Annotated in this window: 54 protein-coding genes and 3 pseudogenes (1 of these 57 running past the window's edge); 20 read left to right on the forward strand and 37 right to left on the reverse strand. The window is 44.2% G+C overall.

From position 1 onward, the window contains the following. From CKY02_RS11775 to tssB, 15 genes are all read right to left on the reverse strand, one after another. On the reverse strand, positions 1-1,240 hold a 1,240-nt coding region (locus tag CKY02_RS11775; protein ID WP_275658215.1), incomplete at its 3' end, for a type VI secretion protein IcmF/TssM N-terminal domain-containing protein. Continuing rightward, positions 1,237-1,533, reverse strand: coding sequence for a type VI secretion system domain-containing protein (locus CKY02_RS11780; protein ID WP_420899234.1), 297 nt, complete (start codon positions 1,531-1,533; stop codon positions 1,237-1,239). The genes CKY02_RS11780 and CKY02_RS11775, both read right to left, overlap by 4 nt. A gap of 117 nt (positions 1,534-1,650) precedes the next feature. Next, positions 1,651-3,084, reverse strand: coding sequence for a type VI secretion system protein TssA (gene tssA / locus CKY02_RS11785; protein WP_112895433.1), 1,434 nt, complete (start codon positions 3,082-3,084; stop codon positions 1,651-1,653). A 5-nt stretch (positions 3,085-3,089) separates the two neighbouring features. Further along, entirely contained in the window at positions 3,090-3,737 is a 648-nt protein-coding gene (vasI, locus tag CKY02_RS11790) for a type VI secretion system-associated protein VasI (protein WP_110086461.1), read from the reverse strand. Continuing rightward, positions 3,734-4,534 carry a helix-turn-helix domain-containing protein gene (locus CKY02_RS11795; RefSeq protein WP_040149045.1) on the reverse strand — a complete coding sequence of 267 codons (801 nt, stop codon included), beginning with the start codon at positions 4,532-4,534 and terminating at the stop codon, positions 3,734-3,736. Before CKY02_RS11795 ends, vasI begins: the two co-directional genes overlap by 4 nt. Next, entirely contained in the window at positions 4,531-7,161 is a 2,631-nt protein-coding gene (gene tssH, locus CKY02_RS11800; RefSeq protein ID WP_112895434.1) for a type VI secretion system ATPase TssH, read from the reverse strand. The genes CKY02_RS11795 and tssH overlap by 4 nt, the downstream gene beginning before the upstream one ends. An 11-nt stretch (positions 7,162-7,172) precedes the next feature. Beyond that, positions 7,173-7,943, reverse strand: coding sequence for a type IVB secretion system protein IcmH/DotU (gene icmH, locus CKY02_RS11805; protein WP_036813425.1), 771 nt, complete (start codon positions 7,941-7,943; stop codon positions 7,173-7,175). Beyond that, the gene (gene tssK, locus CKY02_RS11810) at positions 7,943-9,295 is read right to left on the reverse strand and encodes a type VI secretion system baseplate subunit TssK (protein ID WP_112895435.1); all 1,353 of its coding nucleotides are present in this window, start codon (positions 9,293-9,295) and stop codon (positions 7,943-7,945) included. Before tssK ends, icmH begins: the two co-directional genes overlap by 1 nt. Before the next feature lie 2 nt (positions 9,296-9,297). Further along, complete coding sequence (tssJ, locus tag CKY02_RS11815; RefSeq protein WP_052105895.1) at positions 9,298-9,864, reverse strand: type VI secretion system lipoprotein TssJ; 567 nt, start codon at positions 9,862-9,864, stop codon at positions 9,298-9,300. Continuing rightward, positions 9,864-11,150, reverse strand: coding sequence for a type VI secretion system-associated FHA domain protein TagH (gene tagH / locus CKY02_RS11820; protein ID WP_112895436.1), 1,287 nt, complete (start codon positions 11,148-11,150; stop codon positions 9,864-9,866). Before tagH ends, tssJ begins: the two co-directional genes overlap by 1 nt. Before the next feature lie 5 nt (positions 11,151-11,155). Further along, on the reverse strand, positions 11,156-12,205 hold the full coding sequence (gene tssG / locus CKY02_RS11825; protein WP_112895437.1) for a type VI secretion system baseplate subunit TssG: 1,050 nt from the start codon (positions 12,203-12,205) through the stop codon (positions 11,156-11,158). Beyond that, positions 12,169-14,022 (reverse strand): type VI secretion system baseplate subunit TssF, encoded by a 1,854-nt coding sequence (gene tssF / locus CKY02_RS11830; protein WP_112895438.1) that lies wholly within the window; start codon positions 14,020-14,022, stop codon positions 12,169-12,171. Before tssF ends, tssG begins: the two co-directional genes overlap by 37 nt. A 1-nt stretch (position 14,023) precedes the next feature. Then, positions 14,024-14,464 carry a type VI secretion system baseplate subunit TssE gene (gene tssE, locus CKY02_RS11835; RefSeq protein WP_112895439.1) on the reverse strand — a complete coding sequence of 147 codons (441 nt, stop codon included), beginning with the start codon at positions 14,462-14,464 and terminating at the stop codon, positions 14,024-14,026. A 6-nt stretch (positions 14,465-14,470) separates the two neighbouring features. After that, positions 14,471-15,949 (reverse strand): type VI secretion system contractile sheath large subunit, encoded by a 1,479-nt coding sequence (gene tssC / locus CKY02_RS11840; RefSeq protein WP_112895440.1) that lies wholly within the window; start codon positions 15,947-15,949, stop codon positions 14,471-14,473. Positions 15,950-15,972: 23 nt separating this feature from the next. Next, entirely contained in the window at positions 15,973-16,470 is a 498-nt protein-coding gene (gene tssB, locus CKY02_RS11845) for a type VI secretion system contractile sheath small subunit (protein WP_112878151.1), read from the reverse strand. A 934-nt stretch (positions 16,471-17,404) separates the two neighbouring features. Between tssB and CKY02_RS11850 the strand changes: the two genes are divergently transcribed. The 4 genes from CKY02_RS11850 to CKY02_RS11865 all read left to right on the forward strand — a co-directional run bounded on the left by CKY02_RS11850 (position 17,405) and on the right by CKY02_RS11865 (position 22,562). Then, entirely contained in the window at positions 17,405-17,923 is a 519-nt protein-coding gene (locus CKY02_RS11850) for an Hcp family type VI secretion system effector (RefSeq protein ID WP_112878150.1), read from the forward strand. 640 nt (positions 17,924-18,563) lie between these two features. Then, positions 18,564-19,406 (forward strand): 23S rRNA (adenine(2030)-N(6))-methyltransferase RlmJ, encoded by an 843-nt coding sequence (locus tag CKY02_RS11855; protein WP_112878149.1) that lies wholly within the window; start codon positions 18,564-18,566, stop codon positions 19,404-19,406. A gap of 110 nt (positions 19,407-19,516) precedes the next feature. Continuing rightward, a complete protein-coding gene (gene gorA, locus CKY02_RS11860; RefSeq protein ID WP_112895441.1) occupies positions 19,517-20,869 on the forward strand; it encodes a glutathione-disulfide reductase in 1,353 nt (450 codons plus the stop codon). Positions 20,870-21,170: 301 nt separating this feature from the next. Continuing rightward, a complete protein-coding gene (locus CKY02_RS11865; RefSeq protein ID WP_112895442.1) occupies positions 21,171-22,562 on the forward strand; it encodes an amidohydrolase family protein in 1,392 nt (463 codons plus the stop codon). A gap of 106 nt (positions 22,563-22,668) precedes the next feature. Here the strand turns inward: CKY02_RS11865 and mobB are convergent, their stop codons facing one another. Further along, positions 22,669-23,187: a molybdopterin-guanine dinucleotide biosynthesis protein MobB gene (mobB, locus tag CKY02_RS11870; protein WP_112895443.1), complete on the reverse strand. Its 519-nt coding sequence runs from the start codon at positions 23,185-23,187 to the stop codon at positions 22,669-22,671. Further along, a complete protein-coding gene (gene mobA, locus CKY02_RS11875; protein ID WP_193493124.1) occupies positions 23,184-23,774 on the reverse strand; it encodes a molybdenum cofactor guanylyltransferase MobA in 591 nt (196 codons plus the stop codon). Before mobA ends, mobB begins: the two co-directional genes overlap by 4 nt. Positions 23,775-23,993: 219 nt before the next feature. On the opposite strand from mobA, the gene CKY02_RS11880 reads away from it, so the two are divergent. Next, positions 23,994-24,986 (forward strand): serine/threonine protein kinase, encoded by a 993-nt coding sequence (locus tag CKY02_RS11880; protein WP_112895444.1) that lies wholly within the window; start codon positions 23,994-23,996, stop codon positions 24,984-24,986. Between the two features lie 20 nt (positions 24,987-25,006). Further along, entirely contained in the window at positions 25,007-25,630 is a 624-nt protein-coding gene (gene dsbA / locus CKY02_RS11885) for a thiol:disulfide interchange protein DsbA (protein WP_112895445.1), read from the forward strand. A gap of 98 nt (positions 25,631-25,728) precedes the next feature. Here dsbA and CKY02_RS11890 read toward each other — a convergent pair whose 3' ends face one another. The 3 genes from CKY02_RS11890 to CKY02_RS11900 are packed head-to-tail and all read right to left on the reverse strand — an operon-like array spanning position 25,729 to position 29,764. Continuing rightward, on the reverse strand, positions 25,729-26,892 hold the full coding sequence (locus tag CKY02_RS11890) for an RNA-binding domain-containing protein (RefSeq protein ID WP_036813449.1): 1,164 nt from the start codon (positions 26,890-26,892) through the stop codon (positions 25,729-25,731). After that, positions 26,871-29,498: a TrlF family AAA-like ATPase gene (locus CKY02_RS11895; protein WP_112895446.1), complete on the reverse strand. Its 2,628-nt coding sequence runs from the start codon at positions 29,496-29,498 to the stop codon at positions 26,871-26,873. The genes CKY02_RS11890 and CKY02_RS11895 overlap by 22 nt, the downstream gene beginning before the upstream one ends. A gap of 26 nt (positions 29,499-29,524) precedes the next feature. Then, positions 29,525-29,764, reverse strand: coding sequence for an HTH-like domain-containing protein (locus tag CKY02_RS11900; protein ID WP_112895447.1), 240 nt, complete (start codon positions 29,762-29,764; stop codon positions 29,525-29,527). A gap of 464 nt (positions 29,765-30,228) precedes the next feature. Here CKY02_RS11900 and polA point away from each other — a divergent pair, with 464 nt between their 5' ends. Next, the gene (polA, locus tag CKY02_RS11905; RefSeq protein WP_112895448.1) at positions 30,229-33,018 is read left to right on the forward strand and encodes a DNA polymerase I; all 2,790 of its coding nucleotides are present in this window, start codon (positions 30,229-30,231) and stop codon (positions 33,016-33,018) included. A 157-nt stretch (positions 33,019-33,175) separates the two neighbouring features. Here the strand turns inward: polA and CKY02_RS11910 are convergent, their stop codons facing one another. Then, positions 33,176-34,468, reverse strand: a complete 1,293-nt coding sequence (locus tag CKY02_RS11910; RefSeq protein WP_112895449.1) for an RCC1 domain-containing protein — start codon at positions 34,466-34,468, stop codon at positions 33,176-33,178. 340 nt (positions 34,469-34,808) lie between these two features. On the opposite strand from CKY02_RS11910, the gene spfP reads away from it, so the two are divergent. After that, entirely contained in the window at positions 34,809-34,856 is a 48-nt protein-coding gene (spfP, locus tag CKY02_RS26875; RefSeq protein WP_438361642.1) for a small protein SpfP, read from the forward strand. A gap of 78 nt (positions 34,857-34,934) precedes the next feature. On the opposite strand, the gene yihA is transcribed toward spfP, so the two are convergent. Beyond that, positions 34,935-35,567 (reverse strand): ribosome biogenesis GTP-binding protein YihA/YsxC, encoded by a 633-nt coding sequence (gene yihA / locus CKY02_RS11915; protein ID WP_112878135.1) that lies wholly within the window; start codon positions 35,565-35,567, stop codon positions 34,935-34,937. 306 nt (positions 35,568-35,873) lie between these two features. On the opposite strand from yihA, the gene ppiA reads away from it, so the two are divergent. Next, positions 35,874-36,443, forward strand: a complete 570-nt coding sequence (gene ppiA / locus CKY02_RS11920) for a peptidylprolyl isomerase A (RefSeq protein WP_112895450.1) — start codon at positions 35,874-35,876, stop codon at positions 36,441-36,443. Between the two features lie 99 nt (positions 36,444-36,542). On the opposite strand, the gene CKY02_RS11925 is transcribed toward ppiA, so the two are convergent. Next, entirely contained in the window at positions 36,543-36,893 is a 351-nt protein-coding gene (locus CKY02_RS11925; protein ID WP_112895451.1) for a YcgJ family protein, read from the reverse strand. Between the two features lie 243 nt (positions 36,894-37,136). On the opposite strand from CKY02_RS11925, the gene CKY02_RS11930 reads away from it, so the two are divergent. Both CKY02_RS11930 and argD read left to right on the forward strand, forming a co-directional pair. Further along, positions 37,137-37,712 (forward strand): aminodeoxychorismate synthase component II, encoded by a 576-nt coding sequence (locus tag CKY02_RS11930; RefSeq protein WP_040149023.1) that lies wholly within the window; start codon positions 37,137-37,139, stop codon positions 37,710-37,712. 123 nt (positions 37,713-37,835) lie between these two features. Then, on the forward strand, positions 37,836-39,047 hold the full coding sequence (argD, locus tag CKY02_RS11935; RefSeq protein ID WP_112895452.1) for a bifunctional acetylornithine/succinyldiaminopimelate transaminase: 1,212 nt from the start codon (positions 37,836-37,838) through the stop codon (positions 39,045-39,047). Between the two features lie 49 nt (positions 39,048-39,096). On the opposite strand, the gene crp is transcribed toward argD, so the two are convergent. Then, a complete protein-coding gene (crp, locus tag CKY02_RS11940; protein ID WP_010848517.1) occupies positions 39,097-39,729 on the reverse strand; it encodes a cAMP-activated global transcriptional regulator CRP in 633 nt (210 codons plus the stop codon). 319 nt (positions 39,730-40,048) lie between these two features. On the opposite strand from crp, the gene CKY02_RS11945 reads away from it, so the two are divergent. Further along, positions 40,049-40,456, forward strand: a complete 408-nt coding sequence (locus CKY02_RS11945) for an OsmC family protein (RefSeq protein WP_112878130.1) — start codon at positions 40,049-40,051, stop codon at positions 40,454-40,456. Positions 40,457-40,581: 125 nt separating this feature from the next. On the opposite strand, the gene CKY02_RS11950 is transcribed toward CKY02_RS11945, so the two are convergent. Genes CKY02_RS11950 through CKY02_RS11960 form a run of 3 tightly spaced genes read right to left on the reverse strand, consistent with a single transcriptional unit; the run spans position 40,582 to position 42,665 of the window. After that, positions 40,582-41,451, reverse strand: coding sequence for a phosphoribulokinase (locus CKY02_RS11950; RefSeq protein WP_058588694.1), 870 nt, complete (start codon positions 41,449-41,451; stop codon positions 40,582-40,584). Between the two features lie 18 nt (positions 41,452-41,469). Continuing rightward, a complete protein-coding gene (locus CKY02_RS11955; protein ID WP_112878128.1) occupies positions 41,470-41,688 on the reverse strand; it encodes a YheU family protein in 219 nt (72 codons plus the stop codon). Next, positions 41,685-42,665, reverse strand: coding sequence for a hydrolase (locus CKY02_RS11960; RefSeq protein WP_112895453.1), 981 nt, complete (start codon positions 42,663-42,665; stop codon positions 41,685-41,687). The genes CKY02_RS11955 and CKY02_RS11960 overlap by 4 nt, the downstream gene beginning before the upstream one ends. Before the next feature lie 104 nt (positions 42,666-42,769). Between CKY02_RS11960 and CKY02_RS11965 the strand changes: the two genes are divergently transcribed. After that, the gene (locus CKY02_RS11965; RefSeq protein ID WP_112895454.1) at positions 42,770-43,378 is read left to right on the forward strand and encodes a LysE family translocator; all 609 of its coding nucleotides are present in this window, start codon (positions 42,770-42,772) and stop codon (positions 43,376-43,378) included. Positions 43,379-43,418: 40 nt separating this feature from the next. Here the strand turns inward: CKY02_RS11965 and murP are convergent, their stop codons facing one another. Beyond that, the gene (gene murP / locus CKY02_RS11970) at positions 43,419-44,897 is read right to left on the reverse strand and encodes a PTS N-acetylmuramic acid transporter subunit IIBC (RefSeq protein ID WP_112895455.1); all 1,479 of its coding nucleotides are present in this window, start codon (positions 44,895-44,897) and stop codon (positions 43,419-43,421) included. A 29-nt stretch (positions 44,898-44,926) separates the two neighbouring features. After that, the gene (gene murQ / locus CKY02_RS11975) at positions 44,927-45,832 is read right to left on the reverse strand and encodes an N-acetylmuramic acid 6-phosphate etherase (RefSeq protein ID WP_112895456.1); all 906 of its coding nucleotides are present in this window, start codon (positions 45,830-45,832) and stop codon (positions 44,927-44,929) included. A 201-nt stretch (positions 45,833-46,033) separates the two neighbouring features. On the opposite strand from murQ, the gene CKY02_RS11980 reads away from it, so the two are divergent. Further along, the gene (locus tag CKY02_RS11980; protein ID WP_040149012.1) at positions 46,034-46,249 is read left to right on the forward strand and encodes a hypothetical protein; all 216 of its coding nucleotides are present in this window, start codon (positions 46,034-46,036) and stop codon (positions 46,247-46,249) included. 36 nt (positions 46,250-46,285) lie between these two features. On the opposite strand, the gene CKY02_RS11985 is transcribed toward CKY02_RS11980, so the two are convergent. Then, positions 46,286-46,765, reverse strand: coding sequence for an Hcp family type VI secretion system effector (locus CKY02_RS11985; protein WP_112895457.1), 480 nt, complete (start codon positions 46,763-46,765; stop codon positions 46,286-46,288). 446 nt (positions 46,766-47,211) lie between these two features. Between CKY02_RS11985 and CKY02_RS11990 the strand changes: the two genes are divergently transcribed. From CKY02_RS11990 to CKY02_RS12015, 6 genes and pseudogenes are all read left to right on the forward strand, one after another. Next, positions 47,212-47,424 carry a hypothetical protein gene (locus CKY02_RS11990; protein ID WP_036780271.1) on the forward strand — a complete coding sequence of 71 codons (213 nt, stop codon included), beginning with the start codon at positions 47,212-47,214 and terminating at the stop codon, positions 47,422-47,424. 119 nt (positions 47,425-47,543) lie between these two features. After that, positions 47,544-47,984, forward strand: a pseudogene (locus tag CKY02_RS11995) (hypothetical protein); the annotation flags it as partial. A 125-nt stretch (positions 47,985-48,109) separates the two neighbouring features. Next, a pseudogene (locus CKY02_RS12000) lies at positions 48,110-48,499 on the forward strand (hypothetical protein); the annotation flags it as partial. After that, positions 48,489-48,890 (forward strand): DUF1240 domain-containing protein, encoded by a 402-nt coding sequence (locus tag CKY02_RS12005; protein WP_112895458.1) that lies wholly within the window; start codon positions 48,489-48,491, stop codon positions 48,888-48,890. The pseudogene CKY02_RS12000 and the gene CKY02_RS12005, both read left to right, overlap by 11 nt. Positions 48,891-48,937: 47 nt before the next feature. Continuing rightward, positions 48,938-49,340 (forward strand): annotated as a pseudogene (locus CKY02_RS12010) (DUF1240 domain-containing protein). 418 nt (positions 49,341-49,758) lie between these two features. After that, positions 49,759-50,649 carry a LysR family transcriptional regulator gene (locus CKY02_RS12015; protein ID WP_112895459.1) on the forward strand — a complete coding sequence of 297 codons (891 nt, stop codon included), beginning with the start codon at positions 49,759-49,761 and terminating at the stop codon, positions 50,647-50,649. Positions 50,650-50,851: 202 nt separating this feature from the next. Here CKY02_RS12015 and CKY02_RS12020 read toward each other — a convergent pair whose 3' ends face one another. From CKY02_RS12020 to CKY02_RS12045, 7 genes are all read right to left on the reverse strand, one after another. Then, positions 50,852-52,114, reverse strand: coding sequence for an FKBP-type peptidyl-prolyl cis-trans isomerase N-terminal domain-containing protein (locus CKY02_RS12020; RefSeq protein ID WP_112895460.1), 1,263 nt, complete (start codon positions 52,112-52,114; stop codon positions 50,852-50,854). Then, on the reverse strand, positions 52,111-52,650 hold the full coding sequence (locus tag CKY02_RS12025; protein WP_146747430.1) for a hypothetical protein: 540 nt from the start codon (positions 52,648-52,650) through the stop codon (positions 52,111-52,113). The genes CKY02_RS12020 and CKY02_RS12025 overlap by 4 nt, the downstream gene beginning before the upstream one ends. A gap of 32 nt (positions 52,651-52,682) precedes the next feature. Further along, positions 52,683-53,516, reverse strand: a complete 834-nt coding sequence (locus CKY02_RS12030; RefSeq protein ID WP_112895462.1) for an MrpH family fimbial adhesin — start codon at positions 53,514-53,516, stop codon at positions 52,683-52,685. Positions 53,517-53,528: 12 nt separating this feature from the next. Beyond that, positions 53,529-54,122, reverse strand: coding sequence for a fimbrial protein (locus CKY02_RS12035; RefSeq protein ID WP_112895463.1), 594 nt, complete (start codon positions 54,120-54,122; stop codon positions 53,529-53,531). A 42-nt stretch (positions 54,123-54,164) separates the two neighbouring features. Beyond that, the gene (locus tag CKY02_RS12040; protein ID WP_167405303.1) at positions 54,165-54,917 is read right to left on the reverse strand and encodes a fimbria/pilus periplasmic chaperone; all 753 of its coding nucleotides are present in this window, start codon (positions 54,915-54,917) and stop codon (positions 54,165-54,167) included. 59 nt (positions 54,918-54,976) lie between these two features. Next, complete coding sequence (locus tag CKY02_RS26295; RefSeq protein ID WP_275658216.1) at positions 54,977-55,108, reverse strand: hypothetical protein; 132 nt, start codon at positions 55,106-55,108, stop codon at positions 54,977-54,979. Positions 55,109-55,266: 158 nt separating this feature from the next. Next, positions 55,267-57,671 carry the 3' portion of an outer membrane usher protein gene (locus CKY02_RS12045; RefSeq protein WP_238399230.1) on the reverse strand. Its footprint extends 196 nt past the window's final position, so only the last 2,405 of its 2,601 coding nucleotides appear in the window; its start codon lies off the right edge, out of view — the gene reads right to left on this strand; the stop codon is at positions 55,267-55,269.

Raw genomic sequence — 57,671 nt, forward strand, 5'->3', positions numbered from 1 at the left:
CCTGCGGCCCGAGGTGATACTGCGCCGCGGCGGACTGGGTAAACAGGTCATCCATCTGGCCGATTTGTTTAGACGAGGTGAGATAAACCCCCCGCAGGCCGGGCTGTGCCGGACCGCCGTTGTAAAGGAGCCCCTCCAGCAGCGGTACCAGCGCGCTGTGCAGCCCCTGTATCTGGCGGGTGAAGCTGAACAGGGGGCTGCGCTGACTGATATCCACTTTATTGAGCATCATGTCCGGCATGGCCGCGTTGAGTTGCTGCATCCACTGGCGCCAGAACTGGGCCAGCTCAGCGCGCCAGCTGTGCTCATCCTGCGCGTTCAGGCTGAACGTGACGCCCAGGATCTGGGCGCGCTGCGATCTGTCCAGCGACTGGAAGGCGGCGCTGAAACCGTGCAGCCGGTCGAGTTTGGTCAGCACCAGATAGAAAGGCAGATGGTTATGCAGGGTTAACCGCAGATCCTGCAGGCGCAGGTGAAGCGCGGCAATAACCCGTTCCCGCTGTTCTTTGTTGTCGGTCAGTAAGCGGTGAATATCCACCGTCAGGATGATGCCGTTGAGCGGCTGGCGCTGACGGTTTTCGGTCAGCCAGGCGAGCAGGGCCTGCCATAAGCGGCCAGGCAGTTGAGGCTTGGGGGTGTCCGGCGGCGATAGCTGGTCGATAAGGAACCCGTCCGGATCAATGATGACGGCCTTTTCCCCCAGCCAGCAGCGCAGATGCAGGGGCAGCGCCTCTTCCCCGGTCAGGGTGTCCGGCGCGGCAATGTCAGTCAGCCGGCAACCTTCCTGAATCAGTGAGGTTTTGCCGCTGCCGGTGTTGCCCATCACCAGGTACCAGGGGCGCTGGTAGAGATAATCCCGGGTCCCCAGATGGCGTTGCAGCCGGGCTTTCCAGTGATGGAGATAACTGTCCTGACGGGTGATGTCAGCCTGCGCCGGATCGACGGCTTTCAGTTCCACCTCCAGCCTGAGCTTTTCAAGCTGGCGCAGGCGGCGCCAGATTTTTATCCCGACAACGCTCAGGGCCAGCAGGAGGATGATGACCGTCGCCAGCCAGCGGGCAGACAGGGTTTCCAGCGGGCGGGTCTGTTTAAACTGCCAGCCGGGTCCCCACCACCACAGCCAGATAAGGGCAATACAGGGCAGGAGGGCCAGTATCAGCGAGGCGGCGGCTTTCAGTGGCGGCAGACGCGGCATCGCCGGTTTTTTGATATTTTTCAGCAGTAGAGAAAGCCAGTTCATGGGTTAACGCTCCTGTTTGCAGTCGTCCCCTTTGCGGGGGCGGTGTTGGCGGCTTTTTCTGCCAGTGCCGCCAGCAGGCCGGGTTCCCAGTCGGCGAGTGACAGGTGTTGTCCTGCCTGTAGCAGCTGTCGGTAATGTTGTTGTGCCAGCGCGCTCATGCCTGCCTGTTCCAGTAACTGTGCCGTCAGCAGCTGACCGTAGAACTGATCCCGGGGTTCGGTCAGCTGTTGCTGATAGTGCTCTGCGGCGTTGAGGGCGGCTTCCAGGCCGTGTTGCTGAAAACAGTGCCAGATGGCGTCCTGTTCCTGNACAGGGCAGGAGGGCCAGTATCAGCGAGGCGGTGGCTTTCAGTGGCGGCAGACGCGACATCGCCGGTTTTTTGATATTTTTCAGCAGTAGAGAAAGCCAGTTCATGGGTTAACGCTCCTGTTTGCAGTCGTCCCCTTTGCGGGGGCGGTGTTGGCGGCTTTTTCTGCCAGTGCCGCCAGCAGGCCGGGTTCCCAGTCGGCGAGTGACAGGTGTTGTCCTGCCTGTAGCAGCTGTCGGTAATGTTGTTGTGCCAGCGCGCTCATGCCTGCCTGTTCCAGTAACTGTGCCGTCAGCAGCTGACCGTAAAACTGATCCCGGGGTTCGGTCAGGTGTTGCTGATAGTGCTCTGCGGCGTTGAGGGCGGCTTCCAGGCCGTGTTGCTGAAAACAGTGCCAGATGGCGTCCTGTTCCTGCGTGGTGCCGTGGCTGACGGTGGCGGTTGCCGGAGGATGCAGCCAGTTCAGCGTGGCGTCTGAGATAAAGGGGCTCATATCAGAGAAAGCCAGGTTTTGCAGGACCGGCAGGCGGTCAAGAAAGGCCCGGAGTTCATCGCGGATAGCGTCAGCGACAGGGCGGTAACCCAGTTTTTCGGCCACCTGCGCCGCGATAGCGTGCCCGTCAAGCCAGTAAGGGGCCAGTGTCAGACTCTGTTCTATCTGTTGCAGCAGGGATTTGTCCGCCGCCGGGAGTTTCGTCAGATAATCTGCGGTGCGGTCTGCCGACGTCGGTGCCAGCGGTGTTTTGCCTGTGCCATTCGCCATCGGTGCCGTGGTCAGGGTGTGCCAGATCGCATAACGACGCAGACGGTAACCCACAGGGGAATCTGGCTGGCGTTCGCATAGCAGGTCGGCCACGGTCAGGAGCGTCTGTTTCCAGGCTTTTTCACCGGAACTGTCTACGGTGACATCCGGTATGGGTATGGATGCCAGTGTTGAAGTGTTTGCAGATTGTGCCGTCGTTTCTGTCGATTCAACAGGCGCGGCTACCGGTTTTGGCTCAGGTTTACGGGCATAACGGGGACGCAACTGGTCAATCTCTTTAGCCAGTGCCGGTTCATCGGTATGCCAGCATTGTGCCAGATGAGCCAGTGCGCCCTGTGCCTCTTCGCGCTGAGTTTCATCAGCCTGTTCGCAGAAGCCGGGTTGCGCGGAGACAAAACGTTTAATCACCTGTTGTGCCAGGCGGCGCTTGAGCAGCGGTTTTTGTGGCCAGGCTGTCTGCCAGTAATGCTGGATGTAATCGGCTAACAGCTCCATTGCCAGGATGAGTTCAGGGGGATTACTGCCGTGTTGCAGTGTCCGCAGTAAATGAACCATCAGCCTGAAATCTTTGCTTTTTTCGCTAAACAGTTGCAGCGCCTGACGCTGGATCTCTTCAATATTGATGCTGGAATGGGCCAGTGATCCCAGCTTAACCATCTCTCCATCGATATATTCCCAGGCGGGTTCGTTTTCATCCAGCTCCCGGCTGATAAGTTCATCCGACAGGGGTGTCAGCAGGAGGCCCTGCCAGTCAAATTGTTTCCTGATATCCATTGGGATCACCAGCGACAGGCGGAGCGTAAAGGTTTCACCGCCTGTTCCAGTTGAGAAATGTTGAATGTCATTCGGTTTCCGTTGCCGGTTTTGATGGTCAGGGTTTTTCCTGTCATCAGTCGTTTTAGTTCTTCAATGCCCGGTAATCCACGGCTGGATTCCAGCAGGTAGCCGTTTTCACGCAAGAACCAGTCAGCACTGAATTGGGTGATTTCTGTCGAAATCATTACAGTGCCACTATCTTGTGGTTTAGCCAGGGCAATTTGTATTCGGGTAATGCTATCGATACAACTCAGCATCAGTACTGGCCGTGGTGGTGGAACACCAATTGCGGGTGTGGTCAGTATGACGCGAGTCGGTATGCTTTCAGATTGGGTGGTGATAAAGCCGGTTGAATGGTCAGTTCGTTTCATCTCCTGTTCCATTGCCTGTCGCCAAACAGGGCCAGTTTTTTCTAACGGGATAACGGCAATATTATCGACTTTATCCAATAGACGGTCGTAGCAATCGAGTCTAACCAACGGCGACGGTTCTGCCCGGCATTGCAGTAAAGCGGGTAGTGAAGGCGCTGTTGGGGTTTCCTGATCTGGCTGAATATCGGGTTTGCCTGTCAGAGAGGCGATTAGTGAACTGACCAGTAACAGAAAACTCATAATTTACACCTGTATTTCGCCAGTTTGTAAGTCAGTGTACGTGGTGCGATACCTAAGCTTTCGGCAATCTGTTTGGTGTTATTGCCGTAAATATGTTGGCGTTGTATCAGTACTGCGCATTCGAACTCTTCGAGTGCCTGAGATAAGTCGTCGATTTTGCTGTAATCGTGGGAGACGCTGGCTGATGTTTTGTTTTCTGCTGTGGTACTTAACGAAGCCAGCAATTCATCAAGCTGTTTTTCTTTCTGGCGTTGTGTCTGAAAAACCTGGCGGATCTGGCGTAATTGTTCACGCAGTTGTTCCAGTTCCTGTAATTTTTTCAATCGGTGTTGCATGACGAGGCAGTAGATGTAAAACATGTTGCTATCGTCAGCAAAACGACGAACATCTTTGGCGAAAACAGCAATCACGCCACACGCTTGCCCGTTGCAATTAAACAACGGGATAGCATGTAGGCCGCAGCGATTAGGGAGTTCTTCGACGAAAATGCGAAAGTTTCGATTGTCTATTCGTACTCCCTGATTGAGTGATTCCCAGGTCGTAGGGGTACCTTTGTACAGGATTTGTATCAGTGGATGGTTAATATCACCGATATTGACATCCAGTTGTAGCGCGCTTATTTGGTTTGGCGCCGGCAGCCGGTAGCATTCCAGACGGTTTTCATTCACGTTAAGCAGAGAGACCAGCAAGGCGTCAAAACGCTGGCGTTGGTGATTCACTTGAAGAAAGTGGTGAACCAGTTGCTCGATAGAGTCATTTTCCAATAACGCTAATGCGCTTTTCAGCCGTTGTTTCATGGTATCTCCTCAACCACCGCATTGAATTGATGGTCGTTAACAGTTAGCTGGATATTGCTGATCTGCTTTCCGGCAGCCATTTTTTGCAACAACAGCAGAGATAATGGTGGCAACAAAGCGCCATCAATGATCGATTCCAGCATGCGTGCGCCATTTTCAGCACGGGTTGCCCGTTGCAGTATCTCTTCAACTACGTCATCACTCAGGGTGACTTCGGCGTTGAAGCGTTGACGCAACAGGTTATCGAGGCGTGCCAGTTTGCCCTGAATAATGGTTTTCAGGGTGTCTTGTCCCAATGGTAGATAAGGAACTACTTCCATTCGCGCCAGTAATGCGGGTTTGAAGAAGGCCGCCAGTTCAGGATAAAGCAGGTCATTCATCTCTTCCGGTTTATCGGCGTTATCGACGATAGTTTGATAGCCCAAGTTGGAAGTTAAAAAGAAGACCACGTTTTTACAGTCAATCACTCGGCCTTCCCCATCGGCCAACTCACCTTTGTCGAAAGCCTGGTAGAACAGGTTCAGTACATCAGGATGGGCTTTTTCCACTTCATCAAGCAGAACGACGGAATAAGGTTTCTGGCGAATAGCTTCGGTGAGTACACCTCCTTCCCCATATCCAACATAGCCCGGAGGTGAACCAATCAGGCGGGAAACGGTATGTTTTTCCTGAAATTCCGACATATTGATAGTGGTCAGATATTGACGTCCGCCAAACATCAATTCTGCAATCTGTAAAACGGTTTCGGTTTTACCGACGCCACTTGGTCCTACCAGCAAGAAAGCGCCCAATGGACGACCGGGACGGCGCAGGTCCGCCCTGGCAGTCAACAAATGTTGATGCAGGCATTTAATAGCGAGATCTTGTCCTTTGATGCTGTGTCCCAAATGAGTTGGAAGTTCAGTCACGACGGAGAGTTCACTTTGTGACAGGCGATTAAGTGGTACGCCAGTCCATTCAGCGATAACCGTCGCAATCTGGTTCTTATCCACATGAGGAGAAACGAGCGTTTGTTGTTGCTGTAATTGTTCCAACTGTTCATTGAGTTCAGCCAATTGTGCAATCAACTCGTTAGTTGTTATCTCGGCCGATGTTTCGTTGGTTATTTCTGTTTCGTCGGTTAATAGCTGACGGCGTAGTTCAATAATTTGTTGAACCAATTGCTGCTGTTGTTGCCAACTGGCTTCCAGTTCAACCAATTTCTCCGTGGTTTCCTGCTGTTGTTGCTGTAATTCATCCAGCCTATCAATATGCTGGTTTAGCCCCATGCGCTGTTCCCTCGTCAGCACGTCTGATTCCATTTGCTGCTGATGCAGTTGGTTTTTCAGGGCGGAAATTTGGCGCGGAGGTGCGGTCAGGTTGATGGCAACGCGAGCGCAGGCGGTATCCAGTACATCAATGGCTTTGTCCGGTAACTGGCGCCCGGAGAGGTAGCGGTCGCTTAATACCGCAGAGGCTTTTAGCGCTTCATCATCGATTAATACACCATGAGATTGTTCATAGATTGCCCGCAGGCCACGTATAATAATGATGGCTTCTTCCGCGGTCGGTTCGGCCACTTTAACTAGTTGAAAACGACGGGAGAGGGCAGCGTCTTTTTCGAAGTATTTTTTGTATTCGCCCCAAGTGGTCGCAGCAATGGTTTTCAATTCGCCACGTGCCAAAGCGGGTTTTAGCAGGTTGGAGATATCCAGTCCGCCTTGTTGATTACCTGCGCCAATCAGGGTATGAGCTTCATCGATGAACAGAATAATCGGTACGGATGACTGATTTATTTCGTTCATGATGCCTTTGAAACGTTTTTCAAATTCACCTTTTACCGCCGCACCCGCTTGTAATGCGCCCAGATCCAGCGTCATCAATTCACTGTTACGCAGTTTTTCCGGTACTCGGTTGTCGATAATGCGCAGGGCCAACCCTTCAATGAGCGCACTTTTACCGACGCCCGCTTCACCCACCACAATCGGGTTATTTTTACGGCGACGGCAGAGAATATCGATCATTAGGTCGATTTCTCTGTCACGGCATAGAACAGGATCGAGTTTTCCCTGACGAGCTTGTTCCGTCATATTTTGAGTAAAACGGGCGAGCAGGCTGTCACTACTGGCGGCAGCTTTGCCTTGTCCGTTTTGATCGTTTTCCACAATTGGTTGTTCGGCAGAGCCCGCTGTCCATTGGGCAAAATTCTGGCGTAACAATTCGCGGTTTATTCCCGATAAAAGACGTGCGGATTGTGGCGTCAGGTAACGTAATGGGCTGAACAGCAAGGTCATCAGCATGACGCCGCTGCGTAATTCCTGATGCTGCATCTCAGTCGATGCTAACAGCCAGCTATCTTGTAACCACTCCACCAGCATTGGAGAGAAGCTAGGATAAGCCTGAACCATTGCTTGATGGTGAGGGATCATCTGATCAAGTTGTTCTTTCAGCAGGTCGCTATCCACTTCTGCTTGATTGAAGATCGCTCTGACGTCACTGAGAGGGGTGTTGATCATTTGCAGCAATAGCTGAGAAACCGTGATCTCAGGTTGCTGTTGGCTGACACATTGCGTTGCCGCCGCTTCCAGAGCGTGCCGAGTCATCGGATTTAAGCGATTAACTAATGTAGGTAGATCAATCTGAATCATCGGTTTCTTTCCTAGCTCAGTAAGTTATTTAGTTGTTGTAAGATGTTCTGGGTTTGGTTGTGCAGACGGATAGCGTAGAAGCTATAAACGATAGCGAGCAGAGTAATACCGCTCCAGAACAGATGTTTAATAGTCAGACGCTTACCCAAGCGATAGCGATCATTACGCTCATTGGCGTTATTGTGGAGAATGATGGGGGGTGCTTCGCCCCGCAGCGCGTGCAGTTGTTGGTGTAATCGACGGAATAAACGTTCAAAGTCATCACTTTTCTGCGAAGCAACTTTATAGCGACCACGATAACCGAGGCAAAAACAGAGATAAATAAACTCCAGCAGATGTTGATAGCGCTGTGGTTCACCCATCAAACGATCTAACAATTGAAAGACTTTTTCACCACCCCAAGTTTCGTTGTGGAATCGAACCAGTAGTGATTGTTGTAACCACTCATTCTTGCTATTCCAACCATGACCCAATGCGGTTTCATCAATGAAGGTACAGAGCGTATAGCGAAAAGAGATAATTGCGCCTGGCTCATAGCCTTTGGTTTGTAGAAGTTGTTCGATTGCCTGAATATCAGTAACGACCTGTTGATAAAGCTGGTCCGGCAGCGGTTGTTCGCCCATGTCTTTTAGACGCATGACCATGCCGAGCAGCGGTGTAGCGGCATCGATCATCGGGTTTAGGCTTTCTCCGCGTAGCGGTAACTGATACTGAAAATGCACAGTATTATCAGTGACTTCCTGCGTCGGAATAGGATTGTCATTTATGGTTTCAGTTTTCATTAATCAATCCCGTTACTGACTGCCCAGAGTTGCATATCTAATCCAGGGAATTCTCCTGAAACGTGGAAAGCGATGGAGTTGCCCTTCAAAATCTCTTGCCATGCCGGACCTTGTTGATCAAAACAGAAATAGGTGTAGCCGACGTGATAAGGCAATTGACGTGGAGCGGCGGAAAGCGCCTCTATAGCGACCCCGGGTAACTGGACGCTGACCATTTCGCGGATTTTTTCCTGCGATGCAACTTTGATCTGCTGAACGAACTGTCGGCGTAACTGCTCCTGTGGAATCTGCGCACGAACGGCCAAGATGAGAGCTGCTTTGTGTAATAGATCGGGATCATGGATAGTTGCTACCCGGAAACCATTCCCCTGAATCTGTAGCGGTAGGGCGACTGCTCGTGGCATCAGAACGACATTCATTTCCCGGCGCATGTGACGCATGAGGTTCAGGAATGTGTCAGTCAGATTGCTATGATCATAATTTGGTATATTGCCGACCAAACGGGATTTATCCGTAAATGTTTTCAATTCAGCCCAAGTTTGGAGAACTTGGGTGAAGAAGTCCTGAGGGTGAAGAAGAGCTTGCTTAGAATAATGGGTAAACCAGGGATGAACTCGGTTAAGTAACTGGAGCATCATAAATTCAGACACATCAGCAACGCCTTGCTGACCAGGTGAACCAATCTGCTTCGCAAGAGTTTGAGCTCGTTCCGTTAGTGTATTTTCTATTTCACCCATATAGCGTTGCAGTTTTTCGGACACTTTGACAGCAGTACAAGTTGGGATGAAATCCTCATCAAGAGCGAGGGCTGCACCTTTAACCCCCTCTTTTATCCGGCATAGTGGCAGCAGGGAAAAAGCACTGAGGTCTTCTGATCCCTGTTTCAAAATCGGTGTCAGTTGTGCCAGAGTGACGGGGCTGACATCACCATCATCCGTATGCAAGTCACGGATATTATTTATATGTGCACGGTAACGTACAGCCCCAGCATGCCTGGATTCAGGATGGGAGATTTCATTAAAGGTATCGTTAGTTATGGGGAGTGCCAGGTAGATATTTTTGCTGCCAGGCCCGTTAATATCGATCACATTAAGCGGTTGGGGAGTGGCATCCTGATGGGGAATCGAGAATATAGTGCCATCCGGCATAATACCGCTGGCTTCGGTAATACTGATACGCCCAAGAGCAAGAAGATCTTTGTCGATAGTCAGGGAACTGAAACCGTAATAGTGTTCGATAAAGGTTGTCAGGCGGCTATGAGCCAGATAGTCATTATGTTTTTGTTGTTGCTGAAAGTGTTGTGGCTTGATGAATAATCCTTCGCGCCAAATCACCCGATTTTTACCTGACATAATTATTGCTCCTCTTTTCTAAGTTCAACTTCGTTCGCTCTGATATGCACCAGAATGTGGTATTGCTGTCCTGTGTCTTTCACTCGGATGACCTTTTTCCATTCGGATTGATTAATATCGGCATAGCGAACGATAACGCCGATGTAACGGCTATTTTTTTCCAGCGGGATGACTGGCAGTGGTTTGTACTGCCCCGGCAATAAGGTGTAATCCTGATGGTCGATATAATTTTTCCCCAGCGCTTTATCCAGTTTGTCACTCGCCAGTTGGTCATAATCAGCGGCAAGTAGACGGGAATCTTCACTGAGATAGAGCAGATGCATTTCAACCGGAGTGGCTTCTCCATTTTTATTGGGGTTAATATCAGGTTCTGCCAGCAAAGTGATCGCGACGGTGGAAGGTAAATTCGCAGGTTGACCAACAGGAGTTGATGGATCCCAGACTACCTGTCCGACTTTCTTCGTTGCCTGCCATGCACTGCTACAGCCGCTTAATATCAGTGCTGCCAGCAATACAAACCATACGGTATAACTACCGGACCATGAGGTATTACCGCCGGAGCGCTTCATTACTGGCTATCCTCTAAACCTTGACGCAGAGCACGGTCATAAGCTTGCTCATAGACTTCACCGAACAGTTTTTCGAACCCTTGTTGGCGGCTGGAAGCCAGTTCACGGTAGTAACTGGTGTACATTTCCCATGCCCAGGTTGCATTTTTTTCCTGTATCTCATTGCTGCGGCGGTACTGGGCAAAACGACTCAGTAGGTGTTCCGGTGAGAAAGCATCTAGCATGGTGTTCAAGGCGGCAGTGATCGCAATCCGGTTAGCCTGATAGTGCAATTGCAGGTTATGTAAGCTTTCAGCGACAGCGGAAGGAGCAGAGAGATGTACTGGGCTTTTTTGATCCGCAAACATCACCTGCATAGTGGTGTTGTAGTCCATGTTCAGCCGTAGCGGATTATCTTCGATAGGGCGCAATTGTTTATCGCGCAGCCCATGCTGTGTACGTTGCAGTACCAGTAGACCTTCAATTGCCGCTTTCATGGTCTTACCCATTTCTTCCAGAAAGTCATTAGCCTGTTGGCTATTATGCAAAGGCAATTGTGTGTTCAACCCTCTCATCAGTGGGGTGATAGCAACATGTTGCTGTTCCATGTCCTGGTACTCTTCACTTAAAGGTGAAGAGATATTCGGTAAATCAACAAAATCCCGATCCATAGCATTGCCTCTGTTATCCGAGAGGGGAGAGAAGAATAATGGAGCTTGGTAATGGCCTTGTTGCAGACTTCGGTCTATCTCGTTACTCACTGGTGTTTGGTCCAGTGTGGTCAGATTTTCGCTATCGAGAACCTTGAGTGGATCGTGGCTAAAATTGTGTTTAATCGTGGGCGCTAAAGAACCATGATCGGTGAACGCGGTATCCTGAACGGGATCTTTTTCCATCATTGCGTCCAGTGGATTGCTATAGCTGGAAACCAGTGATTCCGGTGATACTGTCATTGGATCAGTACGATCTGCATCGGAAAAACTGATATAGCTTTTGATCACCAGTTTACCAATGGTAATTTCATCCGCTTGTTGCAGGCGGATGAAACCGGCGCCAGAAGTCAGGGGTGACTGATTCACAAACAGGGGACCCGCGATCATTTGCAGGCAGAATGCGCCATCACGCCACTGGATAGTAAATTGTGAAGGATTGATATTGCCTTGCAGATCCTGAATGGACCAAATATGGCTCTCACTGCTGCCGACAGTGCCACCTTGAGTGGAGAATAGGCAACTGGCAGATTTACCGCTCTCCAGTTGATCACTATTGAGTACTCGTAATGAAAGGGTTGGCTGTTGTTTTTCCATCGTCTTTATCCACTCACTGAAATCGTGATAAAAGGTTTCTTTTCCGGCTCGCCGAGAAAGCTGGTCCACCCCAGGTTATTGTTTAATTTTGTGCCAAGCACCATGCCGCCTGCTTGGTTTTCAGCCAAGCCAAGACGCAGATCCCAAGCTAATTGATCACGCAGGACAAAACAGATAAACATCACCAATGGTAGGAAATTTTTGCCGTCGGGAAGAAATGACAGGAAATGTTCACGGGATAGATCGTTGATGCATAACATAAACTTACTATTGTAGTTTTTTACCCATGATCCGATGGTGAAGTTTTCACCTAATACGGACATTTCCGTATTTTTCTGACCATCTATTGTCAGCGTTTCACCCAAACGGTTTTGTTGTGATGAGGGAATGGCGACTTTCCGTAATTGCCAGCCATGAACAGTAACATCTGGCAAATCAAAGCAATGTGAAACCAGGCTGCATATCACTTCTGGTGATCGGCCCGGGTTAGCTAACAGACCTGCATAGGCTAGCATTTTGCTATGGTTGATTTTTAAATGAGTACGGTTCACACGACTGCCAAGTCCTACTAGAGAGAACATACGCTGAGAAAAATCATCCTGCCCATTCTTGTCGAAACAGATGTAATAGCGATATTTCCGCCAGATCTGATGGAGCATAACGATTGAACGGTGATTGAAAACATTCAAAAAGTCTGTCAGTCGGTTTTCATCCTGGGCGTCTTCCCATGCCAGCGAATCAAGGTAGTAACCAGGCATGGGAGACTGGCTACCATGTAGCCCAAGGAAAGAGACTTCTACATGAAAACGACCTTGTTTGGTACGTTTTACAGAAACAATATCTCTAGTTGGAAAAGCCAGGCTGGCACTGGATGTAAAACAGATTGCTTCACGGTCAGGACGATTAGTTTGCCCAGTTTTTTCCCACGCTACCGCCAATTGGTTGAGTAATTCGACCAATTGATAAAAATCGTATTTTGATACATCCAACGAGCGTTTTGCTGACGAGTTGTTATCTGTTACATCAACGGATGTTGACCTATTTGTACCGGCCATTGATAGCATTCCTGATTATCTAGATTGATCACCTTCAACATGTGGAAGGAGTTAATGCTGGCATATAACGCAAGAAAGCGTGACAGTATGGTGCCGAACATATAGAGCTCTCCTTCAGAACAGAAAGCCTGTTGCCGGATATACAATGTTGATTCCGAACCACGTACCGGGAGACCTTTAAATAGTCGGTCTATTTGCCTCGTTTCGATCCGTTCAATGGCATCTAGCCGTTTTTGGGATGATCGTGAGGATTGTCGGTTATATCGGCTGGGGAGATCGTAAGTACTCAGTACCTCCTTTAATGCGTCTTTGTTCAATAGTGTCATATAGTTCAGTGACATATTGGAAATAAGCTCCCAGTGATACTTGCCGCTCATCAGTGGGTAAAGTGGAACGGATGGGCGGGTTATGTTATGAAATGGCGCAAATGAAGGGCTTCCCGCTGAGGTGTAATTAATATCACCTACCCGGAGTTGCAGGGGTAATTCGCGGTTAGTACAAGTTAGTCGGATAGAGATACTTTCACTACGCTCCAATTCCAGCAGCAATGACGCATCGCCACGTACGAAAGAGATATAGTGTTCAAGCCCGTTACGAAAGGGCGATTCTTTAACCTTAATACGGAAATAGCGCGTATTGAGTTCGCTTTCATGTTCGATCTGATGATGAAAGCTTTCAAATGGCACATAGATCCGTTCCACCCCTCGGCTGCGGTCAAATGTACCGTCATTATTGGTCAGATAGCTTTCCACTTTATCCACGGAGAAAATATCATAGCGATTAGGATGGCTATAGCTGGTTCTTAATGGATATTCGTCCTGACTACCATCCAATTGAATAACTTCACTATCCATTGGAAAGAGATTGATTGCCGGAACGCAATGCAACCGAAAAGTATCTTGGCGAATTTTGATTTCTGGTGGCAGTGCTTCTGAGAAATAGAGATCCAGCGTGAAATCTTGGGCTTTAAGATCCGCCGGTAATTTAGGGATGCCAGTAACATCGAAAAATAGAAAACCTTCGGAAAAACAGAAGTACTCTTGTAAGACGCGATAACCCATGTAAGCATTTTTCGGGTACGGCAATAGGGCGTCTTCCCGATTAAAACCCACTGGAACGAAGTCGAAATTCGGTAATGAAATGGTGGTATCGCCGACGACAAGTTTTGCGTCTTTAAGGTAGTAACTGAGCCAGAAATAGAGTTGTGTGCTGCTGTAATCATCGCCGCTTAGATAAAAACGCAGCTTATCAAGTTGCAGTTCTGGTAAGGTAAGCTCTGTTTTTGAGGTGAAATTTAGACTGATGACACCCTGCTCATTACTATTATTGACTGAAATGCCCCGGATAGACATCGGAAGCAGCCAAACATCACGGCATAAAGTGAAAGTACAGCGATGATTGTCTTGGCCTGTTTTTTGAGTCTTGGTATTGCTTAAGTAATTATCTTCATCCTCATCATTTTCGCTATCATCCGCCAGCGGACGGCTTTTGATTTGAGTTCCACGCGGGATCTGCGTCGCTTGTTTGATGGCATTATCATCAGGTGTATATTGGATAATGGTCATGCTAGGCGTTGGCCGCAGGTAATTGGGCCATAGCATATGCAACAATCCATGAGTGAGTTCAGGGAATTCATCATCAATTTTTGCCCGTAAGTTACCCGCGAGAAAGGCAAATCCTTCTAGTAAACGCTCAACATCCGGGTCAGAGCCTTGTTCAGACAAAAATGAGGCGAGGTGAGGATGTTCAATTGCAGCTTGTCGCCCCAATTGCCTAATGTAATCCAATTCCTCTCTAAAATATTTTTCAAGTGACATTTTATTGAGTCCTCTCTAGGCAATAACGCCGGTTGTTATCCAGTTGAATGTTAAATTCAACAGCGTCATGAATATCATCCAGGGATACCTGCGCGCTGATGTGAAAACGTAACAACAGCGGATCACTCTCATCATGAATTGCACTGACAGTGACTGATGATATTCTTGGTTCATAATTTGTGATGCAATGCACTATTGCTTGCTCAATACTCTGTTTAAAGTCAGTTGCCGTGGTTGTGGCGTCATTGAGATCAATGACGCCAAGATCAGCCGCACTCTGACAAGCACCTGGATGAGTATTGAGAACATGATTCAGGTGCCGTTTTATGGAGTTGAGCAGTTCACGCATTCTTGATTGGCGGGAAGAACCGGAGTTCTTCCCCTGAATACGCTCGAACAAGCTGGCAGAACCTTCTCTATTCCAACTGTATAGCGTAGCCATGACTGATTACTCCTTATCCAAGCGACCTACTAATGACAACTCAAAGCTAGCTCCCATATATTTAAAATGAGGGCGAACTTGCATTGCCACTTGATACCAGCCTGGATCTCCTTCCACATCCAAAACTTGGATTTGGGCAGAACGAAGAGGGCGACGGCTACGGACATCCGTAGGTGGATTTTCCTGATCAGCAATGTACTGTTTCAGCCAGGTGTTCAGTTCACGCTCCAAATCCTGACGCTCTTTCCAGGAACCAATCTGCTCGCGCTGCAACACTTTGATGTAGTGTGCAAGACGGTTGATGATGAACATATAGGGCAATTGAGTACCCAGTTTGTAGTTGGTTTCAGCCATTTTCCCTTCGCGAGTATTTGGGAAAACTTTTGGCTTCTGAACTGAGTTAGCAGAGAAGAATGCCGCGTTGTCACTGCCTTTACGCATTGTCAGGGTGATAAAGCCCTCTTCCGCCAATTCGAATTCACGGCGATCGGTAACCAAAACTTCTGTTGGGATCTTGGCCTGGATCTGTCCCATTGCTTCGAATAGGTGAACCGGCAGATCACTGACAGTCCCCCCGCTTTGTGGTCCGATAATGTTCGGACACCAGCGATATTTGGCGAAGCTGTCAGTCAAACAGGTTGCCAGTAGATAAGCGGTATTACCCCACAGGAAATGTTCGTGATCTTTGCTGACATCTTCCTGATAGTTAAAGTTTTTGATTGGGTTTTCAATGGTTGAATAAGGTAGACGCAACAAGAAGCGCGGTGCAGTCAGACCAAGGTAACGTGCATCCTCCGATTCGCGCAGCGAACGCCATTTAGTGTGTGCCGGACCTTCGAAGACAGATTTCAGATCTTTAATCGCTGGCAACTCGGTGAAGCTGCTGATACCAAAGAAATCAGGTGAAACGGAAGAGAGGAATGGCGCGTGAGCCATTGCGCCAACCGCACTGACGTATTGCATTAGTTTGATATCGGGTGAGCTATTGCTGAATGCATAGTTACCGATGACCGCAGCGACCGGTTCACCACCAAACTGGCCATAACCTGTTGAATAAACATGTTTGTATAAGCCTGACTGAATGATTTCTGGTGAAAATTCGAAATCTTCCAGTAACTCTTCTTTGGTCGCATGGATGATGTTGATTTTGATGTTTTCACGGAAATCTGTGCGATCAACCAGCAATTTCAGCGAACGCCAGGATGATTCCAGTTCTTGGAACTCTTTAGCGTGCATAATTTCATCGACTTGAGTGCTGAGTGTTTTATCAAGCTCAACAATCATTCTATCAACGACAAGCTTGTTGACAGGTTCTTCGCTAGTACCGGTATCCAAAATGCTGCTGATAAAAGCGGCTACACCCTGTTTCGCGATGTGGTAGCCATCATTTTCCGGCGTCATTCTTGCTTGAGACATGATCTCGTCAAGCAAAGAAGTCGTGGACCCTGGGGTTAATGTTGTACTGCTCTCTTCATGCAAGGACATGTTAAAAACTCCTTTTCAGTCAATTACTTTTGATTGACGATTTCAAGCTCTTTTAGAAGTTGTTCGCGGACTTTTTCATCACCCAATAATTCCTGTAGGCGGGTGCGAAATGCCGGAATATTTCCTAGTGGCCCTTTTAGTGCGACGAGCGCCTCACGCAGTTCTAAAAGTTTATTTAATTCAGGCACTTTCTTCGCCACGTTATCGGGTGAAAAATCATTGAGTGATTTTATTTCTAGGTTAACTGGCAGGTCATCTCCGTTATTATCATTAAGACGATTGGGGACACTAAAAGTGAGATTGATATTGGCCTCATTCATCACGGCATTAAAGTTATTCTTGTTCACGGAAACAGCTTGCCGTTCTTCAATTGGCGTATCTTCTTTTGTTCCTTTGAGGTCACCAACGATAAGTAGGTTAAGGGGTAATTCAATTTCGGCGACTTGATCACCGGTATTCGGAACGTATTTGATATTAATTCTTTCTTTCGGCGCTACGCTACCTGAACCATTTTTACTCATATTTGAATCCTTTGGGTAATACAATTAGTCAATTAGGAATTATCTGATAACAATATTGATGAGAGAGCTGACCTTGATACCTACCTATATGTGACGGAGAACATAAAATTCCCCCTGACTAAAAAACGGGAGATTCACTGCATTGAGTTGGATAGTAAGCTGACTTTTATGAGCATATAGATAAATACGGAATTCAGAATATTCTTACTCATCGAGCAATAGCATCAATATAGATGTGCTCTGCAAAGCAGAGTTTCGCATTTTGTTTTTTTATTGTAAAGCTAAAATATATGTAGATATACCTATCTATTTGGCATTTTGATGATTTTGTTTTATTTAGCAATAAGTTACATCTTGGTTCTTTCTTAATCACCCCCTTGTTTGAAGTACTCTATAATAGGTATAGAGCAACATGCGTTTTTTTATATTTATGACATTTTATGATTTTTTGTTTCATTATGTAACAAAGTATTTCTAAGTGTGTTTTTGTTTATATTTTGTAAGTTAAGTTAATAATGGAAATATTATTTCCATTATTAACTAAGTGGAAAAGTTTAATTTTTTGATCCAGTTATCAATTTTTAATTGAACAAAATATTATTTAGACCTAAATCACAAAAATACTTTAATTTCATATAGATACGAAATTATAGCTAACAATAAAACTGTCATTTGTAGTTTGTTATCCCGAAAATAAAGCCAGTAATGGATTTATTATCTTAAAATGGTATTAATTATAATATTTTTATTTGTTAGTGATGATTCAATGATTTTGCAATTTATATTTTATTTTGAAACGAGCGAGTTGGTATTTATTATCCGTTTCAGCGTTCAATACATTTGTCAGTAATTTTTCCCAACATGAAATAATCACTGTTGAAATTAATATGATCGCTACCTTAATGTTGACACAATCTCTATAAAGGATATTTCTATGCCAACTCCATGTTATATTTCCATCACCGGAAAAACACAGGGCAATATTACTGCGGGTTCATTCACTGCTGAATCAGTAGGCAATATTTACGTTCAGGGCCACGAAGATGAAATGCTGGTTCAAGCATTTGATCATGTCGTCACCGTACCAACTGATCCTCAATCAGGTCAGCCTTCAGGTCAGCGTGCTCATAAACCATTCCGTTTTACAGTTGCATTAAATAAATCTGTTCCATTGCTTTATAACGCGTTGGCTTCGGGTGAAATGCTGACGAGTGTAGTATTGAAATGGTATCGCACTTCTGTTGAAGGGAAACAAGAGCATTTCTTCACGACGCAGTTGGAAGATGCCACTATTATCGACATTGATTGCCAAATGCCTCATTGTCAGGACCCAACAAAATCTGAATTTACTCAGCTGGTTCGTGTTTCTCTGTCTTATCGTAAGATTAATTGGGAGCATACAACCGCAGGTACTTCCGGCGCAGATGATTGGCGTGCACCTATTGTTGCTTGATAGGTAATATAATCATTCAGCCAATGAAATATCTCTTCATTGGCTGAAAAGCTTAATTTTTCTTTATTTTAAGTTGAAGATTTTTAATAACTGTCTTCAACTTCTTTCAGCTTTTTTGATTTTTTTTCTTTCTCTCCCTTTCATTTTTTACACGTACTATTTAACGATATTACTTAATGATCTCGATAACATTCAGTCATTTTTTCTGGCTTTTCTTTTGATTATTTTTCCATATAGTGAGTGTTAACATTTTTCAATCTCTGTTCCTGATTGGTGATTTCGTGAACATCAACATAAGATCTTGTATATTTAATTGTTCGTTTAATGTCTTGTTTTTTTAATTGCACAATTTTTGTTGTTTGTAATTACGTAAATACTACTTATGATTTTCAGTGAAAATGTAGATAACATTACTCATTAAATATCACATTAGGTCCGGTCAGAATTTTTCACTTATCCTAAATTTTAATTAATATGACTAAAGAGATCGCCAAGAGTAAAGGTAAGGAGTCTGACATTTTTGTCGCTAATAGGGCTATAATAGGGCCTTACCATCTGTCCCATCTACTGGGATGGGTTTTTAGTTGTCAGGTACTCTATCTGGCAATCAACCTATTCTCTGCTCTGGGGTCTGAAATTAATGCTAAGTTATCGTCACAGTTTTCATGCCGGTAATCATGCTGATGTACTGAAACACACTGTACAAAGCTTGATCATTGAATCTCTTAAAGAAAAAGAGAAACCTTTTCTCTATCTGGATACGCATGCCGGCGCGGGCCGCTATCAACTCAGTAGTGAACATGCTGAACGTACCAGTGAATATCTGGAAGGGATTGCCCGCGTCTGGCAGCGTGAAGATTTACCGCAGGAGTTGAACGCTTATATGAGTGCAGTAGCTGCACTGAATCAGAGTGGCAACTTACGTTACTACCCAGGATCGCCTTTAATCGCCCGCCATTTGTTACGACAGAATGATAAGTTCAATCTGACAGAACTGCATCCGAGTGACTTTCCTCTAATACGTAATGAATTCTCCCGTGATAACCGCGCCAGAGTTGTGCGTGAAGATGGTTATCAGCAATTAAAATCACAATTGCCACCACTGAGTCGCCGCGGATTCATTCTTATTGATCCACCTTATGAACTGAAATCGGATTACCAAGCGGTCGTACAGGCTGTTCAGGAAGGCTATAAACGTTTTGCAACCGGTGTTTATGCATTGTGGTATCCAGTGGTGTTACGCCAGCAAATCAAACGGCTGGTTAAAGAGCTGGAAGCAACTGGCATTCGCCGTATTCTACAAATTGAGTTGGCTGTCCGGCCTGATAGCGATCAGCGAGGCATGACCGCCTCTGGCATGATAGTGATTAACCCACCTTGGAAACTGGAACAGCAGATGAAATCGGTGTTGCCGTGGTTACATCAGGTTCTGGTGCCGGAAGGAATGGGTCACACCTTGGTTAAATGGGTGGTGCCAGAATAGCTTTTAACAATGGCAGCGAGAGCCAAAACCATCACGACTGCTTGATATTTTTTGCCATAATAGGCTTTGGGTATTAACTCCCTTGAATTGATTAGATGGAAACAATCCGGATGAGCAAACATTACGACTATATAGCGATTGGTGGTGGCAGTGGTGGCATAGCATCAATTAACCGTGCGGCTACGTACGGGCAGAAATGTGCCCTAATTGAAGCTAAGGCATTGGGTGGAACGTGTGTCAATGTGGGCTGTGTTCCGAAGAAAGTGATGTGGCATGCGGCGCAAATTGCTGAATCTATCCACCAATATGGGCCAGATTATGGTTTTGATACGACAATCAACCGCTTTAACTGGAAGACACTCATTGCCAGTCGCACTGCTTATATCGATCGTATCCACCAGTCTTATAGGCGTGGCTTGGGTAACAATAAAGTTGATGTGATCCAGGGGTTTGCCCGTTTTGTTGATGCACATACGGTTGAAGTGAATGGTGAAAAAATCACCGCAGATCATATTCTGATTGCGACAGGTGGCCGCCCTGTGCGGCTTGATATACCAGGATCAGAATATGGTATTGATTCTGATGGTTTTTTTGCATTGGAAGAGATGCCAAAGCGGGTTGCGGTTGTTGGCGCAGGTTATATTGCCGTAGAAATTGCTGGTGTATTGCATGCTCTTGGTAGTGAAACCCATCTATTTGTGCGTCAACATGCACCGTTGCGTTCTTTTGATCCGATGATTGTTGAAACACTCTTGGAAGTTATCAATACCGAAGGACCTACTTTGCATACAGAATCGGTGCCAAAATCAGTAAGTAAAAATGCGGATGGTAGCCTGACCTTGCAACTGCAAAATGGCAAAGAACAAACCGTTGATACCCTAATCTGGGCTATTGGCCGTGAGCCCGCAACGGATAATCTGAATTTGTCTGTAGCCGGTGTTGAGTTGAATGAAAAAGGCTACATTAGAGTTGATGAATACCAGAACACGAATGTGAAAGGTATTTATGCAGTAGGTGATAACACCGGTGCAGTGGAATTAACCCCCGTAGCGGTTGCAGCAGGTCGTCGTTTGTCTGAGCGCTTGTTTAACAATAAACCAGAAGAACATCTGGATTACACCAATATTCCAACTGTCGTATTCAGCCATCCGCCTATTGGTACTGTGGGGCTGACGGAACCTCAGGCGAAAGCGCAATTTGGTGAAGAGCAGGTGAAAACTTATCAATCTTCTTTTACTGCGATGTATACCGCTGTCACTCAACATCGCCAGCCGTGCCGGATGAAATTGGTATGTGTCGGGCCGGAAGAGAAGATTGTTGGCATTCATGGTATCGGCTTCGGAATGGATGAAATGCTGCAAGGTTTCGCTGTTGCATTGAAGATGGGGGCAACGAAGAAAGACTTTGATAACACGGTTGCAATTCATCCCACTGCGGCGGAAGAGTTTGTAACGATGCGGTGATATTGTTGAACCCTATCTATAACATTTTTCTAAAGGCCGATTCCATTCGGCCTTTCTCTTATCAGAGATAGGTGTAAGGATTTGTGCACAAACGAATGAAACACACGAGAGCGCATATCGTTTGTTTGGATTTAACATTATACCTGTTCATTACAGGCTGATTGACGTGGTTGGCTAAATGCTACAATCATCTTGTCATTCAATGTCTAATTCTTTAGCAAAAACTGTCGTAATCCCTTGATAGGGTGGGAAGCAGTCACATTCAGTGAGCTTTTTTGAGGATTCAAATAAGGACTTAAATGTGGAAAAAACTCAACAGCAAAGCCGAAGAGCTTTTCTCAGCCAAACGGGTAAATTCACTACCGCTTGTGCGGCGGTCTCCTTGACCGGGGGGATCGTGCAGGCTATACCATCAACCACTGCCGCTAATACATCATTGATGCAGACTACCCTTATTGATAGCCATTACTATCTGAGAGATGTGCTATTGGAGGATGGGTTTGAATATAATGGCGATATTGTGATTGGCACACGTACCGCATTATATACATTGGAAATCAAAGATGGTCGGATCGCTGCAATCCATGCTGCGAGTGTGCTACTAAATACGCATTTGCCATGCTATCAAGCGCAGGGACAGCTGTTGTTGCCTACTTTCCGTGATATGCACATCCATTTAGATAAGACTTTCTACGGTGGTCCGTGGCAGGCACCGTTACCCCGCCAGGGTAAAACCATTATGGATATGATCGCTCAGGAACAAACTCTGATCCCCAAACTACTGCCTACTTCACAGCAACGAGCGGAGGGTTTGATCGCTCTGTTGCAATCCAAGGGCAGTACGGTAGCCCGTAGCCATTGTAATATTGATCCGGTTAGTGGTTTGAAGAGTTTGGAGCATTTGCAGTATGCGTTAGATAATTACCGTGATGATTTCAGTTGTGAAATCGTTGCTTTTCCTCAGCACGGTTTGCTGCACTCCAAAGTGGAGGGACTGATGCGTGAGGCGATGCAAATGGGGGTACAGTATGTTGGTGGGTTGGACCCTACTAGCGTGGATGCTGCGATGGAAAAATCACTGGATACTATGTTCCAGATTGCACTCGATAATAACGCTGGTGTGGATATTCATCTGCATGAGGTAAGCCCAGCGGGTGTTGCTGCTATCAACTATATGATTGATACGGTGGAGAAGATATCCGCTTTGCGTGGTAAGGTCACTATCAGCCACGCCTTCGCCCTGACCACATTGGATGAGGGGAAACTAACAGAAACCGCTTCCCGTTTGGCGGAGCAAAAAATCACGATAGCTTCCACCGTGCCTATTGGTAGCTTGATGATGCCGTTGCCGCAACTCATGGCTAAAGGGGTATTTATTATGACGGGTACTGATAGTGTGGTTGATCATTGGTCGCCGTTTGGCACGGGTGATATGTTGGAAAAGGCGAATTTGTATGCGCAGTTGTACCGTGACTCAGATGAATTTCATCTTTCCCGCGCTATGGCTATTGCTACTGGCGGTGTATTGCCGCTTAATGACCAGGGGCAGCGTATTTGGCCGCGGGTAGGTGATAAGGCGGAATTTGTCTTGGTGGCAGCGAGTTGTTCTGCTGAGGCCGTGGCACGTTTGCCCGCCCGTCAGGCGACGTTCCATCAGGGGCGTTTGGTGGCCGGTGCTGTAATCAGGTCTTGATCCAAAAGAAGTACAATCGGTTAATTATTCCCTTATCCGTAGTTGTTTTTGGTCTTCTGCCTGTGTTTCGGGAGTTTTCACATGACTGGACGCAGGCGGAAGTGACTTAACGCTCCATATTTAGCCATTCGACAATAAAATCAGCCACCTGTTCAGGTTGATTGATATTCAATTGTGGCAAAATAGTCTCCAATTTTTCATCACTGGCAACAGCAATCACATGTTGATCAAGCAGATCGCTTAATCGGTGGTTAAGAGTGTTGCGGTATAGAACGATCTTGTTGATTGGTTCATCTTTAAAACCTTCCACTAGAATCAGATCCAGTGAATTTGGATCAAAACGGCTGGCAAGATAGTTCAAATCTATTTTCATCAAATCTGGCGTTTCTGTCATTAACGCCCAGCGTTGCTGGTTGGCAACCAGAGTTTGCTCTGCACCGGCTTTGCGCAGTTCATAACTGTCTTTGCCCGGTTTATCCACATCCACATCGTGATGGGTGTGTTTTATCAGACCAACCCGGATTTGCCGTTGACGTAATAATGGGATCACTTGTTTGAGCAGCGTGGTTTTTCCTGTTCCGCTATAGGCTGTAATACCCAGTAGCGGAAGCGGTTTGGTACTCATTTTTTGATCTCCTGTATATGCTCCCAATGTCGGCAATCTTCCGGTGTATTCAGATTAGTAAAGACGATGGGATTATCATCAAATTGAACGGCTATCGCTCTGATCTTATGCATAAACAGTATTAATTTGCGATCACCGTTAGCCAAATAATTCTCTAATTGAGAAGTCAGACTGCGGTGTAGTAAAGCGATGGTAGGGTGAGCCCGGTTGCCATCATTTACATAGGCTGCCAATGCTTGCTGTTTTCCCTGCCATAAGCGAATGACTAAATCAGTGGGGAGATCTGGTACATCACAAGGAACAAATATAACCCAATCGTAACTAGCTGATTTTAGGACTGTCAGTATGCCTGAAAGGGGGCCAGAGAAGTCTGGTGTTAAATCTGGAACAATTTGATAACCACTTTGTCGGTAAATATCCAGATTGCGGTTCGCGTTGATAATTAATTCATCTACTTGTGGAAATAGCTTATCCGCAATATGTTGGTACAGTGGTTTTTTATTTAAAAAAATTAACCCTTTATCATTGCCGCCCATACGGGTGGCGCGACCTCCAGCAAGGATCGCGCCGCTTATTTTTGGTTGCATAATGTTCAAGTTATCAACTGAGGTAGTTATTACCACTAATAATAACTTCTTTTCAGCTTGATTATTTGGGTTTAACTGAGCATTTTTAAATAAGCTCACCAGATAACTTGCTGATAAAAGGGTCATCTTTACGCTTATTGACAGAGCAATCCTTTCTCTATGTGGTCATCCCTGTTAATTTGTATAGCCGTTATTACAGATTAATCAAGAGAATAGAATGTGCTAACAAACCAGTCTGCTTTTAATTTCCGGGAATTAACACCGGATTTGATTATGGATGCATTGGTGCAGACCGGGCTGTATGTCGATTCCGGGCTGACAGAGTTAAACAGTTATGAGAACCGTGTTTATCAGTTTATAGATGAAGATCGTAAACGTTATGTTGTGAAGTTTTACCGGCCACTACGTTGGGATCAGCAGCAGATTCAGGAAGAGCATGATTTTGCTTTGGCGCTACAACAAGCTGATTTACCTGTTGCGGCACCTTTGGTATTTAATAAGCAAACTTTACTGACTTTTAAAGATTTCTTTTTTGCTGTTTTTCCAAGCATTGGAGGGCGTCAGTATGAATCCGATAATCTCTTTCAATTAGAAGATGTAGGGCGTTTGCTAGGGAGAATTCATCAGATTGGTCGCCAGCAAAAATTCACTTCTCGTCCAACTATCGGGTTAAATGAGTATCTGCATCAGCCACGACAGGATTTGGCTGCATGTGAGTTGGTTCCTGCGGGACAGAGAAGGCAATTTTTGGCGGTATTGGATGATTTGATAAATGTCGTAGTATCAAATTGGCGCGATGATTGGCAAATATTGAGGCTTCATGGTGACTGCCATCCGGGTAATATCTTGTGGCGTGACGAAGCTTGGTTTGTTGACCTTGATGATGCGCGTAACGGCCCAGCAATTCAGGATTTATGGATGTTGCTTCATGGCTCTCGTCAGGAACAGCTATTGCAGTTAGATACACTGCTGGAAGCCTATAGTGAATTTGCAGATTTTGATCCGAAGGAATTGCCATTGATAGAACCATTGCGTGCTATGCGGATGATCTATTATTTGGCATGGGTTGCTCGACGTTGGCAGGATCCTGCTTTTCCCAAAGCGTTTCCTTGGATGACAGATACCGATTTTTGGTTAAAACAGACGTCACTTTTTTCTGAACAGATTAAGCTGTTGCAGGAATCACCTTTGCAGCTTAACCCGATGTATTAATGTTTATCATGGAGATAGTTATGAAGAAGTTGTGGTTAGCTTTAGTCGGAATGGTTATGGCATTTAGCGTATCTGCCGCCAATTTTACTGAAGGAAAACAGTATGTTGAATTGAAATCGCCGGTAGCGGATCAACCACCGGTGCTAGAATTCTTCTCTTTCTATTGCCCCCACTGTTATCAGTTTGAAGAGATTTTTAAAGTGCCTCAGACGGTGAAACAGCATTTACCGGAAGGGACAAAACTTGTCCGTTATCATGTGGATTTTTTAGGGCCACTGGGTAAAGAATTGACTACTGCCTGGGCTGCGGCAATGGCAATGGGGGTTGAAGACAAAGTAACTCCAGTGCTGTTTGAGGGTATTCAGAAAACACTGGCTATTAAGACTCCGAATGATATTCGCGATGCCTTTATCAAAGCCGGGGTGACGGCTGAGGATTATGATGCTGCCATGAGTAGTTTTGTGGTGAAATCCTTAGTTGTTAAGCAGCAAAAAGCCGCTCAGGATTTGCAACTGCGAGGTGTACCGGCAATGTTTGTTAACGGCAAGTATATGGTGAAAAATGACGGCATTGATGCCTCTTCTGCTGATAACTATGCAAAATCCTATTCAGACGTGGTTAACTTCCTATTAAATCAGAAGTAATACTTCGACATCCTCCCCCACCTTCGCACTCCGTGACTCAGGAGGGGGGATTCCCTTAGAAAATACAGGTGGAAAATATTCAGTGAAGTGATTTGGAGTCACTCATTGGGTAACACTCGGCTAATGATAGCTTTGAATGTATTTCCCTCCCTATTATCAATCAATTCAATATCTGGGTATGCTTTGATTGCACGTTTAATGCCACTTCCCAAACCTCTGTATGGCAATACCTTAGAAGCAAATGAAGCCAAGATTGGGTTGCGAATATTTGAGTTCCCCATCTTAATGTTCTCAATGGTTAAATTATTGGGTAAATGGCCGGGGCTAATAATTTCAATTCGATCTGCAAAAACCAGCACTTTAACGGGGGCTGACACAAAGTAATCGCGATGAATAAGCGCATTGGAAATCAGCTCTTCTAAAACAATCCTCGGGATTTCAGCCTCGCCAAGTGAGTTAAAGCTCTGCTTATTTTGAATATGTCGTATATTTGCCAATACAAACCCCAGCACCTTTTGGAACACATCCGACAACTTGCCATTGATATCTTGACTATCAATATAGTGCTCATCTTCAATATCCACGCCGGGGAAGGCAACAGCCTTTACGATAAATACAGGAAGGCGAATCTGAGGCCGCGATGCAAACAACAAAGTACCACAAATATTCAACTGACCATTTTTAGCCAAATTCATATTCTCTAAAAGCTGAGAGCGAGATACACCTTGTTCCTCAACCCTCTCTCCGTATTCCCCCTCGAAAAACGAATCAAAGAACTCCTGATCGATGTCGGCTACTGACGTACCACTTACCGGTGTCTCATCTGCATGAATCAGTGCCGCCTCCTGAAACATTCGCTGCAACTCTTCGCGAGCGGTCACCCTTCGCTTATCAGAACCATTTTTCACCCAAACATAGCCCTGAGTATCCATATAAGGTTTACTGATGCCTTGCTCTATATGTACTGCAATGACCAGGCCATCGGGGAGTTGAATGTTTTCCGTAACAGGATTTATTGGGGGGCGAACATTATTTGTAGCAGCATTCGCTATGATTTGATTAATTCGACCGATATCTTCTCTCGTCAATCCAGATCGAGACCCATCGCCATTGTTAACACCAATGAGAATTAAGCCTCCAGTACCATTGGAAAACGCTACCATTTCGGCACCTAACGAAGATGCATTGTTGACGTCTGCTTTAAATTGATGGCGGCTATCTTCATCACGTGCAATTATTGCTAAGAGTTCTTGGGTTTCCATGCTTCATATACCTGTTTACGTTTCTCGAAGGCTTCTGCACCGCCTTCCATAATACCGACTATACGCTGCTGAACATCCGCGCAGTCAATGCTGCCACTGACAATATTAATATGATCATCCTGATATTCACAGGCGATGACTTGCTCAGCATCGCCTAACACTGGAATGTTGGCGTTATGAGTGGCAAAGACGAACTGCGTTTTTGGCTTTAACTCACGAATAAGCTTGATAACATCGTCATAGATCGTCTGGTTATCCAAGTCGTCTTCTGGTTGATCTATGATCACAACATCATTTTCTTGTTGGCTTAGAACAAACAGTATTAATGCAGATGCGCGTTGCCCTAATGAATGATGAGCCAGAGCCTTACCGTGGTATTCAATGGTGAAAACATTCGGCACCTGCCAAGTCAGCAAAGCGTCTAGATTATCTTCAAAACACTGCCAGAAGGTATCGAACGAACCACCAAGCAGCGCTTTCAATTTATCCTTTTCTCGCCATGCCTCACCAAAATCGCTGAACTTATTCACTACTGTTTGCAATTTAGTTTCTCGAATACGGCTGCCGCGGAATAAATCCTGAATATGCTTGAGCATGGCCGCTTTGTTATCTTTAAATTTCGGCACAATTTTTAACGGCGAATCCACTCGATTGATTTTATTCAGCACTTGCTCAATAGCGCAGTATTCTTCAAACCAAAGACTATTCAGTTGAACCAATTCCCGTTCAACTCCTTGATTCAAATCCGTATATTGCTGCTCACTCTTGGTCAATACAGCCAGCATTTGCTCAGCATGATCGAGCTGACTTTTAAGCTGCTTAAACTCTTGCGGACTGATTGCTTGTGCACCCGCTTGTTGAAACTCACTGGCTAACTTGCGCTCGATTTCCGCAAATTCTTCTTTCAACGCTTGTTTTTGTTGTTGAAAGCCCACCAACTTTTGCTGCAATTGCTGAACTGTCGCTTGATCACTTCCAGCCACTTGCTTAATTTCGTCAAAGCCAGTGAGCAACTGTTGATAGACCGCAAAAAAGTCATCAAAAAAAGGCTGATTCTGTGCTGACTTATACAGAATCTGGTTTTTCAGTTCATCTTCAAAGCTGGCAATAAAGCTATTTAGCTCGGTCAGATAATGCTGTGCCCCTTGGATCATCTGCTGCGCTTTGCGCTCATCCCGATCAAAATCAATCTGCTTTTGCAATTTGGCTTCTACGCCGTGTTGCTGGTAAAACCTTAACTTAAACTCAACATCCTGCTTTTTTTGCTGCCACTCTTGTTTCTGCAAGGCATCACGGGTTAAACGTTTAATCTGATCAATAGCATCCACTACACGCTGACGGCCTTGCTCTATCTTTTGGCGAACAGAAATTAAAGCTTCCCCAACCAGCTTTTCAATTAGGTCTTTTTCAAATCCAGCGCCAGTGCTCGACAAGTCTTTTTGACCAAAGTAAATGGGTTGATGTAGGACGGTTTCTCGAATCGACACACCCGGCTGTAATTGCCCGTTAACATATACATCAGGGCGTTCACCTAATATACGTCGTATCTGGTAAGGTTGGCCTCGCCGGTCAATCGCGTCGATAGTGATCTTCCCGCCACTACATAGTAGGTGCTTAACTAAACCTTCTTTGTATTCAACGTCAGAGGACTTATCGCCAAACGGGATATTCAGGGCATAGCGAATGCCTTCCAATACGGAAGATTTGCCACTGCCACGAATGCCAATCAGAGTATTCAGTTCCGGAGATAGACAGATTTTAGTGCCACCTAAGGTGCCTACACCTTCAAAACTGATTTTACGAATAAACGAATGGCGATAGTTAGGTAGCTTAGCTTGTACGCGGGATCTCTTATCCCGCAGGGCAAACTTTACAGCCTCAAAGCTGAACGCACCGAGTTTGAGATAACTGGCTTCCTTTCTGGCCGACATATCGGCAAGGTTCTTAGCATCGCAACCTTCCACTTCAGCAGGATATAAGTCACCCAGTGCTTGCTGGATCTTAGAGCGCTCATCTCGGGTGCGAACCTTTTGGAATGCCAAAGCTCTGCATTGAACAAAAGCATTGTCGAAAAGTTCTTTTATCCGACCCGGCAATAAACCACCCCATAAACCGTTGGGTGCTTCCACATGAGCAAAAACTAAAAAGTAGTCTTTGTGATAACCATCCAAAATTTTAATGGTTTTGAGAATATCGTGATTCGAACGCGCATTTTCCTGCTCAAAATTAGCTTTCCCGGCAAAGGTCACATTGAGAAAGTCTTGGATATAATTTTTTTGTTCCTTGTTGCTTATCCACTCATCGGAAAACACCACTAGGGTATGCACACCCGCGTTCCCATCTTTTACCGAGAGCTCAATACCGGGCAGCAGACCAATGCCGGATTTTTGGGCCTTTTTGCGCAGACTCTTAAATTCAGACATATCGAACTTGTTATGGTTGGTAATCACACCAAGGCCAATACCGGCATCTTTTAGCGAATGTACGTATTGATTCACGTAGTCGTTATCTGCACCCGTGTATTTGAACTCTTTATCCGCACGGGTGTGGAGGTGAAAATCCGTCTTGAGCCACCGGCTGCCATATTCAAAAGTGTCGTCACTCATTAATACCCCCTTCCAAAAATATTTTGTTAAAGAAGATTCGTGTCAAGACCAGCAGCTTTAAGATGAGAGGTCAAATTACGCATTTTACTAAACTCCGCGTCGAAGTTCGGGTGAAGACTTACTCCTTCACAAAACTCCCTCGCTGTAATGTGTTTTAATTCGTCGGCATGCTTGAGCATTTGTAAATGTAACTCAACCGTAAACTGGTTTCTTGGCGCTTTGTCAAAAGCAAGCTTTATGCGTCTGTAAATCTCGTTTTCACTCATATTTAACACTACTAACGTGCTCATATAAAGGATATAAAAAAGCAAGAATTGACATTGAAATCGAACAACTTCTGGTAAGACAAAAGTAAGTTACATCACAAACGGCCTACCCACCAACTTGAGAATCTTTGGCACAATGCATGCTAAAAAGATTTTATGTAAAACAAACACTGGTTATATCCACAACTCCGTGATCTATAAAGCAATATGACAGTTTAATGACTAAGATTATAAGTCATTGATTTTTTACCTGAGGTTGATAAGTTTTTTTTATCAACGATCGATACCTAAATAAAGCTTGTAATATCTATACACAAAGTTATCCACAGAATTTATAGCAGGATGTGAATATTTTAATCGGGTTTCAGCAAAGAAAATTCACATAAAATTCGTTTCCTACTGCTTGCTGTGGCATCCTATTTCCTTATCACACCCGTAACAGATACAGATAATAAAGAAGATTTATGGCTCAGATAGCAGACAATCCCCTGATTTTGGTTGATGGCTCCTCATACCTTTATCGTGCTTATCATGCTTTCCCTCCGCTGATGAATAGCGCAGGAGAGCCGACCGGAGCAATGTATGGTGTATTGAATATGCTACGCAGCTTGATAATGCAGTACAAACCAAGCCATGTAGCGGTGGTATTTGATGCTAAAGGCAAAACTTTTCGTGATGAATTGTTCGCTGAGTATAAGTCTCATCGTCCTCCTATGCCGGATGATCTGCGTACTCAAATAGAACCGCTACATCAGATGGTCGAAGCTATGGGATTACCATTGCTGGTGGTGCCAGGAGTAGAAGCTGATGATGTTATCGGGACTTTGGCGTTACAGGCAGAAAAAGAGGGGCGTGCGGTACTTATCAGCACTGGCGATAAAGATATGGCGCAACTGGTCACGCCGAGTATCACGCTTATTAATACCATGAATAACACCATTTTGGGGCCGGAAGACGTCGTTGAAAAGTATGGTGTGCCGCCAGATCTGATTATCGATTTTCTGGCATTGATGGGAGACTCTTCTGACAATATTCCTGGTGTACCTGGGGTGGGAGAAAAAACCGCACTGGGATTACTGCAAGGGATTGGTGGCATGGATGATATCTTTGCCAATTTGGATAAAATTGCCGGGCTCAGTTTCCGTGGGGCGAAAACGCTGGCGGATAAGATGGTGCAGCATAAAGATGTCGCTTATCTCTCCTATAAACTGGCAACTATCAAAACAGATGTTGAGTTGGATAAAACCTGTGTTGCTTTGTCAGTCAAAGAGCCTGATACGGAGAAACTGCATCAGTTGTTTTCTCGTTATGAGTTCAAACGCTGGTTAAGTGATGTGGCAAACGGCGATTGGCTGGCAGAGAAAGGCAAAAAACCGGTATCCACTGGTAATGATGAATCATCTCCGACGGAAGATAAATCTGTTGCGGCCACACTCTCTTCTGATAATTATCAGACTATTCTTGATCAGCAAAGCTTTGATGAGTGGATTGAGAAGTTGAAAAAAGCGCCTGTTTTTGCTTTTGATACTGAAACTGACAGCCTTGATACTTTGACTGCTAATCTGGTGGGGGTGTCATTTGCAATTTCTGCCGGCGATGCGGCTTATCTACCTCTAGGCCATGACTATCTGGGGGCGCCTGAACAACTTGACAGAGAAGTTGTGTTGGCTGCATTAAAACCGCTACTTGAAGATAGTAACCTGCTGAAAATTGGTCAGAATATTAAGTTTGATCGTGGTGTGTTGGCGCGTTACGGCATTGAACTGCAAGGCATTGCTTACGATACCATGCTGGAATCTTACGTACTTAATAGCGTTGCAGGTATGGGTCGGCATGATATGGATAGCTTGGCTGAGCGTCATCTGAATCATAGGACCACGACTTTTGAAGAGATTGCTGGTAAAGGTAAAAATCAACTCACTTTTAATCAGGTCCCGGTAGAGCAGGCCGCAATGTACGCCGCAGAAGATGCAGATGTCACTTTATTGCTGCATCAGGTTATGTGGCCGCAATTGGAGAAAGCGCCGACGCTAGAAAAGGTATTTCTGAATACAGAAATGCCACTGGTCATGGTGCTTTCCCGTATGGAACGTACAGGTGTGCTAATTGATGCAAATATTTTGGCTGAGCATTCAAAAGAGATCACCGCCCGTCTGGATGAGTTGGAAAAAGAAGCACATGAATTGGCAGGTGAGGTTTTCAATCTGGCTTCGCCAAAACAGTTACAGACGATATTGTTTGAAAAATTGCAATTGCCGGTGGTAAAAAAAACGCCGGGCGGTGCTCCATCTACGAATGAAGAAGTATTGGAAGAGTTGGCAGATACCCATGTATTGCCGAAAGTGATCTTAGAGCATCGTGGGCTGGCAAAATTGAAATCCACTTACACCGATAAATTACCACAGATGGTCCATCCGCTGACCAAACGGGTGCATACTTCTTATCACCAAGCGGTAACGGCAACCGGGCGTCTCTCTTCACGTGATCCTAATTTGCAAAATATTCCTGTCCGTAATGAAGAGGGCCGCCGCATTCGTCAGGCATTTGTGGCACCTGAAAGTTACCGGATTATGGCCGCTGACTATTCTCAGATTGAGTTGCGGATTATGGCCCATTTATCTCAAGATCAAGGGTTGTTGAAAGCTTTTGCTGAGGGGCAAGACATTCACCGGGCAACGGCGGCGGAAGTCTTTGGTTTGCCACTGGAACAGGTAACCAGTGAGCAGCGCCGTAGTGCTAAGGCGATTAACTTTGGTTTGATCTATGGTATGAGTGCATTTGGTCTTTCCCGTCAGTTAGGTATTCCTCGCGGTGAAGCTCAACGCTATATGGATCTCTATTTTGAGCGCTATCCGGGGGTATTGGCGTATATGGAGCGTACTCGTAAACAAGCGGAAGAGCAGGGTTACGTTGAAACGCTGGATGGCCGTCGTCTTTATCTGTCGGATATCAAATCTCGCAATGCCATGCGCCGTAAGGCAGCAGAACGTGAAGCTATTAACGCGCCAATGCAGGGAACCGCGGCGGATATCATCAAAAAAGCAATGATTGCGGTGGATGATTGGATTGTCAGTGAAGAACCGAAAGTTCGTATGATTATGCAGGTTCACGATGAGCTGGTATTTGAAGTCCATGAGTCACAACTTGAATATGCAGAACAGAAAATTCGTGAATTAATGGAGAAGAGTATGGTGCTTGATGTCCCGTTGAAAGTGGATGTAGGTATCGGTGACAATTGGGATCAGGCGCACTGATATGCCAGCTTAATAAACGATAGGCTGAGCTAATACAGTTAAAAACATCAACAACTGCGTTGGGACATTGGTTCTTCCTGATGCCAACGCAGTATGTTAAGCCTTTTTCCCTTTGGTTTAACATGTTAAGTGATTATAAGCCATGTGCAATGATGCATTAGTCATATTCACCATGCGCTACAAAATCTCCGCCTCCCCAGGCTACTCTCTTGCCGTTTGCTCGCAAGGCTGAAAAACTACGGGGTGTTGACGTCAGGCTGATAACGTCTTTTAAGTTCGCAATCTCAGGTGGAAGTTTGCCGCCATTATATATATCTCCCCAGGCGACTATGCTGCGGTCTGCTCGTAGGGCTGCAAAGGCATCACTTGATGCACTTAGGCTGATGACATTCTGTACCTGGGTGGCGTCATATGGGACCTGCTCAATACTCTCTATTGTTCCCCAAGTAACCACGCTACGATTTGTTCGCAGGGCAGTGAAAGCTGAGCTTGTTGTGATGAGGTCAACGATATCGTTTAATGCAGCAATTTCTGGTGGGATTGATGTGTTTCCCCAAGCGACAATACTACGGTTTGCTCGTAGAGCTATAAATGTGCCGCCCGAACCGGTTAAATTAATAATATCTTGTAGTTGGGCAATGGCAGGCGGAACCGTGCCGCTCCTGCTTGCATCTCCCCAGGCAACGACGCTGCGGTTTGCCCGTATGGCTGCGAATGCAGTACCTGTTTGACTCAGGCTAACGATATCTTGTAATTGAGCAATTGCTGGTGGAACTTGACCGCCAAACAGTGAGTATCCCCAAGCAACCACACTGCGGTTTGCCCGTAAGGCCGCGAAGGTTGAGTACATGTCGTTTTTGCCAAGCACACTGACGATGTCCTGTAGTTGGGTAATCTCGGGTGGGAGCACTCCAGCTAAACGCCCCCAAGCAACTATGCTGCGGTTTGCCCGCAGAGCCAAGAAAGCATTACCTGATGCAGTTATACTGACAATGTCCTGTAATTGGGCAACTTCTGGTGTAACTTGGCCACCATAGCGATTATCTCCCCAAGCAACTACGCTACCATTTGCTCGCAGAGCTGAGAAGGCGTTAGCCGTTGAACTCAGGCTAACAATATCCTTTAGTTGAGCAATGTCGGGAGGAAGTTGTCCACCGTTAACTGAATTTCCCCAGGCAACCACGCTGCGATCTGCTCGTAAAGCCGCGAATGCATATTGTGTTGAACTCAGGCTAACGATATCTCGTAATACAGCAATGTCAGGTGGAATTTGACCGCCAAGATGTGGAAGTCCCCAGGTAATTACACTGCCATTCTGCAATAACATAGCGGTTGCTCCGATGGTGGATGCGAGAGCTATATTATTGCTGCAATAGACATTTTCTTCCCATTCTAATAGAGAGTTACTATTGTTACTTATACCTAATGAAGCATTATCATGCTGGTCCATTATTATTCTCCTGGTTAAGGTCGTATCGGATTTATTCTTATTCATAAGGCGTTTATACGAAAAATCATGCCCATTGAGAGGGAGTGTAACAGTTATTTTACTCTTACTAAGTAATATTATTAGTTAAATAAATTTTTTGTATTCACTTGTACCGATTTGTTGTCCATGTAATGCATATTAGATCTAGATCGCATAAATATGTAATTAAACTACATTTAATGTTGTCAAAATGAGCAAAATTCTGGGCTGAATCGAGATAATTTCTGAAAATAAATTACAAAAAGGCTTTTTCTAATAAATAAAATAGGGTAGAGTTATTGGCGTAGGGTACAGAGGTAAGATGTTCTATCTTTCAGACCTTTTACTTCACGTAATCGGATTTAGCTGAATATTAGCTGCCCCAGTCAATTTTGACTGGGGCATTTTTTTCATCTGAATTTAATTGGTGGGAATGAAAAAGACTGTATTAACTATGGTTTTCAACTTGAACGGCTTTCTGGCTGAACCATATATCCAGTTTTTGTTGTAGTTTATCGATACCGATTTTTTTCGGGGCTGAGAAATATTCCACTTGAATATCCCCATTCAGCGCGAGTAAGGTGTCACGAACCTTATTCAGTTGACTTTTACGGGCGCCAGATGCCAGTTTGTCGGCTTTAGTCAATAACACCATAACCGGTACTTGCATTGCGACTGCCCATTGGATCATCTGCTGATCAAGATCTTTCAATGGGTGACGGATATCCATCAGTACGACCAGCCCGATCAGGCATTCACGTTTTTGTAGATATTCACCCAATGCTTTTTGCCATTTGCGTTTCATCTCTTCTGGTACTTCGGCATAGCCATAACCCGGTAAGTCAACCAGGCTAATACCTTCTTCTACTTCGAATAAATTGATGAGTTGAGTTCGGCCAGGCGTTTTACTGGTACGGGCGAGGCTTTTCTGTTTCGTCAGAGCATTCAGAGCGCTAGATTTACCTGCATTTGAGCGACCGGCAAACGCGACTTCAATGCCCATATCTTGAGGCAGATGGCGAATATCAGGTGCGCTCGTGATAAAACGGGTCATATGATAGTTGTGGTTTTTGATGGTCAAAATGATTATCTCCCTGAGAAATGCGCCGAATATATGGCAAAGAAGATTATACCGATAGCCACTGTTGGTTGACAGGATTAAAAATAATGACATATTTCTGATGGGTTGAACCAAGCTTGCTATTTTGTTACTGATGACGCTCGGTTTATGAAATAAAATCTAACCTGTTATTGAAAGAATACATTTTTCTTCAAAGCACCAGTCGATTGATAGCGTAAATGTAGGTAAATATTAAGCACGATGTTGAAGAGATTATTAGAATTGATTCAGTTTGTGTTGTTGACCTTAATAATATAGGAACCCAGAATGTTTAAACGTATTTTAGTAGCACTTGTAACTGCATGCTCTCTGAGCGCAATGGCGCCTCTGGCTTTGGCGGTGGGAGAAATCCACGTGAAGCTGACAACAACGGAGGGTAATATTGAACTGGAATTAAATAATCAGAAAGCTCCAATTACAACGAAAAACTTTATTGAATACGTCAATGAGGGTTATTACAACAATACAATCTTCCATCGGGTAATCCCTGGATTTATGGTGCAGGGTGGTGGTTTTACCAAAGATTTGCAGCAAAAAGCGACTAAAGCTGCTATTAAAAATGAGGCAGATAATGGACTGCGTAATTTACGCGGAACTATCTCTATGGCACGTACCGCTGATAAAGACAGCGCCACCAGCCAATTTTTTATTAACGTAGCGGATAATGCTTTCCTTGATCACGGTCAGCGTGACTTTGGCTATGCAGTATTTGGTAAAGTCGTAAAAGGTATGGATGTTGTGGATAAAATTTCTCAAGTCAAAACGGAAAACGTTGGTCCATATCAGAATGTACCGGTTAAACCTGTTGTTATTCTGTCGGCGGAGATTATTCCTTAATTTTTTCCTCTCACTTTGGCTGTGGCAGTTTCTGGTCTTCCGGTTAACTCTCATCAGATTAACAAACTGGCCTGCATTAAATGAAGGCCAGTTTCGCCGTTATTCATATATCTTTTGGGTAAATTCTTTATTTACTTCGGTTCGTGGATAATATCTGTCTTTGTAACATTTTTTCTCTTTACTCTCACAGTGTACCCCATTACTTAAAGTGTAAGATGAAAAGTCAATATATTGCCCATCACCAAACTCTTTTTTCAGGCGTCCTGCGGCTCTTTTCCCTAAATACCTTTCGGTTAATTTTAGCGATAGCCCTTGTTGATCAGCGCAATATTTTCCTTTTTTATCACAAACCACCCCTTTTTCCGGGAAGAAAATGTTAGCAGTTTTAGTAACAGCCAGCGTGGAGAAGGACAGTGAAAAAAGAGATGCTATAATCAGTTTTGTCTTCATAACAATTACCTTTACTTATTGAATATCAAAATAGAGCATATGTTTCGTAGGGTATGAGAGTAAGTTGATTAAGGAAAAAACAGCCATTGATTTTGTTGTACTATGCTACAAATATTGATGTGCTATGATAGCCGCCCCGTTGTCGCGAGGTCGTTTTACCTGGAGCCAGTTGTGCAGGATAAACAAATTGCAGGAGTGGCAGGGCAACAAATACAGCGATAAAAATGAGTAGGATAGACTCCTATGTTACTAATAATAGATAACTATGATTCTTTTACATATAACTTATATCAATATTTTTGTGAATTGGGTACGGATGTTTTAGTTAAGCGTAATGATGAACTGCAACTTGAAGATATTGAGAGATTGATGCCCACTCATCTGGTGATTTCCCCAGGCCCTTGTACCCCAAATGAAGCTGGCATTTCTCTGGCTGCGATTTCTCATTTTTCGGATAAGTTGCCGATTCTTGGTGTTTGTCTTGGACATCAGGCAATTGGGCAGGCGTTTGGTGCCAGCGTGGTAAAAGCCAGGGAAGTGATGCATGGAAAAACTTCTGCTATTCACCATAATCAGCAAGGCGTGTTCAAAGGGCTTAACCGACCATTAACCGCGACTCGTTACCATTCATTGGTGATTGCCGCAGAGACATTACCAGCCTCATTTGAAGTCACCGCATGGAGCCAGCATAACGGCAATGTCGATGAAATTATGGGCATTCGTCATCGCACTCTACCGCTGGAAGGGGTGCAGTTCCACCCTGAAAGTATTCTCAGTGAGCAAGGTCACCAGTTGCTGAGCAACTTTCTGAGATATTAACCAGATACCGATAATTTCTTCATTTATCCATCTTTTTCATTTGCCCATCTTTGATTTTTTATGCATATTCAGTGATTATAATTTCACTTTTGAATGGCGTGTATATAGAAAACGGGTGGGAAAATGAAGGAGCATACCGCAGTAGATAGAAACGCATACGATCAAGTTATGTTGCCAATTTATTCACCAGCGCAGTTTATTCCGGTGACAGGGCAAGGTAGTCGTGTATGGGATCAGCAAGGGAAGGAGTATATTGATTTTGCGGGAGGGATTGCTGTTGTGGCTTTGGGCCATTGTCATCCTGCGTTAGTGGATGTTTTGAAGCAGCAAGGGGAGAAACTTTGGCATATCAGTAACATTTTTACCAATGAACCGGCTTTGATTTTGGCGCAGAAACTGATTGATGCGACTTTTGCTGAGCGGGTATTTTTTGCCAACTCAGGAGCAGAAGCGAATGAAGCGGCATTTAAACTGGCTCGCCACTATGCCATTACGCGTCACAGTCCCTATAAAACCAAAATTATCGCATTTCATCAGGGTTTTCATGGTCGCACCTTATTTACTGCCTCCGTGGGTGGTCAGCCAAAATATGCTGATGGTTTTGGGCCAAAACCCGCGGATATTATTCATGTGCCTTTTAATGACTTAGATGCAGTAAAGGCCGTCATAGATGACCATACTTGTGCTGTTGTATTGGAGCCTGTACAGGGAGAAGGGGGAGTCACGCCGGCAGCACCGGTATTTATTCGTGGGTTGCGTGAGCTTTGCGATAAGCATCAGGTGCTGTTGGTTTTTGATGAAGTGCAAAGTGGGATGGGACGTACTGGTAAGCTATTTTCTTATATGTATTATGATGTTACGCCGGACATCATTACCACGGCAAAAGCATTGGGAAATGGCTTCCCTATTAGCGCCATGCTGACGACAGAGAATATTGCTTCAGCGATGACGCCGGGAACTCACGGTACAACTTACGGCGGTAATCCGTTGGCTTGTGCAGTTGCAAATGCTGCTTTTGATATTATTAATACACCAACAGTTCTGGAGGGAGTTGAGAAACGCCATAATTTGATGATGAATTTTCTGAATGATATCAATCAGAAACATTCGATATTTGGTGAAATCCGAGGAAAGGGTTTGCTGATTGGTGCGGAACTCAAAGCACCATATCAGGGAAAAGCCAAAGATATTCTGCAACTGGCGGCTGAAAATGGCTTAATGTTGTTGAGTGCGGGTGGTGGTGTACTGCGTTTCACGCCTTCGTTGATTATTAGTGAAGAAGAGATTGCTCGAGGAATGGAGCGGTTAGAGCAGGCAATTAACCAGTTGGTGTAATTAAATACAAGAGAAATCAGCGCAGGATTATGCGCTGATTAATCAGGCGTTAACGTGTACCGTAAACAACAATAGTTTTACCGTGTGCGGAGATCAAGTTTTGATCTTCTAGCATTTTCAGAATGCGGCCAACTGTTTCGCGGGAACAGCCAACAATCTGGCCAATTTCCTGACGCGTGATTTTGATTTGCATTCCGTCCGGGTGGGTCATTGCATCTGGTTGTTTCGCCAGATTCAATAAAGTTTGGGCAATCCGGCCGGTAACATCCAGGAAAGCCAGATTACCGACTTTCTCAGAAGTTGTTTGCAAACGGTTTGCCATTTGGGCAGATAAACGCATCAAAATATCCGGGTTTACCTGAATCAGTTGACGGAATTTTTTATAGGAGATTTCAGCTACTTCACAGGCGCTTTTGGCCCGTACCCAGGCTGTACGCTCTTGCCCCTCTTCAAATAATCCAAGTTCACCAATGAAATCCCCCTGATTTAAATAGGAGAGGATCATCTCTTTGCCTTCTTCATCTTTAATCAAAACCGCAACAGAGCCTTTTACGATGTAGTAAAGCGTCTCTGCTTTTTCGCCTTGATGAATAAGCGTACTTTTAGATGGATATTTATGAATATGGCAGTGTGACAAAAACCATTCAAGAGTGGGGTCTGTTTGTGGCTTGCCGAGAACCATTCGTTTCATCCTCTGTTGTTATCGCTGCCTAAATAACACGAGAATCTAAAAGTTTCTCGTCAGGCTGGCTTATAAAGACACTAGCTTAACATTAGTTTGTTGAAAAACCGACAGGTAAGGGTTTTATATAGGTTATCTGAAATTTGAACCCTAGGGTATTGATCTTAACCTATATATACCTGGCCCACTTCTGTTTTTAACACAGGAAAAGGCTTCTGTCTTGTCTTGTATTGTTTCAGCATAATAAACCGCTCATTAGATTGCTAGCTTAATACTGAAAGAGTAGGCTTGGATGCAAAGAACGACTTAAGAGGTATTTATGCAAGCGCGGGTAAAATGGGTTGAAGGATTGTCTCTTTTGGGGGAGTCATCTTCCGGTCATCAGATCATGATGGATGGTAATGCCGGCGATAAGGCACCGAGTCCAATGGAAATGGTATTAATAGCAGCAGGTGGTTGCAGTACGGTTGATGTAGTTTCTATTTTGCAGAAAGGCAGGTATGACATCAGAGATTGTGAAGTAAAATTAACTTCCCGCCGTCGTGAAGAGGTGCCACGCTTGTTTACTCATATTAATCTGCATTTTATTGTTACGGGTAAGGATTTAATAGATAAAGCGGTTGAACGTGCAGTCATGCTTTCCGCGGAAAAATATTGCTCTGTTTCGTTGATGTTGGGGAAATCAGTTGAAATTACCCACAGTTTTGAAATTAAAGAGATAGATTGAGAAATTATTTTTGATTAAAAAATAACAACAGGTAACTAATTATCTCAGTTACCTGTTTTTTTAACTGAATAATATAAGATGCAAATTTTAAGTACTGGATTTGCTAAATTGACCTCAGGCGCTGATTAACAAATCTTTTCCCCTTCCAGTAATCGCTGTACCAATGGCGTCATAATTAATTCCATTGCTAATCCCATTTTTCCACCGGGGACCACGATGGTATTAATGCTTGAAACGAATGAGCCTTGTAACATTGCTAACAAGTATGGGAAATCAATTTGAGTCAGATCACGGAAGCGGATGACAATAAAACTTTCATCCAGTGATGGAATGGCTTTGGCTGAGAATGGATTGGATGTATCAACGGTAGGGACACGTTGGAAGTTGATATGTGTTCGCGAGAATTGTGGCGTAATGTAGTTAATATAATCATCCATAGAACGCACGACGGAATCCATCACAGCTTCCTGCGAGTGTCCTCGTTCTCCGGTATCGCGGACAAGTTTCTGTATCCATTCAAGGTTGACAATCGGCACGACGCCCACGAGCAGATCAACATGACTGGCAACATTATGTTGTGGTGTGACAACGCCACCGTGCAGACCTTCATAAAACAGCACATCAGTCTGCTTGGGTAAGGATTCCCACGGCGTAAAGGTACCGGGGAGCTGGTTGTAAGGGACGGCATCGTCATAGGTATGAAGATATTTCCGACGGCGGCCTTCACCGGTTTCACCATAATCGATCATGGTTTTTTCCAGCATGCCAAAATCATTGGCTTCTGGCCCAAAATAACTGATATGCCTGCCTTGCTCTTTGGCTTTACGGATTGCGGCATCCATTTCAGGGCGGGTGTAACGGTGGAAACTATCTCCTTCTATCTGCGCGGCACTGATGTTAAGTTGCTGGAAAATCTTACGGAAAGCTAAACTGGTTGTTGTTGTTCCGGCACCGCTGGAGCCGGTAATTGCAATAATCGGATGTTTGACAGACATTCAGTAAACTCCATAATGTTAAGAATGGAACATTTCTTTTGGCACAATATTGATGCTCTCATGCAGTTCAGACCACACCAGCATAACATCTCCCCGTTTCAACTGACGGCGAATGTCAGCGACCTTCTGCTCCAGCGATTTTTCATCTTCGCCATAATCAGTGCCTTCCCGCAAGATAAAACTCTCTATCAAATTTAGCAGAGTTTCTGGTTCCAGTTGTTGCCACGGAATAATCATTGTGGTTGCTCCAGATAAGATGACAGCCAATTTGGGATGCGTTGTTCCAGCCACATTTGTGGTTTCTTCAACGAGCCACTGACAAAGCCGACATGTCCACCATATTCTGTCATTTGATATTCAATATTTTTGGGTAACATTTTGAGATCAGGGACAACTTCCGGTGCCATAAAAGGATCGTCTTTAGCATGAATAATCAGCAGTGGCACAGTAATATCAGGCAGACGCGGCAGAGCACTGCACTGGCGGTAGTAGTCCGCTGCATTTTTAAAGCCGTGGATTTTTGCGGTTACAATTTCATCAAATTCTCGAATATGTTTCAATCTTTTTACCTGAGACAGATTAATGGGGAGTGAACCGGGGTAGCGTAACAATTTACGGGTGGCATTACGTTTCAGGCTATTGAGTAAATAGCGTTCATAGACATGAGAAAATCCTTTCTCTATCCGCAGGGAGCAGGCTGCCAGCATCAGAGGCGCGGAAACAATAACGGCAGCATTGATCTGAGCATCTGTTTTTTCTTCTGCCAGATAGCAGGCCAGCATATTACCGCCGACTGAATAACCTACGGCTGATGTGGGGGCATCACCGTAGGTCTGTTTTAACCAGCTTAGAAAATAACGGGCATCGCTTGTTTCGCCAGAATGATAGAGGCGTTTTTGGCGGTTTGGTTCACCACTGCATCCGCGGAAATGCATGACAACACCAAGCCAGCCTTTTTTCTGGCAGACATGAAGCAAACCGTGGGCATAAGGGCTGCGGAAACTGCCTTCCAGACCATGAAATAGGATCAATCGTGGCTTGTGTGCTGCGGTGGCGGGATCTTCACTCCACGCCAGATCAACAAAATCGTTATCCGGTAAACTAAGTCGTTGCCAATAGGGCTGCAGTTCAGGATACCGCCGCACCAGACGCGGGAGTAGTGTCTGCACATGCGGATTACTGGCTCCGGTGAGAGGACGAAAGATATCAGTCATAATAGTTTCGAGTTAAATTGATTAGTTATCTTGTATGGTGAATAACATACTGATATTTTCTATGGAAGGGAAACGCCATTATTCAGGATGAAAGGTAACTCTTCATGACAGCAAGCCTAATTTTTTCATTAACAGCTTTTTTATTTATTTCTTCCATTACGCCGGGGCCAAACAACATGTTGCTGACGTCATCAGGCGCTAACTTCGGCTTTATCCGCTCTTTGGGATTGCTCTTTGGCGTTGTTCTGGGCATGCAGACGATTTTATATCTGGCTGCTTTCGGAATAGCGGCGTTGCTGTTGGTTTATCCTGCTATTCACACGGTTATGAAAATTGCAGGTAGCCTCTATTTGCTGTGGTTGGCATGGAAAACAGCAACAGCCAGTTACCGACGTCTGGATACCAAAGATAGCGCTGTTATTAAGCCAGTGCGGTGGTATCAAGGTTGGTTATTGCAGTTTTTGAATCCGAAGGCCTGGCTGATGGGGTTGGGTGCGGTTGGCAGCTACAGTATTGTTGGTGATCATTACCTCTATTCCATCATCGTGATCAGTGTCGTGGTGATGTTTATTAATTTCTTGTGCGGCCTGGTGTGGGCGGGTTTTGGTTCATTGATTGGGACGTTACTCCGTAGTCGCAATGCTTGGTTTCTGTTCAATATTACGATGGGTATATTGACGGCAACCTGCGTGCCATTGATTTGGCTTGGGTAATTCATCCATAAATTGCATTTTGGTTATAAAGAATATTTATTCATTCTTTTTGGCTTTGGACATCGGCTTTAAGCGTCTCTATTTTTTTACTTCCGAAGATCAGGGTCAGCATAAAACCACTGATATAAGCAACCACCAGCCCGGCAGCATACACTGCCATTCCGACAAAAATACCACTGTTCGAGGTCATCAGTGGCAGTGCTACCAATCCAGATGGACCAAAAACCGTATTCAACCCAACAGGTAATCCTAAATAAGCCACCAAACCGATAAAGAAACCACCGGCGGCACCGCCTAAACAGGCGGTGATAAAGGGTTTAATCCGTGGAAGTGTGACTCCGTAAATCAACGGCTCACCGATGCCGAGCAAGCCTGGAATAATCGCGCCTTTTATCTGCGTACGCAGCAGCGAGTCTTTTTTCGCTTTGACATACAGTGCCAGCGCTGCACCAACTTGCCCGCCGCCCGCCATTGCAAGGATTGGGAACAGAGAATTAAAGCCTTGTGCGTCCATTAGTGCGAAATAGACCGGAACAAACCCTTGGTGAACACCAAACATAACCGCGAGTAAAAATAGCCCGGCCAATATCGCCGTACCAAAAGGATTACCGTTGAGGTGAAGAAATAGCCATGACATGCCGCTAAACAGATAACTCCCCAATGGCATGATAATAATAAAGGTGATTGCTCCCACGATTAGCAGCGTAATAGCCGAGGTCAGGATCATATCCAGATTGTCTGGAATGATCTTACGAACTTGTCGTTCTACCCATGCTCCCAGAATAGCGGCAATAAGAACGCCGATAATATTGCCGCGTGGATCGATGCTATAACTAAAGAAAGTAGAAATACCGGAATAAAAACCGCTGGTGGCATCCGGGTTATAACTGAGTACAAACAGCGAAGCAATAATGGCACCGTTTATTCCCGAACCGCCAAATGCTTTTTGCGCGTTATAACCGATCAGAATACTCAGAAAGCTGAACATGCCTTTACTGAAAACTTTCATATAGCCGATGATTTCAACCAAAACAGTATTAGGGTGTTTAACGCCTTGAATAGCTATCTGTTCAAATAAAGTGGCAAAGCCGAGAAGCAAGCCAACGGCAATAAAACCGGGGATCAGTGGGGTAAAAATGGTAGCGAACTTGGTCAGGAATTTGTGTACCGCGCTTACCTGTTTCTCTTTAAGTTGCTTTTTATTTGCAGAAGCAATATTGGTTAAATCAGTGCCGCTTGGTTTTGAGGGTTCTGTATGGGTAGAAGAATTTAGCAATTCATTCATTATTTCAGCCGCTGCTTGGGCTTTTCCCGGCCCAAGAACAATCTGAAACTGATTGTCGCTTTCGACAATACCTAACACATTCGGGATCTGTTTTAACGCGGCTTTATCCACCAGAGTATTATCATGCAATGTCAATCGCAGACGGGTCATACAGTTGCCGCATTGCGCCACATTATCCGCATTGCCGATAGCTTTAAGGATCTGAGCAATGACTGTCTGATTAATTTTAGCCATCTTATTACTCCTTCTCAGCAGGGAAATCGTTACCGAACGGCTGAGATCGTCGGTCGAATAAAACCGTGATGTTTTTCCAGTAAAGTCTTTGCTTGTTGAGCGCTGACGCCAGCCAGAATCATCACAATGGCGGTTTTACAATGCCCATCACATTCCGTTAATGCCTGCTCTGCTTGTTCACGATTGCATTCTGTGGCGGCCATAACGATATTTTTCTGCCTTTCAACCAGCTTGGCATTCGTCGCTTCTACGTCCACCATCAGGTTGCTATAAACTTTGCCTATACGAATCATGGCACCGGTGGTCAACATATTCAGAATTAACTTTTGCGCGGTACCGGCTTTCATACGTGATGAACCTGTGACAATTTCCGGCCCCACTATCGGTGTAATGGCGATATCGGCTGCTTGTGTCATCGGGCTTTCCGGGTTACAGCTAATGCAGGCAACGGTGGTGCCAACGGATTTCGCATACGCCATCGCACCCAAGACATAAGGTGTACGGCCGCTGGCGGCAATACCAACCAATACATCTTTTGCATTAAAGTTTAGCGCTTGAAGATCATTTACGCCCAGTTGTTGGTTATCTTCTGCATTTTCAACGGCGCTTAGGATGGCCTGATGCCCGCCGGCAATTAATCCAACCACTTGTTCCGGTTTGGCGCCATAAGTAGGCGGACACTCACTGGCATCCAAAATCCCTAATCGGCCCGATGTCCCGGCACCGATATAAATTAAACGACCTCCCTGACGAAACGCTTCGGCAATTTTATCTACGATTTCAGCGATTTTCGGCAAAGTTTGCTCTACAGCCAGTGCGACCTTTTTATCTTCATCGTTAATCAGTTTTAGCATTTCAAGGGTCGGCAAAGTATCAATATTGGCACTGACGGGATTGCGGCTTTCAGTGACCATATTGTTGAGATTGATTTTCATATTGTTTTCCTGATGGAATATTCTTGAAGTGATAAATAGTTATTTACTCTTCTTTGTCATAAAGAGCAAATTTGGTCAATGTTTCGATAAAAGTGATAGCTTTGTGAATGCATTTTATGGGGTGTAGAGCAAAAAGGGCTATAAATCGGGAAAGATGATATAATTTCTGTATTTGTTGAAATGATGAATTAGGATATTAATATGAATGAAAAAAGAAGGATTTTTAGTAAGGCATGGTTCAAGGATCTTTTTTTTATATGGATTAAAGATCTTTTATGGAACACAATCCCTTTTATAGTGATTATAGCTTGGTCGGCTATGGCCGCCGGTTGTTTTCCTGATATGTGGGGTCGATTGACATTATTAGGTATTGTTGTTGTTACCATTTTTGTTTTTTTGCGTATTAGAAAGAGTTAAGCATATATAAATATACATGCCTAACTCGGTTTATTTTCAATAAACTCTATCATCCCATATACTGTAAGCAGATGTGCCGGCGGTTATGTGATTCCAGGATATGGATCTATATTTGAGAAAGACTTTTTCGTACGGCATCACTTCATTATCATTTATTGAGTGCGGGTAAACGCAAGCAATATCAGTAATACTCGCTTCTGTTAATTTGACCTCATAGAAAAGTTCTAATTGTCCAGCCATATTTGTTCTGTAAAAGAAGAAAATCGCATTGATTAGCTCGTTTGAAGATATTGCGGAGGCTAACAGCGGGGATGATTTATCTATTGGCTTGAGAAATTGTATAGGGTGATGATCGACATGTTGTTGGCGAGTTATCGAGTGCTTTAAACTCAATATTTGTATTTGATCTTCGTGCCCATTTTGATATCGGTTCCCTATAGAGTCTAGCGTTGAATAACCGGCAGAAATTAAACCTTGCTTCTTACCATTTAACGATAAATAGATTATATGTGACATAAGCGATTACCATACAAATTCTTTATTTAAGTTACCTAAAACGATATGTTTAGGCTGTCAAGATACGACCTTAACACTAAAATATAAAGAAATTAAGAGTTCAATGTTGGTTTTTTTCTTAAAGGGTAGAAACAGTGATAAAGAATAAAAAATTCTTTGTTCGATGATGTATTTATTACTTTCACGCTTAAACATCAGCTGTTATTTTTGTATTGCTATACAGGAACTTAACTGTTGATAAATAACGTTTCATAATTCTGCTACACATAGCCTTATTCAACCCATTGTTATACATAGAATTATGGGTGGCATAAGATGTAGCACTATTTTGGAATCTTATTTATTCTACGGTTGTTTAATTTTTTGCTATTATATGGTCGACATGGCTATTTCTTATGTAATATAGTGCGGTATTTGAACCTTTAATTGTTAATGGGATTAGCCGTATGAACGATAGAGATAGACAACAGTTATTACAACAGCTCACCGACGTATTAATGAATAGTCCGTTAATCCCAGAGGAAAAACTGGCAATGATGATGATGCAGTGTTTTCAGCTATTATTGTCAACTCAAGCCAGTGCGATTGATATGAAGACTTCAGATGGCCGCGTCCTTTCACTCAAATTGGAAATGGAAGCTCCGGCGGTTAAACACTGATGTGATGATTTTTGATTTTAAAGTGCCTATCCCAATAGTCTTATTGGGATAGGCAGTAAGAATATTAAAAGGGTTTCACAATGACATATAAAAAATACAACCCCTCGCCAGAGGGCTATATGGGGGATTTCCTGAGAGGTCAGGTTGGGGTTAACCAATTAAAACCTCAGCATGAATTCTTTGATGCCATTGGTCTTGAAAAGCAGTTGAGTGATAATACAACCTATATTGCGTTACTCTCGTTAGAAGAGGCGAAAGATGTTCTGGAGGAGCTTGATTCGCCGAAGCCAAAAAGTCCATTTATAAAGAAGATATTTGAGATTACCGATCCCATATCACCTTATGCAGGTAACATACATGATTCTTTTGATCTCTTTAATGTTATAGGTGAGTTTAAAACATTAGGAATTAAAGCCACAGAGTATGTGGGTAAGGATGGAAACAGATATATTAAAATATCGGGTTATGCGGGCGTTAGAAAGATCATCACTGCTTCAAGATACAAAGCTTCTAATATGAAGGTGATATCTATGGGGATTGGGCAGCAAGGACTAAATAGCGGTATATACCCTATGGATTTCAAGATGCATCGCGGCGGCAAAGGAGCGAATCCCCGGGAGCATAGGTAACTATGTGACCGGGGTGAGTGAGTGCAGCCAACAAAGAGGCAACTTGAAAGATGACGGGTATAGTTAAAGGAATGAAGTTTAGTATATTCTTTTCCGCGGCTTATCGAACGGTTGAGCTTATGTTTAAGGATGAATACACACTGGCTGATTTTCTAGGTAATATTGCGGTAGATCTGGCTAAGGCAGTAGTAGTAGCTTTTGTTTCTTGGGTTGTTGGGTCTGTAATGATATCTACATCTGTTTTCACTTTTGGTATAATTGTTGTAGCTGGTATTGTGTTTGGTATAGGTGTTTTAACGGTGTATATACTTGATAGCGTAGATAAAAAATTTAGAATTAGTGAAACTATCATTAATCTCCTCAAAGAAGAAATTGAAAGAAAACCAAGAACTCCAGAAGCTAATTTCAATCAATTCCTTAATAACTGGGGGAGTTATGGAAAATAAAAAAAAGGTTATACATATCATCGTTGCTGCTGCTACTTTTATTTTAGTATCATTAGGGTTATTTTTGACAGGGGAAAATTTGGTTTCTTTAGTTAAGATGGATGAGAAAATAACATTCTCAAGTAGTGTTTTTATGATATTTTTCTTTTCTCCTTTGATTTCGTATTGTATGGTTTCTATTATTTTTTCTAATATAACAAACCGTTGCCCAAAATACCATGATAGTTTCATAAAATACTTTGGTTCGATAGCCATTATTTCACTTTTTTTAAGTTTTCCCATATCTTTCTATGTGAATTATAAACTGAAAAGTGATAACTATTTGGTATGCCCAAGAATATCTTGGATGTCGCCTAATACCTATGTGAAAGATATGAAGTTATGTGATTGATATTGTTGTATTTGACTTCAATCAATTCCTTAATAACTGGGGGACTTATGGTAAATAAAAAAAAGACTATACAGATCCTCGGTGCTCTTGCTCTTTTTATTTTAGCATCATTAGGACTCTTTTTAACAGGGGGGAATCTAATTTCTTTAGTTGAGATGGATGAGGAAATAACATTCTCAAGTAATGTTTTTATAATATTTTTTTCTTTTCCTTTGATTTCTTACACTACATTTCTTATTATTTTTTTTTACTGTGACTGATCATTATCCAAAGCATAATGATAAATTTGTTAAATGTTTTTTTTCGATAGCTATTGTTGCACTTTTTTTAAGTTTTCCAATATCTTTCTATGTGCATTATAAGTTGAAAAGTGATGGCTATTTGGTATGTCCAAGAATATCCTGGATGTCGCCTAATACTTATGTGAAAGATATTAAACTATGTGATTGATATTAGTCTTATTGGTGGAGGGAGGAGAGGTTTTATTTAAAAATGAGAATTAATAGTTATATTTTCAGAATGATGCTTACCTGCTATATTTCGCTATCCTATATAGTAGGAAATACATGTCATTAGGTGCATAGGAATGACTATAGGGAAAACAGCTAAAAATCGGGAAATTTCTTATCTTCTAACGAATTTAATTTAAGTGAATTACTTACCCATTTATCTTAGAAGGTAAGAAGGAATTATGGTATTAATAAAATCTATATTTATATTGACAACATTTTTATAATAAATTAATTGATCATCTTATAATTGTTGTTTAATCTCTATTTAATTAATTTCAGTTAAGTCTAAATAATTTAGTTCATTATTGAAATAATAACGTAAGAAAGTATGAAAGATAAACCTGAATGGTGGAGATATGGATATACGTAATCTCAAAGCTTTTATCGTGTTAGCTGAAACACTTAATTATCATAAGGCTTCTCAAATACTACATATTTCTCAACCTGCACTGACTAAGAAAGTTAATGCACTGGAAGCGGAATTTGGGGCTCTTTTGTTTTCCAGAGGACCAGGTGGTACTAGGTTGACTGATTTTGGACAAAAAACCTTTGAGAATGCTCAGAAATTACTGGGTCATTTTGAGCAATTTCAGATTCAGGTTAATCATGATTTGCAAGATGATGCGCCACATTACCTTTATGTTAGCTCTTGTTTTCCTATTTATGATTCTGGAAAAATGGAAGAGCGAATTTTTCTAGGTAGGAAGGAAAAAGCCGTGCTGGTGCTAATTACTGGTCTGACATTTGAGCAGCAAATGAATCTATTAAACTCTGGTTTATTACATATCGCCATTGTTCCTCTACCATTGACTTCATCACTTATGCCTAGAAAGATTTTTACTGAAAAACTCGTTTACCTTTTTAAAAAAGGCAGTGATTGGTTTCGGCATTTTACAGAATTAAGTGCTGAAATGGCATCGTTGTATCAGCTTATTGACATGGATGAGAATGATATCCCAATTGATTTTATTGATGGTATTAACTCATTTTCTATTTATGATAACAGTATGAATTTAATGTTAAAAACGAATGATATTATGGTGATGATTGAATTAATAATTAAACGTAATGGTTTTTCCTTAATTCCAGAAAAAATTATTCGCTCAATTCCATCACAATATTTGGATTTATTAGAAGTGTTAAAAACCGATATGGAGATTGATTTTGGTATCTTATGGAGTCCAATTATCAATTATGAATTGATAAATGAAGCGGAGTTATTCTCTTCACTGATTGATAATGTGTAAAAGAGGCAGATTGAAAGATAACGGGTATATTGTAATGTAGAAGAGGGGAATGTTTTTATTAATTATCTAACCTCTGGTTAAATAATAATGATTTTGTCGTGCCTGATAAATCTATCATTATTATGAGGGTAAATCAGGTAAATATGAGATTGATGATGCCCTAGGTAAATCCAAGGCATAAGGATGTCAAAATGGTTTATTTTTACTGGGGTTTAATCCCTTTCAGGTGATAGACCAAGACCGTAAACGGGGTTACCCCTTTCGGCATCGGTAAGTTGCCATACACGACCTTAGCTAAAGCATAGGCATCAACTTCGGCCTCTTCACCCAACAATGGAAGCGCCTCACGCACTACGGCGGGTATATCATCGTCAGCGGTAAGTGTCAGTGTCGGAATAGCGCTTAAAGTGGCCCCATCAACAATCTGCTCAGACAAAGCTAGCGAAACCGGTGCATCCTGATCCTTAATAGGGTGACCTTTCTTGACCACAAAGTACACCAAGCCATTGACTTTCTTTGCTGGCTTGCGTCCGGCAGTTTTCTTCGCAATCAGTGCTTCTCCCATCTTAACTTTGGCATTTACCTGTTTTTGTAATTGCTCCGCAAAGGTCAGGTAATATTTATCCATATCACTGCGTTTAAGCTGCATGCGATTGCGTAATCCATCAGTTAATCCGGCAGTCACTCGAACAGGATCCAGAGATAACCCACTTTCTGCATAACTCGCCAGTGTTTCTTTTAGCCCCGAGGCCATCGCTTGGCCCACGACATAGTCACGCTTACGGTTATCGCTATCGAGCGGTACACGCACGGATTTACTGGCTGTTACCGCTCGATCATTAGCTTGCACTAGTTGATAACGAGTAGAAACCAATGCCGTCTCTAACTGCATTCGGGCAATGTTAGCTTCTCTGAACTGTTTACGCACGGCCTCTAACTGCGTTTGTGCTTCTTTGAACTGATGCTGCGTAGCCGTCAGCAGGGTCCGATGGTCACTTAACTGTTTTTGTAACGTATCCTTCTGCTTCTGCACTTCTACCCTGACTGATTGGTGGTCAGATAGCTGCTTACGGCTCTTCTCTAGTTCAGTCTGGGAAGACTTCAACTCGGCGATACTATCGGTCAGTTGTCTCTTAAGCTTACGATTCTCTGCACGCAATACTTTACGGGCTGCTGCTTCGCTACCACCGGACGAGGCCCCCATACCAACAAGAATGGATGTTCCAACCGCATGCTTTGATGCACTTCTGTTTGAAGATGACTCACCAGATTTGGACTGTTGCGCCATTAGGGTACTCAGACCATAATCAGAATTACTGGCGCTTTCCATCAAGCTATCCACCGAGGGCGTACCGCCAGGAGGTGTATAGTTTCCACTTTCTGCTGCACTTACAATATCAACCGTTCCCAAAAAACCAATTAATAACCAGGCACAGTGATGAAGATGCATTCGTATACAGCTCATTGTGCATCTACCTGATTAATTAATGCCAATGATAAGTCGTTTTTTATACGATAACACAAACTGGTAAGAGCATACTGATACTTAGGACGTACTAAGTCATTGATATCATGACTGATCTCGTTAGCTACCGCCAAATATTGACTACCCGTACGGGCAATGCGATCAAATTCGGCTTTGTAGCGTGTGTATTTAGTGCCGCTGAACTGCTTCAATGCCTCCAACTCGCGAGTACATTGTGCCAATTTACCGGAATTGCTGTCAGCAGAGGGCTGCACATTTCCGGTAAAACGACAATCACCGCCTCCAGATTCAGGGGATAATGAAGAATGAACCAATGTCTTAGAGGTTGACGATACTTTTATTTTACTTGATGTCGGCACTCTCTTCGGTGTGAGCTCTTGAGCACATCCTGTTAAAAGAAATGCGATTGCTAATAGTAGGTAAAAATAACAACCATAAGATACAATGCAGTGCCCTGTTATTTTCCGAACCTGCAACATCACACATATATGTTTAAGAACAAACAAGTTATTCACCTTATTACTCCCCAGCATCATTAGCATCAAAACTAATTAAAAGTCATAATCACAATAACATCTCCCGAATAGGCACCTGCATCAACTTTACCCAATGATTGAAGTCTGGATGAAAAGGAAAATGAATAGAGATTATTTCCACTTACCGTTATTGGAACACCATTCCAAGCATTTGAGCCATTGATATCCACATCGGAGTAAAGTGTTTTTTTAGGATTTAAATAAATAAACTTTTCACCCGTTGAGGATTTTGTATATAAAGTCAGGTTAGCTGGCAATGTGCACTGCACATTTCCTGTTATCGTTTTCTTATTCCCGTTGAGATTTTCCACCCCCAAATCACCATGATCAATGACAGATGGCAAAGAAAGACTGCAAGATTGCTTGACTGATGGCACCTTGCCACAAACACTACCAGGCCACTGCTGTGCATCTGAAATATATGGGCTAGGTCGGTGTTGCATATAAAACAATCCTATACAATCTGCCTTAGGGGATCGCAAAAGGAACTCTGCTCGATATGGCAACGGAAATGCTTTTTTGTACTCTTCAGCTACCTCCTTCCTAGTCTTAAATTGAGAGATTTCAAGACAATGCTTACCCAGTATACAGCTACCATACATCCCCGGGTATACAGGGTCATCGCGATATTTCACATCTGGACCAACATAACAAAGTCCAAACTCCTTGTAACATGGGTTTCGGTCGGTATCATTTTCCGGCCAGTCAACTATTTGTAGAACTACACGAGTGTCTGAACCGCTTTGGTACATATCAATAGGCGTTACAAAGGCTCCTGCATTTACCTCTATAAATGGAACACCAGCCAATGTCATGAAAAAAACAAGATAGAAAAAGCCCCTCATATTCCCTCCATTTCACTCATAGTCCAACATAAACGTCGAAATAGCCGAGAACTTACCAAATACTATTGAGTGATTTTTGATAGCAGAAGGCTCCCCTTGCACATAGGCTTTAAAGTCCAGCGTGGCATTGCCATTATTTAAACGGTATTTTTTAACAGTCTTGTTTATCGAAATAGGTTCTCCAGCCAGAGATTCTATTCCAACCGCTGCCCCTGATGCTTGACTTCCCGGTTGAAAAGCCAAAAGCCCAGGAAGCTCATTATTTTCCTTACCTAGAAATTTTATATTCACCTCCCGAGCTCTTGTCACATCACAGTTTATGAGGTGAATTGAAAACGTTTTACTATGACTACGTTCATTTTGATAAAGGTGTTTTCCGAACACTGTATCGAAGTCCACGGTAATTGCATCATCTCCAGGCTGGATACCGCAAGCTTCTCTAAGTACATTCACTTTTATACGAACAATGGATTCAAATTTATCCTTCGCATTACACACTGAGCTTATCGAAAGCAAGAGCAACAACGCTTTAAGAACATGTAATCGGTTACGCCGACACAAGGACGGTATCAGTCCATCTCGATCTGGCTTTAGGATGGTGTTCATACATGCCTCCTTTACTGAGTTATCCCAATTTCAGCAAACATCTCAACCGGGTTTACTACTTTTCACGGTACAAGTGCCACCACTACAACCAAACACTAATTTTGGCCGACCACCGAAATCATTGATGAAAATCAGTACAGGATTGTTACCCATTGCTGACGCACTGCCACCCAACACAGCACTGCCTTTTGGTGGGATCATCATCGGATTAAAACCGGATACCGCTGCCCCATTTAGGCTGGAAGACGCTGATGCGATGGTCACGTAGTATGGCGTCGGATTGTTCACTACATAGCGATCCCCTTGTCGAGTCATCGTCAACTTCTCCTGATAAGGATTTTCGTAGTCCGTGCGGCCAACAGTAATAGCCTTTGGCCGATAAAACAGTTTGATACGTGTTTGCAGCGCAATCTGCAATGTGTTGGGTTTGTTGGACTTTGGCGGAATTTCCCGGAGGTTGAAATAGAACAGCGTCTCTTTATCCTGAGACAACATGTTGATGCCCTGAGTGACTTGCAACTTCACTTGGCTTTTGGCTCCCGGCTCTACTCTCTGAAGTGGCGGTAGTGCAGTCAGTGGAGTGTTAATCTTGTTGCCATGCTCGTCCTCAATCCAAGCCTGCGCAAGATAGGGCAACTCTTTATTCTGGTTACTGATACTAAGGCTCATTGATTTATTTTCCCCATTAAACACCGCTCGGGTGCGATCGAGGGCAATAGCTGCATTAGCCTGCTGAACAGCCAGAATACCGGCCAACATGACAGCAGAAGCCGCCGCGTTTTTTTTCATTGTCATACTCATGCGGTTGTACTTATCTTTAGGCAACATTTCCATTCATCCACCCCACACTTTTATTAATCTTCTGGAAAGAACCACCACCCTTGGCTGGAATCGAGTGCGAATGCGCAAATATGGTTGATATCACTGCTATACCCGTCATCTTTCAAGTTGCCTCTTTGTTGGCTGCACTCACTCACCCCGGTCACATAGTTATCTATGCTCCCGGGGATTCGCTCCCTTGCCGTCGCGATGCATCTTGAAATCCATAGGGTATAAATCTAATCTCGCAGCACATACTTACGCGGTTTACGGTTCTCCACACCTGATTCTCCACACCTGAATTACCCATCCAGTTTGTCTTAACTCACCTGCCATTTTCGCCGCCGATCCTCGCTACGTTACCTGTGTTGGCTGGTGTAACAACTGTCTCTACAGCGTCACTACCATCATTCCCTTTAACACGCCGACAAGGTAACAACAGATTATTCATCAAGTTGGCTAGAAGAGATTGCGGTAATGTGATGAGACACTGTATACGACCATCCCAATGCACACTCATGTTCTCGCCTGGATTAATGCCGGTTAACCACACACTTCCTTCATCATTCACGATGCCAGTTTGCATTTCACGTTCGTTCATCACGATAGCGCCGAATGGAGGAGCCGTACCGTCTGTCAACTTAATAATGGCCATCGCCTTCTCGCCGGCGATCATCCCAAACTTGCGATAACCAATAGCGCCTTCCGTTAGCGTGCCTTGTACCACCGAGCGAGTTGCATCCACGTTATCCGCCAGTTGGTTCACGTCCACATTAACGCTGCTGCGGTAGTAACTGTTGATATCACTCACCACCGCTTTACCAAAAATGTTGGTATGGGTCACACTGCCATAACCGCGTATTGGTACACCACCAATCCCATCAGCGTCGATCATCATGCGTGTTCCCCCTATCATGTTGATACGGTGTAGCGCAGCGCCATCTGCCGTTGCCGTCATTCCTCCCTGAAGTGACAGCCCCATAGCGCTATATTCACTTCCACGGAAATTGGCATTCGCTGTCAACTTAGCTATATCCCCCTCGTGGGTGAAGTAACCACTGCCAATACTACGCCCACCCTGACCGTTACCGACATTAATCCGATATGCATTGTTGTCATCGATACGGTCATAGTAGCCCACAGTATTACTACTATTACGGCTAAGCTGACCGTCATAGGTTATTGTGCTATTTTCACCCCACGGTACAGCCATACTCAGATACAAACCGTCATCATTAGTGTCGTTGTACTGAGTCCGATATGCCGTTAGGCTCAGGCTAATGTTTTTAAAGCGTCCGATGTCGAAATAACGCGATAGTGACAGGTTATAAGTATCGTTGTTCGGACGGTCCCAGTAGGTCTGATGGCCGTAGTTCAGATAAACACTAAGCCCCATTTCCTTAAACTGTTTGTTAAACGTAATGGTATAGAACTCTTTACCTCTTCCATTATTGACACCGTAATAACGCGCCTCTAAATACTGCGACATGCTCATGAAATTACGTTCTGAGAAACGGTAACCTGCAAATGTTATCTGGCTATCGTATTCATCAAAGCGTTTAGAATAGCTAACCCGATACGAGCCTCCTTGTTTGGTGTCATCATGCAGAAACTGAGCTCGCGACTGCGTCACATCAAATGACAATGCACCAAACGCGAGCAAGTCACGGCCGATACCGATAGCCAGAGCATTATAGCCCCTGGCCAGCAAAGCTCCTCCGTACAGCGACCAACCGTTGTTCACCCCCCAAGAGAATTCTCCAGTTGCAAAGCCCGGTCCTTTACTGCGATGCTTAATGTCTGATGGTTTACCGGCGGCAATCTTGTAACGAACCATACCTGGACGTGTCAGATAAGGTACATTAGCGGTATTCACCTGGAAGGTCTGTACGCTGCCATCCTGCTCCTGTACCTTCACATCCAGCTTGCCATTCACCGCAGTATTCAGATCCTGAATACTGAAAGGACCTGCTGCCACCTGAGTTTCATAAATCACACGCCCTTGCTGACTGATGGTCACCTTGGCATTGGTTTTCGCCACTCCAGTCACTTCCGGCGCATAACCACGCAGGTTCGGTGGCAGCATGTTGTCGTCCGATATCAGACTGGCTCCGATGTAACGGAAACTGTCAAACATCCCAGAGTTGAGGTAGTCTTCCGCCAACGTCAGCTTGGCACGCAGAGCGGCTATTGCACGGTAGGCGTAGTAGCGGCTCCACTCCCAGCTTTGCTGGGCGCTTCCTACCTGTCCCGTAGTATGGCTGTACTGCACCTGCCAATCGGCCCGCAGACGCCAAGCTCCCAAGTTGGCCCCAACTGTTCCGTTACCGCTCAAAGATTGCGCTTGGTTGCTTGCACCTGACTGATTTGTCACTTGTGCATTGACGCTGTAGTCAAATAACATACCGGAGATCCCATTATCCCAACGTGACGGCGGATCCCAGTTTTCCACGGTATATTCTAAGTAAGCCTGCGGCATGCTGATGTATAGTGCCCCAGCGCCCAAGTCACCTCGAACTTCCATACCTTTCAGAGAAGCTATTTCTAGGCATTGGCCGTTATGCCACCAAGTAAGCTGACGGATTGCATCCGCTTTAAGTCCCAGTTGATCAACCATCTTCAGCGTCAGGCACGCTTCACTGCCTTTCGGATCATGATCAGGAGCAATGAACTGTACCGTCTGCTCGGGCAATTCGTTTTTATTCAAGCGTAATACCATCTGGTAGCTAC

The organism is Photorhabdus bodei (assembly GCF_003287735.1).
GTDB lineage: Bacteria > Pseudomonadota > Gammaproteobacteria > Enterobacterales > Enterobacteriaceae > Photorhabdus > Photorhabdus kayaii.

Excerpts from the sequence above, each read along its gene's own strand:
- tssA (WP_112895433.1), bottom strand. The coding sequence starts at position 3,084 with ATGGATATCAGGAAACAATTTGACTGGCAGGGCCTCCTGCTGACACCC.
- vasI (WP_110086461.1), bottom strand. The coding sequence starts at position 3,737 with ATGAGTTTTCTGTTACTGGTCAGTTCACTAATCGCCTCTCTGACAGGC.
- CKY02_RS11795 (WP_040149045.1), bottom strand. The coding sequence starts at position 4,534 with ATGAAACAACGGCTGAAAAGCGCATTAGCGTTATTGGAAAATGACTCT.
- tssH (WP_112895434.1), bottom strand. The coding sequence starts at position 7,161 with ATGATTCAGATTGATCTACCTACATTAGTTAATCGCTTAAATCCGATG.
- icmH (WP_036813425.1), bottom strand. The coding sequence starts at position 7,943 with ATGAAAACTGAAACCATAAATGACAATCCTATTCCGACGCAGGAAGTC.
- tssK (WP_112895435.1), bottom strand. The coding sequence starts at position 9,295 with ATGTCAGGTAAAAATCGGGTGATTTGGCGCGAAGGATTATTCATCAAG.
- tssJ (WP_052105895.1), bottom strand. The coding sequence starts at position 9,864 with ATGAAGCGCTCCGGCGGTAATACCTCATGGTCCGGTAGTTATACCGTA.
- tagH (WP_112895436.1), bottom strand. The coding sequence starts at position 11,150 with ATGGAAAAACAACAGCCAACCCTTTCATTACGAGTACTCAATAGTGAT.
- tssG (WP_112895437.1), bottom strand. The coding sequence starts at position 12,205 with ATGGCCGGTACAAATAGGTCAACATCCGTTGATGTAACAGATAACAAC.
- tssF (WP_112895438.1), bottom strand. The coding sequence starts at position 14,022 with ATGTCACTTGAAAAATATTTTAGAGAGGAATTGGATTACATTAGGCAA.
- tssE (WP_112895439.1), bottom strand. The coding sequence starts at position 14,464 with ATGGCTACGCTATACAGTTGGAATAGAGAAGGTTCTGCCAGCTTGTTC.
- tssC (WP_112895440.1), bottom strand. The coding sequence starts at position 15,949 with ATGTCCTTGCATGAAGAGAGCAGTACAACATTAACCCCAGGGTCCACG.
- tssB (WP_112878151.1), bottom strand. The coding sequence starts at position 16,470 with ATGAGTAAAAATGGTTCAGGTAGCGTAGCGCCGAAAGAAAGAATTAAT.
- CKY02_RS11850 (WP_112878150.1), top strand. The coding sequence starts at position 17,405 with ATGCCAACTCCATGTTATATTTCCATCACCGGAAAAACACAGGGCAAT.
- CKY02_RS11855 (WP_112878149.1), top strand. The coding sequence starts at position 18,564 with ATGCTAAGTTATCGTCACAGTTTTCATGCCGGTAATCATGCTGATGTA.
- gorA (WP_112895441.1), top strand. The coding sequence starts at position 19,517 with ATGAGCAAACATTACGACTATATAGCGATTGGTGGTGGCAGTGGTGGC.
- mobB (WP_112895443.1), bottom strand. The coding sequence starts at position 23,187 with ATGAGTACCAAACCGCTTCCGCTACTGGGTATTACAGCCTATAGCGGA.
- mobA (WP_193493124.1), bottom strand. The coding sequence starts at position 23,774 with ATGCAACCAAAAATAAGCGGCGCGATCCTTGCTGGAGGTCGCGCCACC.
- dsbA (WP_112895445.1), top strand. The coding sequence starts at position 25,007 with ATGAAGAAGTTGTGGTTAGCTTTAGTCGGAATGGTTATGGCATTTAGC.
- CKY02_RS11890 (WP_036813449.1), bottom strand. The coding sequence starts at position 26,892 with ATGGAAACCCAAGAACTCTTAGCAATAATTGCACGTGATGAAGATAGC.
- CKY02_RS11895 (WP_112895446.1), bottom strand. The coding sequence starts at position 29,498 with ATGAGTGACGACACTTTTGAATATGGCAGCCGGTGGCTCAAGACGGAT.
- CKY02_RS11900 (WP_112895447.1), bottom strand. The coding sequence starts at position 29,764 with ATGAGTGAAAACGAGATTTACAGACGCATAAAGCTTGCTTTTGACAAA.
- polA (WP_112895448.1), top strand. The coding sequence starts at position 30,229 with ATGGCTCAGATAGCAGACAATCCCCTGATTTTGGTTGATGGCTCCTCA.
- CKY02_RS11910 (WP_112895449.1), bottom strand. The coding sequence starts at position 34,468 with ATGGACCAGCATGATAATGCTTCATTAGGTATAAGTAACAATAGTAAC.
- ppiA (WP_112895450.1), top strand. The coding sequence starts at position 35,874 with ATGTTTAAACGTATTTTAGTAGCACTTGTAACTGCATGCTCTCTGAGC.
- CKY02_RS11925 (WP_112895451.1), bottom strand. The coding sequence starts at position 36,893 with ATGAAGACAAAACTGATTATAGCATCTCTTTTTTCACTGTCCTTCTCC.
- CKY02_RS11930 (WP_040149023.1), top strand. The coding sequence starts at position 37,137 with ATGTTACTAATAATAGATAACTATGATTCTTTTACATATAACTTATAT.
- argD (WP_112895452.1), top strand. The coding sequence starts at position 37,836 with ATGAAGGAGCATACCGCAGTAGATAGAAACGCATACGATCAAGTTATG.
- crp (WP_010848517.1), bottom strand. The coding sequence starts at position 39,729 with ATGGTTCTCGGCAAGCCACAAACAGACCCCACTCTTGAATGGTTTTTG.
- CKY02_RS11945 (WP_112878130.1), top strand. The coding sequence starts at position 40,049 with ATGCAAGCGCGGGTAAAATGGGTTGAAGGATTGTCTCTTTTGGGGGAG.
- CKY02_RS11950 (WP_058588694.1), bottom strand. The coding sequence starts at position 41,451 with ATGTCTGTCAAACATCCGATTATTGCAATTACCGGCTCCAGCGGTGCC.
- CKY02_RS11955 (WP_112878128.1), bottom strand. The coding sequence starts at position 41,688 with ATGATTATTCCGTGGCAACAACTGGAACCAGAAACTCTGCTAAATTTG.
- CKY02_RS11960 (WP_112895453.1), bottom strand. The coding sequence starts at position 42,665 with ATGACTGATATCTTTCGTCCTCTCACCGGAGCCAGTAATCCGCATGTG.
- CKY02_RS11965 (WP_112895454.1), top strand. The coding sequence starts at position 42,770 with ATGACAGCAAGCCTAATTTTTTCATTAACAGCTTTTTTATTTATTTCT.
- murP (WP_112895455.1), bottom strand. The coding sequence starts at position 44,897 with ATGGCTAAAATTAATCAGACAGTCATTGCTCAGATCCTTAAAGCTATC.
- murQ (WP_112895456.1), bottom strand. The coding sequence starts at position 45,832 with ATGAAAATCAATCTCAACAATATGGTCACTGAAAGCCGCAATCCCGTC.
- CKY02_RS11980 (WP_040149012.1), top strand. The coding sequence starts at position 46,034 with ATGAATGAAAAAAGAAGGATTTTTAGTAAGGCATGGTTCAAGGATCTT.
- CKY02_RS11985 (WP_112895457.1), bottom strand. The coding sequence starts at position 46,765 with ATGTCACATATAATCTATTTATCGTTAAATGGTAAGAAGCAAGGTTTA.
- CKY02_RS11990 (WP_036780271.1), top strand. The coding sequence starts at position 47,212 with ATGAACGATAGAGATAGACAACAGTTATTACAACAGCTCACCGACGTA.
- CKY02_RS12005 (WP_112895458.1), top strand. The coding sequence starts at position 48,489 with ATGGAAAATAAAAAAAAGGTTATACATATCATCGTTGCTGCTGCTACT.
- CKY02_RS12015 (WP_112895459.1), top strand. The coding sequence starts at position 49,759 with ATGGATATACGTAATCTCAAAGCTTTTATCGTGTTAGCTGAAACACTT.
- CKY02_RS12020 (WP_112895460.1), bottom strand. The coding sequence starts at position 52,114 with ATGAGCTGTATACGAATGCATCTTCATCACTGTGCCTGGTTATTAATT.
- CKY02_RS12030 (WP_112895462.1), bottom strand. The coding sequence starts at position 53,516 with ATGAGGGGCTTTTTCTATCTTGTTTTTTTCATGACATTGGCTGGTGTT.
- CKY02_RS12035 (WP_112895463.1), bottom strand. The coding sequence starts at position 54,122 with ATGAACACCATCCTAAAGCCAGATCGAGATGGACTGATACCGTCCTTG.
- CKY02_RS12040 (WP_167405303.1), bottom strand. The coding sequence starts at position 54,917 with ATGACAATGAAAAAAAACGCGGCGGCTTCTGCTGTCATGTTGGCCGGT.